The 57,671-nt window shown below is 42.5% G+C and carries 29 protein-coding genes and 2 pseudogenes; 13 read left to right on the top strand and 18 right to left on the bottom strand.

Going from position 1 to position 57,671, the window contains the following annotated elements:
- Positions 1 to 56: 56 nt before the first annotated feature.
- From I8752_RS04350 to I8752_RS04340, 3 genes are all read right to left on the bottom strand, one after another.
- Positions 57 to 428 carry a zinc ribbon domain-containing protein gene (locus tag I8752_RS04350; protein WP_214431105.1) on the bottom strand — a complete coding sequence of 124 codons (372 nt, stop codon included), beginning with the start codon at positions 426 to 428 and terminating at the stop codon, positions 57 to 59.
- A gap of 331 nt (positions 429 to 759) precedes the next feature.
- A complete protein-coding gene (locus tag I8752_RS04345) occupies positions 760 to 1,428 on the bottom strand; it encodes a nuclear transport factor 2 family protein (RefSeq protein ID WP_214431104.1) in 669 nt (222 codons plus the stop codon).
- Positions 1,429 to 2,033: 605 nt separating this feature from the next.
- Complete coding sequence (locus I8752_RS04340; RefSeq protein WP_214431103.1) at positions 2,034 to 3,962, bottom strand: alpha-amylase family glycosyl hydrolase; 1,929 nt, start codon at positions 3,960 to 3,962, stop codon at positions 2,034 to 2,036.
- Between the two features lie 687 nt (positions 3,963 to 4,649).
- Here I8752_RS04340 and I8752_RS04335 point away from each other — a divergent pair.
- Positions 4,650 to 5,924, top strand: a complete 1,275-nt coding sequence (locus I8752_RS04335; RefSeq protein ID WP_214431102.1) for a hypothetical protein — start codon at positions 4,650 to 4,652, stop codon at positions 5,922 to 5,924.
- Between the two features lie 136 nt (positions 5,925 to 6,060).
- On the top strand, positions 6,061 to 7,086 hold the full coding sequence (locus I8752_RS04330) for a tellurite resistance TerB family protein (protein ID WP_214431101.1): 1,026 nt from the start codon (positions 6,061 to 6,063) through the stop codon (positions 7,084 to 7,086).
- Positions 7,087 to 7,255: 169 nt separating this feature from the next.
- Here the strand turns inward: I8752_RS04330 and I8752_RS04325 are convergent, their stop codons facing one another.
- The 4 genes from I8752_RS04325 to I8752_RS04310 form a co-directional block, all read right to left on the bottom strand.
- Positions 7,256 to 8,203, bottom strand: a complete 948-nt coding sequence (locus I8752_RS04325; protein WP_214431100.1) for an FTR1 family iron permease — start codon at positions 8,201 to 8,203, stop codon at positions 7,256 to 7,258.
- Between the two features lie 117 nt (positions 8,204 to 8,320).
- Entirely contained in the window at positions 8,321 to 8,755 is a 435-nt protein-coding gene (locus I8752_RS04320; protein ID WP_214431099.1) for a ferritin-like domain-containing protein, read from the bottom strand.
- A gap of 134 nt (positions 8,756 to 8,889) precedes the next feature.
- On the bottom strand, positions 8,890 to 9,933 hold the full coding sequence (locus I8752_RS04315) for a ComEA family DNA-binding protein (protein ID WP_214431098.1): 1,044 nt from the start codon (positions 9,931 to 9,933) through the stop codon (positions 8,890 to 8,892).
- A gap of 1,134 nt (positions 9,934 to 11,067) precedes the next feature.
- On the bottom strand, positions 11,068 to 11,364 hold the full coding sequence (locus I8752_RS04310; RefSeq protein WP_214431097.1) for a hypothetical protein: 297 nt from the start codon (positions 11,362 to 11,364) through the stop codon (positions 11,068 to 11,070).
- A 1,332-nt stretch (positions 11,365 to 12,696) separates the two neighbouring features.
- Between I8752_RS04310 and I8752_RS04305 the strand changes: the two genes are divergently transcribed.
- The 6 genes from I8752_RS04305 (at position 12,697) to namA (ending at position 18,839) form a co-directional block, all read left to right on the top strand.
- Positions 12,697 to 13,119, top strand: coding sequence for a DUF3110 domain-containing protein (locus I8752_RS04305; protein ID WP_214431096.1), 423 nt, complete (start codon positions 12,697 to 12,699; stop codon positions 13,117 to 13,119).
- A gap of 369 nt (positions 13,120 to 13,488) precedes the next feature.
- Positions 13,489 to 14,409, top strand: a complete 921-nt coding sequence (gene murQ, locus I8752_RS04300) for an N-acetylmuramic acid 6-phosphate etherase (protein WP_214431095.1) — start codon at positions 13,489 to 13,491, stop codon at positions 14,407 to 14,409.
- Between the two features lie 95 nt (positions 14,410 to 14,504).
- Entirely contained in the window at positions 14,505 to 15,182 is a 678-nt protein-coding gene (locus I8752_RS04295; RefSeq protein ID WP_214431094.1) for a polysaccharide deacetylase family protein, read from the top strand.
- A 691-nt stretch (positions 15,183 to 15,873) separates the two neighbouring features.
- Positions 15,874 to 16,437 carry a DUF2808 domain-containing protein gene (locus I8752_RS04290; protein ID WP_225895432.1) on the top strand — a complete coding sequence of 188 codons (564 nt, stop codon included), beginning with the start codon at positions 15,874 to 15,876 and terminating at the stop codon, positions 16,435 to 16,437.
- Between the two features lie 875 nt (positions 16,438 to 17,312).
- Complete coding sequence (locus tag I8752_RS04285) at positions 17,313 to 17,528, top strand: hypothetical protein (RefSeq protein ID WP_214431093.1); 216 nt, start codon at positions 17,313 to 17,315, stop codon at positions 17,526 to 17,528.
- Positions 17,529 to 17,771: 243 nt separating this feature from the next.
- Positions 17,772 to 18,839: an NADPH dehydrogenase NamA gene (gene namA, locus I8752_RS04280; protein ID WP_214431092.1), complete on the top strand. Its 1,068-nt coding sequence runs from the start codon at positions 17,772 to 17,774 to the stop codon at positions 18,837 to 18,839.
- Positions 18,840 to 19,018: 179 nt separating this feature from the next.
- On the opposite strand, the gene I8752_RS04275 is transcribed toward namA, so the two are convergent.
- From I8752_RS04275 to I8752_RS04240, 9 genes and pseudogenes are all read right to left on the bottom strand, one after another.
- Entirely contained in the window at positions 19,019 to 24,394 is a 5,376-nt protein-coding gene (locus I8752_RS04275) for a trifunctional serine/threonine-protein kinase/ATP-binding protein/sensor histidine kinase (RefSeq protein ID WP_214431091.1), read from the bottom strand.
- A gap of 380 nt (positions 24,395 to 24,774) precedes the next feature.
- Complete coding sequence (locus I8752_RS04270; RefSeq protein WP_214431090.1) at positions 24,775 to 27,069, bottom strand: M28 family metallopeptidase; 2,295 nt, start codon at positions 27,067 to 27,069, stop codon at positions 24,775 to 24,777.
- A gap of 88 nt (positions 27,070 to 27,157) precedes the next feature.
- Entirely contained in the window at positions 27,158 to 27,373 is a 216-nt protein-coding gene (locus tag I8752_RS04265; RefSeq protein WP_214431089.1) for an MbtH family protein, read from the bottom strand.
- A 114-nt stretch (positions 27,374 to 27,487) separates the two neighbouring features.
- Positions 27,488 to 28,795, bottom strand: a complete 1,308-nt coding sequence (locus tag I8752_RS04260; RefSeq protein WP_214431088.1) for an MFS transporter — start codon at positions 28,793 to 28,795, stop codon at positions 27,488 to 27,490.
- Positions 28,796 to 28,814: 19 nt separating this feature from the next.
- Positions 28,815 to 35,681 carry a type I polyketide synthase gene (locus I8752_RS04255; protein WP_214431087.1) on the bottom strand — a complete coding sequence of 2,289 codons (6,867 nt, stop codon included), beginning with the start codon at positions 35,679 to 35,681 and terminating at the stop codon, positions 28,815 to 28,817.
- A 383-nt stretch (positions 35,682 to 36,064) separates the two neighbouring features.
- A complete protein-coding gene (locus I8752_RS38560) occupies positions 36,065 to 36,535 on the bottom strand; it encodes a phosphopantetheine-binding protein (RefSeq protein ID WP_404827072.1) in 471 nt (156 codons plus the stop codon).
- Positions 36,533 to 39,553: pseudogene (locus I8752_RS04250) on the bottom strand (type I polyketide synthase); the annotation flags it as partial. The pseudogene I8752_RS04250 and the gene I8752_RS38560, both read right to left, overlap by 3 nt.
- 19 nt (positions 39,554 to 39,572) lie before the next feature.
- Entirely contained in the window at positions 39,573 to 46,082 is a 6,510-nt protein-coding gene (locus I8752_RS04245; RefSeq protein ID WP_214431085.1) for a non-ribosomal peptide synthetase, read from the bottom strand.
- A gap of 446 nt (positions 46,083 to 46,528) precedes the next feature.
- The gene (locus I8752_RS04240) at positions 46,529 to 51,994 is read right to left on the bottom strand and encodes a non-ribosomal peptide synthetase (RefSeq protein WP_214431084.1); all 5,466 of its coding nucleotides are present in this window, start codon (positions 51,992 to 51,994) and stop codon (positions 46,529 to 46,531) included.
- A gap of 598 nt (positions 51,995 to 52,592) precedes the next feature.
- Here I8752_RS04240 and I8752_RS04235 point away from each other — a divergent pair.
- Positions 52,593 to 52,868: a hypothetical protein gene (locus I8752_RS04235; RefSeq protein ID WP_214431083.1), complete on the top strand. Its 276-nt coding sequence runs from the start codon at positions 52,593 to 52,595 to the stop codon at positions 52,866 to 52,868.
- A gap of 13 nt (positions 52,869 to 52,881) precedes the next feature.
- On the opposite strand, the gene I8752_RS04230 is transcribed toward I8752_RS04235, so the two are convergent.
- Complete coding sequence (locus I8752_RS04230; RefSeq protein WP_214431082.1) at positions 52,882 to 53,808, bottom strand: AraC family transcriptional regulator; 927 nt, start codon at positions 53,806 to 53,808, stop codon at positions 52,882 to 52,884.
- Positions 53,809 to 54,048: 240 nt separating this feature from the next.
- Here I8752_RS04230 and I8752_RS04225 point away from each other — a divergent pair, with 240 nt between their 5' ends.
- Genes I8752_RS04225 through I8752_RS04210 form a run of 4 tightly spaced genes read left to right on the top strand, consistent with a single transcriptional unit; the run spans position 54,049 to position 56,918 of the window.
- The gene (locus I8752_RS04225) at positions 54,049 to 55,125 is read left to right on the top strand and encodes an alpha/beta hydrolase (RefSeq protein WP_214431081.1); all 1,077 of its coding nucleotides are present in this window, start codon (positions 54,049 to 54,051) and stop codon (positions 55,123 to 55,125) included.
- Positions 55,126 to 55,180: 55 nt separating this feature from the next.
- Entirely contained in the window at positions 55,181 to 55,669 is a 489-nt protein-coding gene (locus I8752_RS04220) for a cyclophilin-like fold protein (RefSeq protein ID WP_214431080.1), read from the top strand.
- 19 nt (positions 55,670 to 55,688) lie between these two features.
- Positions 55,689 to 56,204: a (R)-mandelonitrile lyase gene (locus I8752_RS04215; protein ID WP_214431079.1), complete on the top strand. Its 516-nt coding sequence runs from the start codon at positions 55,689 to 55,691 to the stop codon at positions 56,202 to 56,204.
- Positions 56,205 to 56,249: 45 nt separating this feature from the next.
- Positions 56,250 to 56,918: an SDR family NAD(P)-dependent oxidoreductase gene (locus I8752_RS04210; RefSeq protein ID WP_214431078.1), complete on the top strand. Its 669-nt coding sequence runs from the start codon at positions 56,250 to 56,252 to the stop codon at positions 56,916 to 56,918.
- On the opposite strand, the pseudogene I8752_RS04205 reads toward I8752_RS04210, so the two are convergent.
- Positions 56,892 to 57,671: pseudogene (locus I8752_RS04205) on the bottom strand (ISKra4-like element ISLesp2 family transposase); the annotation flags it as partial. The gene I8752_RS04210 and the pseudogene I8752_RS04205 sit on opposite strands and share 27 nt — an antisense overlap.

Here is a 57,671-nt window from a genome sequence, read left to right as displayed (position 1 = left end):
AACTCAGCACTCAGCACTCAGCACTCAGCACTCAGCACTCAGCACTCAGCACTTTTTCAAGACAATGACATTGCTATCAGAAAACAGACGAATAATAAACCTAGTAATAGTAGCCAAGTTTGATTGCGGTTTACCCAGCTTTTGACATTTATGCCAAAATTGCTACTGTAAGGCTGCTTTTCTCGCTCTAACTTGCTTTGTTCCAAATTTTCATACAGCGTACAGTCTTTGGCGTAAGGACGTTGGGGAAAGTTACAGCTGTTGTCGGCATGATAGGTGCAGCTATCGCATAAATACTCTTTTCCCTTAGCACGATGCAATGGAATACCAGGATGACCGTAAGCTTTAAGAGTTGTACGGCAAAAAGGACAGCTAATAGCTTGACTATCAACGGGTTGCTGACAGCGAGGACAAGATGTAGTAGCCACAACCTAAGCATGAATAGGTAAACATTTTGATTTTAGCTCTTGTGAATAAGGGAGTAAGGAGTCGAGAAGAATAGACCTCTTGCAAAAGTTCTTTTTGCAAGAGGTGGGAAAAGGTTAAAGGTTAAAGGGAAAATACCAAACCTTTCCCCCGCCCCTTATCCCCAGAGGGAACCCCACCTTCCCCTTTTCCCAACTTCTGCAAGAGGTCTACACTATCGGGGATTCCGCCATATTTAACCCGAACTTCTTTGTGCGATCAAAAATAGGGTGCGTTTGCAAAAACAACGCACCCCATGAAAGTCGGTTTTCTGAAATCCGCGTTCTGAAGTAATTACTGCTTCATACGGGGTATGTGTAGTTCTACCTGGGCACTTCTAGCGGTTGGAGTGGCTGGAGAACTCAAGTTCAAGAAATCGATGAGTTTGAGGGTACGATTATTAATTTTCCAGCGCCCATTTCTGTTGAGAATCACATCATCTTCATAAGTGCCATTGGCAACATCAATGCTGGTTTCGGAACGCTTGTGAGTTGCATGGAGGTAAGAGGACATCTTTGCGCGATCGCCTCTAACTGAGACATTGAGCGAACCCATCAGGTGTTGAGTTGCCACATATCCATTTCCTTGGAATACTGAATAGACAAAATCTGCCCAAGAATCTGTACCATACCGTGTTTCACTAGCACCATCCGGGAAAATAGCTGTAATTTGTGCATCTTGAGTAAAACAATCCCGATAAATCTGTTTTCCTTCTTGGAGATTTCCCCTACCGATAGCATCAGTTCCAAGTGCATAACAGGTTGCTAATTTTTGAATTTCCAATTCTGCATTAGGTTGAGCTACGCTTGCGGCCTCAAAGTTAGGTTGAATTGCGTTTGCTAGCTCAAACCTACTGCCAAATAATAAGACAAGAGTAGCTGCAAGTAAAATTAAAGTTATATGATGTGACAAAAACGAGATAATCTTTGAAATTATTCCCTTATTTTCTTTTCTTCTTTCCATAAAACGAATCCTTTTTTTAACAGTTTTATCTCTTGCACGTTACAGTTAGCTAAAGTTAGACATGAATATTTGAACCTAGTTCAATAGGCTAGAATCATTGCATGTTAAGCTAAAGCAGAATTCTTATATCACCCAGAATTTGTTTTGACTGGTCAATGATATAACTATGATTTGTACAAAATTTGAGTTCTCAGTCAGTTATAGCAAGTAGAAAATAGATTGGTAACTGTTGTTTTCTAGTAATTCATATTAATTAATTAACACAATGAAATTAGCAATTTAATAGTTATTTTGCTAGCGAAATAATACTTATAGATAAATAGAAAAATCCAGAAAAGTTTTTCAGTAACATGTGCAAGAAATTACTTGCTATCTATAAATATTTTATGAAGTGAATAATGGTGTAAATTTCAAAATTTCGTAATTAATAAATTCAGATATATAGCGGTTCTCGTTTGTATGCCATACAAACGAGAACCGCTATCATCTTGGCATCAGCCTTTCTATTCCCAAAAAATTGGTGAAGAGCGATCGCCCTTCACCCCATAAATTCACAAATGATTACATGTTGCGTAATAAATTATACGATTAATCACTTTACCTTTCTATGACTCTCGTCCCGATGCCCAAGTATCGCGCCATTTTACAGTGCCTTCTTTAGCAATTACCCAACGGCGAGGTACTGTATTTTCACGCAGAGGTGATTGTCCTTCGCGCCACATGGCGTATTTGTAAGCTATGAGATTACCAGCACTCTCATTAAAAGGAATCTCAGCGAACCAAGTATTGGTATTGATGTACTCTAAGGGATACGCTTTGCTGATATCCCAGTTGCCCAACTCTGGACAATTTCCAGTCACCACGATGATTTCGCCGGGTTGAGTTTGCACGCCGTTAAGTTGTACCCGCACAATGGTCTGAGCTTTTATCCTTTCTCCAACATGGCTCAAAACAATCACTCCGCGTTCTTCGAGTTGCAAATCATAAATCTTGCCGTCTTTTACCTCATACTTGTTGCGAGTCACTATACAAGTATGTTCCCCATCGGGAAATTCTGTGTCTACTTCTGGTAAAGTGACTTCTACACCCCGGTTGAGTGCCACAAAACACAGAGAATCACGATAGCGGCGCACGTAACAGTAAACATCTTCTGTTAAGTATTTTTGCCAGTGGCTACCCATCGATACAGCGGGATTTAATCGTCGCAAGCCAGATAATAGCCTGACATAACGATAAATCTCAGTATCGGTATCCCACTTTTCCATCATGGGACGGTTATATGGGTCGTTACCACCATCAGTATCATCATGCAGATACTGTTCTGTGCCGTAATAAATGCAGGGAATACCGCGACAAGTCATAATCAGAGCGATCGCTACCCTCAGCATCGCGGGATCGGGGTTCAGCGATTGGAAGCGGGACATATCATGGTTATCGATGAAGGTGATTAACTCTGTTGCCCCACTGTAGCGATGGTCTTGGTCGAAGATGTATTGAATTGTCTGGAATCCTTTTTCTGAGCCTTGTGCCAGTGCTGCTCGAATTGCCACACACAGCCCAAAGTCTAGAAGTGTCATGCCTGAGTGGTTAGCAAATTCCACGGAGCGATCGTCGCTAGGATTGCTATAAATCCATTCACCAAAAATAAATACATCTGGCTTGTGATTAGTAATATCACCAGTGAATTCTTGCCAAAACCAAATGGGCATGTGCTTGACAGTATCCACTCGCAATGCATCCACACCCCGGTCTAACCATTGTTTAATTGCTGACTTGATATACTCACGATATTCACTATTATTTTCATTAAAAGTTGCTAGACCGGCTAGTTCGCAGTTCTGTACTTGCCAATCGTCTTCCCAGTCTTGTACTTCGCCATAGTGGTGATACCAGTGGTTAACATCATCGTTGAAGTCGGCAATTTTAACGCCATCATCATACAATTCACCTTTACTACCACTGGTATCAGGGGTGCTATGGTTACAGACAATATCCAGCACCAGCTTCATATTGCGCTTGTGTAGTTCTGTAATTAAGCGATCGAAGGTCGTATTTTTTGCTTCTTGAGTATTGTTTAAAGAAGGGTCTTCGTCCTTAGCTATATACCGAGGATTTATCCGTTTAAAATCTTTTGTCCAATAGCCATGTATTGCCGCATTCCCAACAAATAACTCTTCAACCTGTTCAAATAAGGGAGTTAACCAAAGCGCAGTTACTCCCATGTTTTTGAGATAGTCTAATTTATCGATAACACCTTGTAAGTCGCCACCCCAGTACTTACCCCAATCTTGTCCGGTGGGATCGTACAGTTCTGAGTTAGCACCTTCACTATTATCGGGGTCGCCGTCATAAAAGCGATCGACCACGAGAAAGTAAATCGTTTCTTGACGAAATTCAATATCTCTAGTGTAAAGAAACTCTAAGTTAATTTCAGTATCGGACTGGGGTGCTTGTATTAGAGCATCTACTTCTGCTTTTGCAGGATCTACTTTGTATTGCTCTGGTGAAAACTGAGAATGAGGGGTTTTTACCATAAAGAACTCAAAATTTCATGTAATTCAGGTTTGCAGAGTTACAAGTGCAGCTGTGTTAAGTACCAAGTGCCACTACAAACAACGGTATTATGCCATCCTTCCCTTGGTATAAATATCTATCGCTAGCAAGTTTATAGTTATACCGTTAGACATATAGCTGGGGACTGGTGACTGGTGACTGGGAGAAAAGTCTTTTTATGTCTAGGTTTGATCGTCTGTTGATGTCTTAACACTACTAGCGACGGTTATACTTCATTTGCTAAAGGATAAAAACCAGTAGCTATAGCAATCCTGATTTACAATAATCAGTTCTCTAAATGAGTTTAAGTTGTCAAGATTACAACATTTCACTATTTCCAAGTTCTCTGTGCCCTGACATGGCTTGTCGGAAGATAACGGGAGTTCAACATTCCACTTTTTGCTACACTCTAGACTAGCTGGTTGAATATGTATGTTTATGTAAAAATGTCAAGTTTTTTGACAAAAAGATGCTGGTAGATCGAGCATACATAAAGCAAGAATTTATAAATAAAGTTTTTATGGTATTCAGTAATTTATCTTCAAAGTATTGAAAGTATAATTTGCATCTGTCATTTTCACAAAAGCTATTAAAAACAGGAATTAGCAGCGGATGGATTGTCAGAGTTAACTATTAAAACCAAATTATTTTCTATCTAACCGATCATTATGAGTCATCAAAATATTAACCCAAGATTTCCCAAGGGTCGCACAGCATTTTTTCTGATTCATGGAGTGGGGGAACAAAATCCTTTTGAAACTATGGATTATTTCGCCCGAAACTTGCTCCAATACTTTGATAAACAAAGCTTACCTTTCAAGCTAGAACATTTAATTGCTAAACGTAGGCTAGCAAATGGCTCCTTTTGGACAGAAAGCTTCGTGAGAGTAAGTCCAAGTGATAGCGAACAAAATTGGATTATTGATATTCACGAGTACTACTGGGCACCTAATACAGAAAATAAAATCAGTGTACCTGAGTTATTGCAATGGGCAGAGCAGGCACTTGATGGCACAATTAAGTTTTACAATCGCCAGGAAAATAAAGATTTATTGCAGAGGCTTTTGGTCAATAACAAAAGAAAAGGCTTATTTCAATTTCGGCTGCGATCGCTTACTATATTCCTTCGCCTATTTAACCTTGTATATCCAGTATTGCGCTTGGGAATTTGGTTAATTCTATTGTTTGCAGGCCCGTTTCTCAGAGGTCGTTTTCTGCAATCAGCTTGGAAGCTAAGTAAACAAATTGTTACTCCTGTGTTGGTTAATTTCGTGGGTGATGTGGCTATTTATAGCATTACCGATCCCAAATCACCTTACCAAAAGATTCGCCAGCAAATACTGGCAGAATCCCTAACCTTGCTAAAAGCAATTCTCAAGGATAAGGAAGCAAATTACGACCAAGTAATACTGGCTGGACATTCTCTTGGTAGCTGTATTGCCTACGACACATTAAATCTTCTCTGTATTGAATCCACTCTAGGTCAAAATAAAAGTAAAAATTTGTTGTTAGATAAAATCAAAGGGCTAATTACCTTTGGTTCGCCACTTGATAAAATTGCCTTTTTTCTACGGGAGACAGCTCAACAAGACCAGTATATTCGACAGCGGATGTTAGAACATCTTAACTCTTTCCGCGTCAAACCAGAATTTGCGCTACAAAGTCCATACATGACTAAAAATCCAGTTATCTGCCAACTAGAGCAAATCAATTGGGTCAATTACTATCATCTGAAAGACCCCATTAGCGGACATCTAGATTACTATGAAAACCTAGATAATGTTGAAATGAAATATCATGCATCCTGGGGACTCGAAGGACATATGGGTTACTGGACAGATCCCAGCTTTTATGAAAACATTACTGAACGATTTCTGTATACCTCAAATCAAGATAAAGACAATCAGAAGTTTACACAAAAAGTATCTTACAACCAGTCTTAATTAATGCTAAAAATATCATCAATGATACTGAATTAGCTATGTGTTAGTAACTTTCCCTAGAGGAAGTTTACTACATTGCTAAACTGAACTATTGTCAGTTTAAATCTGTTACTAGCAAGCAAAGGAGGTAATAATTATGATCGATTATGACAAGATTTTTAACTCATCAGAGGTTTCAGAAGAATCGCTGAGTCCAGAAGAAGGAGTAGCAGCAGTTGCTGTTGTTACCGCTATTGCTGATTCTGCTGTTGAAGAGGTGGATGCAGAAATTTTAGCTAGTATTCTTTGGGAATTCGAGGTCTTTGAAGAATATTCAGAAGATGAAATTACAGAAATAGTTGATAGACTTATTGGCATTGCAGAAGACGAAGGACTTTGTTGCTTATTTAATTCTGCAAGTGAAGCTCTCTCTGACGAACTGGTGCTAGATGGTTTTGCCGCAGGGGTAATTGTACTGATAGACGAAGAAGAACTAATTATTCCCAAAGAAAAACAACCTTACCTCAAAAAGCTACAGGAAGCTTTAAAAATTGAGGATGAAGAGGCGGAAGAAATTATACAGGAGGTAATTGCCGCCTTTCAAGAAGCAGAAAACGAAGAGTATTTTGAAGACGAGGATGAGGAAGTGTATGAGTCACCTTCAGATAATTTTACAGTTCCAATTCCAGTAGACTCGCAACAGGGGGGTAAAGTCCAAAGTCAAGAAGGTACAGTTGGCTTTTCTGATGATTTCGGCACTTTGTTTAGAATTGATTATTATCCTATACCTCTAGAACAGCTGGAAGAATTAGAGTATGCAGATCGGGAAGAATACTTCCAATCAATTCTAGTAGACAAGTATGTACCACAAGCGATTGTAGCTAATGTGCCAAATGCTCAGGTAAAGTACAGTGAATATCTAGAAGACATAATGATGGGATCTTACTTCGTATTAGTCGATATGCCTCATGGTTCAACAATTTCCCAGCAAGAAAATAACGGAACTGCCAGTAGATTAAATGCTTACCGAGGTCTTCTCGGCTTTATCAATGCTGATTTTTTGTATATAGTTAGTAGTCAGCGTAGCTTTTTGAAAGATGAAAATCCTGGTTCTCTTGAAGAAGAAGTCGAGGACATGAAAGAAAGAATTTTAGAGTTTGTTGAGACTATAGAGTTTACTTAGTTCCAAACTTCAAGGTAACTTCGATAATATAGCAAAGTGCTGAGTGCTGAGTAAAAACCAGTTGCTTTAAGGCTTTGAGCAATCACCGAAGAAGGCAGAGGGCAGGAGGCAGGATGCAGCTATGTATGTCTCCTGCCCTGTACCTCATTTGCCTTAGAAAGGCTGTAATTTATTTTTGATTAGCTAGAGTATTTTTTACAGCTTGAGGAGAATTACCACCAAGACTCCGCAAATATAGTCCTCCGACGGTAATTAAAAATACTACATATCCAACTGCTTGGACAACATAAAGATTGTCTCTGTAACCAAACAATGCTTTGAGAATAACGCCGGGGAACTTTTCGTCAGGCAAGATATTGGAAGTATTCCAAACCATTGGCCCCAAAATGCAAGAGTGGACTTTGGTAAAGTGTTCGTAATAAAAACACAGGCTTTGTGAGGCGCGGCTGCTGAGGGCAATACTGGCAATAGCTTCGTCAAAACGTTGCAGTGCTGTCACTACTAATCCAGCAACAATCAACACTAGTAACACGCCCATCGCTTGGAAAAACACGCGGATGTTGATTTTGATACCCCATCTAAATAAAAGCACACCTATTGCTGCTGCTACTAGCAAACCACCAAGAGCGCCAATACTGGGAAATAACCCCTGTTGAAAACTACCAGCAATAAATAGAACAGTTTCAAATCCTTCACGCAAGACAGCTACAAAAATTAAACTAAAAATACCCCATCCAGCATTACCATTTTCTGTCAAGGCACTGCTAACGGCTCCTTCTACTTGCGCTTTCATAAATCTGGCTTGGATAGTCATCCAGATTAGCATCCAGCTGAGCATAGCGATCGCTAATACACTAAACAAACCTTCTAGTCCTGGCTCTATGACTCCCGCATATTGCGGATAAGCTTTTTCTAGCGCTTGAGTCACTGCACTAAATAGCACACCTACCAACGCACTCGCAGCAATGCCAACGCCGATACCAGCATATACCCAAGTATTGAGTCGTGATTGTTTGGCTTTTTTTAACAAAGCCAGGACAATTCCTACAACAAGTGCTGCTTCCACTCCTTCTCGAAGTGTAATCACAAAAGTAGGTAAAGCAATACTAAAATCCATTATCTCTAGTCCCAAAGTCAACAAACCCAAGTCAATAGTCCGAAATCGATAGTACAAAGTCAACAGTCTTAAGTTGAATTTATTGCCTATTGACTGTTGACTATTGACTCTTAATTTTTAGCTAAAATCGCGTAGCATCTTTTTCAGTTCGAGATTATGCATCTCTTCTTGACCAATCATGCCACGGGCGAATTCTTCGAGATAAATGCTGGCATCGCTGACAGTTTCTAGCAGCTTTTTATATAGATCCAGCGCTTTTTTTTCATGAGATAAGCTTTCTGCCAAAATATCCTTGACTGTGTGCTTGTAGGTTTCTTCCATTGGAGCGATTTTCAGAGAAGGATGCCCATCTAAGCCTGTGAGAATTTCTCCTACTTGTTGGGCATGAAGTAGAGACTCACTCGCTTGCGCTTTGAAAAAATCTACAATTGGAATGCGATTAGGGCCAGTCACCATCAAGGAGTAATGTGTATAGCGCACTACTCCTGCTAATTCAAATTCCATGATGGCGTTTAGTAGGTCGATGGTTTTTTGATGGTCAAGCTCTTGCATCAGTTATCTACTCAAGTTACAAATAAAGCGCAACGAAAAAGAGTTAGGAGTTGGAAGTTAAAAAATCCAACTTCTAACTATTTCCTCACTCATTTTAAACTTATGACTCTTTATTTCCCATTAAATTAAAACTACTAACGTTGGGCTTGAGTGCTAGATTTATCAATAACTTTTTGAGAGTTTTCTTCAATATTTTTTACCAGCTTGGTAACTTCGGTAGGAGTTTTCACTGGTGTACTTGGTGGAATAACACTAGGCCAAACTTTAAGTAATTCTGCAAAACTAGTTTCAATTGTTTTATTCGCTTCGGGATCTTGTTTAGATATTTGGCTGGAAATCCCTTTGTATAGATCGTTGGCGTAGGTGACAAAGCCACGAGAGTCTTGATATTCAATTGCTGCGGATATTTTACCATTGGCGATCGCTGCGCCATATTCGGAGTTGGCAGCATCCAATAATCCATTAATTACTTGTAGCCCGAATTCCGGTTTTGAGCGTTGAGCTTCTGGTAATGCTGCGATCGCTCCATCAACTGATTCCATTGAAGAGGTAAAATCAGTTTTGACTTTAGCATCTTTGGGTTGGGATTTTACTAAATCTTGCAAACTTACCAAAGTTGTCTTAAATTCTTTAACTTTGCGCTCGTTAAGTTGGTCTTCTACATCAACATAAATCTCCTCAACTGGATGCCCAATGTGAGGTTCTGCCTGTTTTGGCTGATTTTTATCTAGCAATTCTTTTGCTACTAAAAGATGACCTTTCATTAAGCCCAATTTAGTCATGTAATCAACATCTTTTACTTCACCCGTCAGTACTACTTCTTGAGTAGTAACTTGGTCTTTAATTTGGTCGAACTGTTCTTGAGAAATTACTTTTTTGTTAACTAAGTCTTCTGGTTGGGCGTAGGGACGATTCGCCTGAATTTTGTTCGATAAAGCCGGGACACCTAGTTTGGCTTCAAATTTATCCAACTCTGACAAAATAGCACTATTAATGTTAATTTTCGCTTTGCTACCGTGACCGCTGTGGCTGCTGTTACTTACTGCCTCTGTAGCCTGAGGGTTGGAGTTAGCGGCTGGTGCGGAAGGATTTTCTGCCGTTGGCGTACTGTTACAAGCACTCAGAGACACTATTGCCGCAGTTGCAACAGTTAAACAGATATAGCGAAACTTTATCATTTTTCTTCCTAGGTATACTGAAAAAGGTGGTAATTGAAACATTTCAAACTACTGTCTGCGGTTGGCTTTGACGCTGTGTCATAGATTTTACTGTTGCATATAATGACACTATTTATCAACTAGTCTGCATGTGTTAAGCAGAATTTAATATTTTTTGATGAAATAAGGTCGCTGAAAAGCTTATGCGATCGTACTTACAGCCAGTATCAGAATATGTCATGTATTGTTAACTTCAGTCGCGATCGCTAGAGTTATCAATCAGAATTGGCATAATCGTACTGCTGGTGAATAAACTGATAATGCACATCTTGCACTCAGAAAGTTTGATGTATTTTAATCACTCAGTATAAAAGTTGATATCTTTATTTCAAAATAAAAACTAAATCAGAATAAAGTAGCTTTTTGAATAGCGATCGTTACAGATTAGACCTAGATGTTTAGCTACAAATAGGTGTTTTACGTCACTAGATACTTGAGTTTTATCACTATATATTATTTAACTAGCTTTCTAGTTTTTATAAATAGAAATTGACCTATCATTGGATTAGATGATAGGTCGGCAGAGGAGACTATAAAAATAAATATTCTTAATTTTTAAATGTGAATAAAAATCTGAGCAAAGGCTTCCTTTGCTCAGAAATCAAGGAGCAACTTCCCAATTAATCTTTTCACAGCATATAGAAAAATCTGTCAGAGTTTAACTAAAACCCTATCCGCTTCATGGAATTCAAACAGTAAATTCTACACCATTAGAATCTTACACTCTGTCTAAAACAAAGCGCATAGAAATTGTGAAAAGCATATTTACCATGGGATAGCAGTATTAAGCTGTGCTGTCAGAACGTTACCAAACCACTAGTTGCGCTGCCAGAACTTGCCAAACTACTATAATTTGAACAGTGAAATTACTTCAGTTACCTAAACAATAATTGGACAAAAGTTCATCAGCCACTCTAAACAATTAGTAGACACCGGCTTTGAAGTACACTATATTGTTTAAGAACGACTACTAAACTAATGTTCTGATATTTTCGTTTGGGTATTTACAATTCACTATGTTTATTACAATACAGCTTTTTTCGAGTTGTTTATATTAAGAATTAGTAAAAATAAAAATTAATCGAAACAGACATTTTAGCGATTAGCTAAAAGTAAGAAAAGTAGGAAAAGTGGGAAAAGAAAGTTTTTAATATAAACTATTAATTTTCTTGGGGAGACCCCCTCACGGCAATGTGCTGCTTTACCAACTGGAAATCCTCTGTATGTAGGAGGACTACGAAGAATTAATTCAGGAAATCTCTTCTTAATATCCAGTGAATGTAACTGTTGCACCAAGAGTTGTGTAAATAGCCTTGGTTTATTTGCTAGTTCGGTGAAACACCGTGCTGTGCGATCGCCTGTAGTACAGTGTTTAGATGCGATCGTTTCCACTACTTTACCTTGTTCTCAATGAATACATACTTTCCACTTCTGGTATTATTCAGCACCAAAGAGGTATCTTATTAAAAAAAATATACTTCTTCAGAAATTTGCTGTTTTGAAATTGACGATCTAAATTAGTGCTGAGTTTTCTAGGATAAATCATCAATGACGACAACACAGACAAGTTCAAATACACACGACAAAAAATCCGCCAAGAAGAGACAACAATCTTTTCCTACCATGAATATTGGTATTCCTAAAGCACCACTTTGCAAACCCAAGAAGACAAAACAAGAGCATGAGTTACTCAGTGATTGGGATCATGCGAGTTAATTTATACTTTTCTGACTTCCACTGACACAGTTGAGATGTAGATATCATCCGAGGGCGATGAAATCGCTCGAATCCTTATATAATCCCCTTAACAGCATCCTCGCCATGATTGGCAGTGCTAATGAGATATCCTTGTTGGTTAATTGAACTGCAACCAAGACTTCTGTGTTAGAAGCAATGAGATTTTACCTTGAACTTGGCTCTCATTAGCGAACCGCTAGAAGAGTAGCAAAAATTACACCCAAGTACAATAGATTGCTTTTACCTGCATAATCTTACCTCCAACTCTTTGGGAAGCTAGGGTTCCTGGGACATTCGAGATGAGAGTTGGCTAAATTCTACACGGCTGGGGCCGCAGAAATTGTCAAAAGTACTAGCATCATCAAAAAAAGCAGAGTAATTTTAACGATTAGGTAGGTAGTAGGATCGAATAAGGAAAAATCGAAAGTCATAGTACACCTCTACTTGCAAATCTCATAGAATCGTTTGAGGCGTTGAGTAAGATATGGAACCAGAGGTAGTATCTTCGTCCAAGCTCTGTTTCCCTATATCTTTATTTTCTATCAAAAATGGATACGCGAGATGTTCAATCAAATAAGAAACGGGGGATTGGGTACTAGAAATTTATTTCATCTCTCTCATCCCCCTTGTCTGTTTGAAATTCTGCTCAAAGGAAGCCTCCATCGTGGGAGTATGTCACTAACAGGGTGTGGGGTGTAGGGAGTAGGGTGTAGGGGAAAACGACGTTGGACGGAGCTTGAACTCCGAAGGCGCAAGCGCCTTGACTCATACGGGGCTTGTGTCCCACTGGTTGTTGGGGCTATTTCTTCCCCACACCCGACACCCTACCCCCTGCACCCCGCCCCAACGGGGCTTGGTCAAAATCGGTATGTTTAATGTGATTGGCGCTCTTTGAAAAATATGAATAAAGTGAAAATTGTTGCTGTAACTTTCTTCAGGGCGTAACGTAGAACTTTAATATGAATAGACCTCAAAAATAAAGGACAGATGATTACACCGATGCGTGTTTTTGTATTAATTTTTAATGCTCGCACAGAAAATGAGGGGATTCACACGGTTCGAGTGGGCGATCGCAATAAAATTCTGATGTTCGAGTCAGAAGATGACGCTTTGCGCTTTGCTTTGCTGTTGGAAGCTCAAGATTTCCCCGTACCGACAGTAGAAGCACTCGATGCTGAGGAAATCAAGGAATTTTGTGAAAGCGCTGATTACGATTGGGAAATTGTCCCGGAAAACAGCGATCTAGTCATTCCCCCAGAAATTAACTTGGAGGAAACCGACTGGCAACTAGATGACCGAGAAGATGTTGATAAGGATACCTTCCACTCTAATCAAGCGCCACAAGCACAACCAGAGTTATCCGATTCTGAACTAGACAGTATTCGTCGCAAATTAGAAGGATTGTTGTGATTAGTCATTAGTCATTAGTCATTGGTCATTGGTCGTGTATAATTCGCAACTGACCCTAACGGCTAGCCTTCTCCTAAGTTGCCGCGCTAGCTCCGCACGGGTACGTTAACGCTAAGGACGAATACCGAAGGGTGATGCTTCTTTATCGGTAACGTTAGTTGCTTATGGAGAGCCACTCTACGAGCGACTGGGGAACCCAAAAGGTAGAATAGGGCTTCCCCAAGACCCTTACAGGTGACGCTTGATGACTCGCGCAACGCTTGCGCTAACGACGCAAAGCGCCAGTGCAGTGACTCACCAAGACGGCAAGTGACTCACCGCACTGGCTGACAACTGACAACTGACAACTGACAGAGGAATAAAAGACAAATGACAAATTTGCAGGAACGCGGGCATCTTTTGACCGAGCAAGTAAATCCTAACAGTCTTAACTTAGACCAGCTCAGTGCTTTGGAATTGGTAGAGCTATTCAATAACGAAGACCAAAAAGCAGTTGAGGCAGTAGCTGCGACTAAAAGTCAGTTGGCTGAAGCGATTGAGCGAACTGCGGAGCGTTTGAGCCAAGGAGGACGCTTGTTTTATGTTGGTGCAGGGACAAGTGGCAGGTTAGGAGTGTTAGACGCGGCTGAATGTCCGCCTACTTTTTGTACGCCTCCAGAATTGGTGCAAGGAATTATTGCTGGTGGTGCTGGTGCATTGGTTCGCAGTTCGGAAGATTTAGAAGACCGTGCTGAAGATGGAGAAGCCGCGATCGCTCAAAGACAGGTTACACAATTAGATGTAGTAGTCGGCATTACTGCTGGCGGAACTACACCTTTTGTCTACGGTGCGCTCAATGCTGCCCGTCAACGGGGAGCCATAACTATTTTTATCGCCTGTGTTCCTGCGGCACAAGTTAGCTTTGAAGCAGATATTGATATTCGCCTGTTGACCGGGCCAGAGGTGCTAGCTGGTTCAACTCGCCTGAAAGCTGGTACGGCAACAAAGTTAACCTTGAATATCCTTTCTACGGGAGTAATGGTCAAGTTGGGCAAAGTTTATGGCAATCGCATGGTGGATGTAGCAGTCACAAATCAAAAGTTACGCGATCGCGCTTTGCGAATTTTGCAAGACCTGACTGGTTTGAGTCGAGAAGCCGCAGGTTTAATTTTAGAACGTAGTGGCAAGTGGGTTAAGCTTGCACTGTTGATGCACTGGACTGGTTTGGATAAAGACGCAGGCGATCGGTTACTGTCAGAACATCAGGGTAATCTCCGTGCCGCTGTTGAGAGCTACAAAAACAACAAGTAACTCTGAAGCATTTTTAATTACTAGTAAGGAGTAATTGGCTGCTAACCAATTACTCCTTGCTATGAGAACAAACCACTAGAAGGTAGAAACTCAAAATGCAGTTAGCTCCTTTGTTTCCGATTTTTTACCGCATTCTCCAACCGACTTTTCCCAATTGTCTTTGGAGTGGCGATCGCAATTCTCAAGCGATCGCGCTGACATTTGATGACGGGCCGCATCCTCGATACACACCCGAAATGTTGAAAGTATTAGATTATTACAACATTAAAGCGAGTTTTTTTTGGTTGGGTGCTTGCGTTAATCGTTCGCCAGACATTGCTAAGGCAATATGCGATCGCGGACACTGGATAGGATTGCATGGCTACGATCATCGCTCTTTTCCCATGCTTTCCTCAAAAGACCTCAAAGACAGTTTAGAAAAAACCCAAATTGCTATCTACAATGCCTGTAATCTGCTACCCGAACAAGTGCGCGATGTTCGACCACCCAACGGCTTATTTACTCCCAAAACATTAAAGTTATTTCTTGAGTGGAATTACCGTCCAGTTATGTGGAGTGTTGTACCTGAAGATTGGGTGCTACCAGGAGTTACTACTGTAGTCGAGCGAGTTCTCAACCAAGTACAAAATGGTTCGCTGATTGTCTTGCATGATGGCGCTTGCGGCGGACAAGATGTTGCTGCAACAATCAAAATTCTGATTCCGCAATTACTCCAACAAGGCTATCAATTCGTAACTGTTGATACTCTTTGGCAGCAGGCACAAATCAACTAACACCAATTCGTAATTCGTAATTCGTAATTAAGAAAGTCAGATATAGCATAGCTTTGGGGGTTTGAATGTGTTGCCTCATTTTAGATAATTGGTATAAAGCATGTTTGAAAGCTTTATTAATGATGAAACTAATAAACAAGGAGTCAGAATTCAGAATTGGTGAATACTCTACCCATAAAGGGATAGAGTTTTGATAAGGAATAACGTTTAAAGATTGTTTTGCCCACTATTCCACTCGCTTTTAAACCGATATTCATCACCTACTCGCACAGAATTCATGTGTTCCTTCTGAATTCTGAGTCCTGAGTTTTGAATTCTTTTAAGAAATTAAATTTAAACTATTACTTTTTAAGTATATTCACTCATGAATCTACGGTAAATCTATATATTTTTAGGTGTTTTTACCTGTAAAAAGCCCAGTAAAACCATCGTTTTGTCGGGCATTAAATAATAAAAAAGTTGCCAAAATTTAAGTCTTCATTTAAGCTAAATTATCCATTCGATAGAGTTAGAAAAATAGATAATTGTTATACTAAAAAACACTAGAAGAACTTAAAAATATAGTCGTAGATTTGATTGCAGTAGCCGATTAGCGCAACTGCAACCATTGATTTGTCGATTTTTTCTACGCGAATTTCAATAAAAACTCAACCTGTTTGAAGCAAAAAATCATCAAGGTGTCAATAAAATTATGAAGTACATTAGTGGGTTATTAAGCACAGTAATTGTTGTCAGTGGAGGAATATTGTCGCTACCTCAGTTGGCAGCCAATGCAGTTACTTTGGGTAATGGTGCGATCGCCTTTGCCCAACCACCACGTTTGGTCAGTGCTAGCACTCCATACAATGACACAAGCGTTTCAGATACAACATATTATTTCACGCTGCAAGTACCAGCTACTGCTGGGGAACCGCTGCAACAAGTTACCTTTAAGCAGATTCAAGGAACGGAAGATATTGACTTGAATCAGAACAATACTTTTGCTTTTGAAGGAACACGCGATCGCCAAGGATCGAAGTTAGCACTTAAAGCTGTGAAAAGCAATGACAAACAACAGACTTTAGTAGTAAACTTTGACTCTCCCATACCGCCAGGAAAAACAGTCACTATTGGTCTGCGGTCTTATCGTAATCCCTTTGCTGATGGCGTATATCTAATTGGCGTGACAGCATTTCCCTCTGGAGGGCAAACCGTCGGTCAATTTATTGGCATTGGCCGCCTGCAATTTTACAAAGACACATACACAGAGAGTTAATTTAATCTGCCCGCCTGACTTGTTCGATAGATAATTTATTACCCTAACCATTAAGGACAAGAACTATAACTTGTCCTTAATTTATGGGGCGAAAAACTTTAGTACTAAAGTATTATTTTCATTAAGTATTATTACTAAATATTCATAAATTTTTGTTTTTAGTGAATTATATGCAACTATTACAAATTAATACTACGATAAATCGATTGATTTTTAGTATTTAAATTCCTAAAATTAGGAGGTGAGTCACTATTGCAACTTTAATAACTTATCTTTTCTCTCTACGTACCCTGCGGTTAATTAAATCAATTTCATCACAGAAAAGTTTGCTAACGAACATTTAACCCAGTTAGTGTGGGGAAAAGAATATCTGAAGATATTTTAAAGTTTGTAAATAATCTGCTGATATTTTAGGAAATATTAGAAATTAAATTTGTTACTTTTGACGTTCGCATAGAGCCATATACTACTTGAAAAGAGAAAATAACTCATGCAATTTTTTGTCAAAATCAGTATATCATCATGTAAAAATTTTACAATTATTTCCAGATACAAAATTTATTGTTACCTCTACTCAAACAGGTGCTTTTTAAGAATTAAAGCGCAATCTATGGCATAGGAAGTAGTCAGATATCCAAAATATATTCTGTGTTTAGTTACAGTAAGTACATATGAAAATTGACCTAGAATTTAGAAGCCAAACAATTTGTTATACCAACTATACTTGAAAAGTTTTATTAATAAGGAATATGCATAAAGAGTATTACTTGTATTTTAAATACTGCGAAAGTTCAAAAGATAAAATCTCGCTCTTTTTATTATTTATAGACAGTAGTTATTAAACTGAAATTATGGCAGGATTGGAGAGTAAACCAATGTTTTTTGAACGAGTTGAGAGAGAATCTTTATTTGAAGAATTTTGGTCGCTATGGCAGGAAAATAAATTACCAGAGCGGATACAGCTATTAGTAGATCGAGAACAGCAAGAACAAGGAAAACGAGACATCTGGGAATGGCAAAGCCAAGAGCCAAGTAATAAATTTATCCCGCGAAGTTCTGAGAATAACTTTAGTCATTCAAAAAAAATTTAGGTTACGTCTCTACATCTAGAAACATGACAATGAATTTTCAAGAGCCATATTGTGACTACTGGCAATAAAGCATTGTCACAACATAGCGTTTGTGATTCTCAATTATTTGTGTTGGTTATAGCGTTTATCGATTGTTTCAGTATACGTAAGAGAAAATCTATAACCGTTGAATGTCACTGTTAGTTCAGCTAGTAAATCCCTTCCCAATTTCTTTGAGTTAGCAACAATCAAGAATCAATACTAATGGCACACCTATTTGAACCATTCAAAATGCGTGATGTTTCGTTTCGCAACCGCATCGCTGTTTCACCCATGTGTCAATATTCCAGTACGAATGGATTTGCTAACGACTGGCACTTAGTTCATCTAGCTTCTCGTGCGGTTGGCGGTGCAGGGTTAGTGCTAACAGAAGCTGCTGCTGTTGAGCCTCGCGGACGTATTACTCCACAAGATTTAGGAATTTGGTCAGATGCACATATAGAAGGTTTAGCAAAGACTGTAGCATTAATTCATAACTTCGGTGCTGTTGCAGGTATCCAGCTTGCCCATGCAGGTAGAAAGGCTAGCACTGCAAAACCAAGTAAAGGAGGAAAAGTACTCGACGAATCTCAAGATGGCTGGCGGTCTTTGATTTCGAGTAGTGCGATCGCTTTTAGTAAAGAAAGTCCCATACCTGAAGCCCTGAGTCTTGAGGGGATTCAGCAAATTATTCAAGCCTTTGTCGAAGCTGCCAAACGTTCTTTGCAAGCTGGTTTCAAGGTCATTGAGATTCATGCTGCTCATGGTTACTTGCTGCACCAATTCCTCTCACCCCTTGTTAACCATCGCCAAGATGATTATGGTGGTAGCTTAGAAAACCGTACTCGTTTGTTGAGAGAAATCGTTGAGGGAGTGCGAAAGGTATGGCCTGAAACATATCCACTCTTAGTACGCATCTCTGCGACTGATTGGGTAGATAAAGGCTGGGACATCGAACAAAGTATTGATTTGAGCGACAAACTAAAGTCTTTGGGTGTAGATATGATTGATAGCTCGTCAGGGGGAATCATACCAGGCATTAACGTACCAATAAAACCTGGTTATCAGACCCAGTTTGCCGAACGCATCCGCCGTGAAGCAAATATTTATACAGGAGCAGTAGGTTTAATTACATCCCCAGAACAAGCTGACCAGCTCATTCGCACAGAAGCAACCGATATAGTTCTGTTAGGACGCGAACTACTTCGCAATCCTTATTGGCCTCACCTAGCAGCTAAACAGCTAGGACACGAAAAACTTTGGCCAGTTCAGTATGACCGAGCTTGGCTGTAATACTCCCCTTAAAGAGACTAAGACTTATATCATGTCCGAATGGCGCTAAGATAAGCCGACGCGGCGACGCAAAGACGGGGGGACGCTCTTAAAATTCATTCAAAAATATCTTTGCGTCAGTCTCAACATTTAACTTAGTGCCATTCTATCAATTTGCCTATGCCGCAGCGATGGTTGATTTAACCCCGAACCGGGAGTGAGATGTAAAACTCAGAGCCTTTTCCCAATTGGGACTGAACTTCCAGCCGACCATCATGTTTCTCGACGACAATCTGATGGGCGATCGCTAAACCTAACCCCGTTCCTTTGCCAACCTCTTTAGTGGTAAACAAACGCTCAAAAATCTTAGATTTAACTGATTCATTCATGCCTTTACCGTTGTCAGAAATACGAATTTCAACCGCATTTTGTTCGGATAATAATGCAGTGGAAATCGCGATTTGTTGGGGATGATTTTCTAACTCTTCAAAGCTTGTTTGCTGTGCTATTTCATCGAACATATCAATCGCATTAGCCAGAATGTTCATAAACACCTGGTTAAGCTGACCGGGAAAGCAATCAATTTCAGGGATATTACCGTAGTTGCGGATAACTTTAATGGCAGGCCGATTTTCATTGGCTTTGAGCCGATACTTGAGAATCAACAGCGTACTATCTAACCCTTCGTGCAAGTTGGCTTTAACTTTGTGTTCCGTATCGGCACGAGAGAAGGTACGTAGGCTGGTACTGATGCCTTTGATGCGATCGCTTGCGCCTTTCATCGAGTCAATTAACTTAGGTAAATCCTCCAACATAAACTCCAAATCAAGTTCTTGGGCTAATTCGGCCACTGCACCCGTAGGTGGCTGATGCTGGTGATAGGTATCTAAATACTCACACAGGTCTCGTACATAATCTTTGGCATTGTTAATACTGCCGTTGAGGAAGCCGACTGGGTTATTAATTTCGTGAGCCACCCCTGCCACCAAGTTACCCAAAGCCGCCATTTTTTCGCTTTGCACAATCTGAAGCTGAGATTCTTGGAGCTGTTGAGTATATGCTTGGGCTTGCTGATAGAGACGAGCATTCTCCAGTGAAATCGCAGCTTGGGCGCAAAGCAGATTCAGTACCTCAACGCGATCGTGGGTAAAGGCTCCCGTTGCCAGGTTATTTTCTAGATAGACTATGCCCAGCAACTTGCCCTGTTGCAGAATCGGGCTGCACAGCAGACTCTTGGGCTGTTGGTTTTGGATATACGCATCGCCGAGCAATAGCGGCTCTTGCGCGGCATTACTAATCACAGCAGGCTGCAAGCTGCGTTTGACTTTTGTTACCAGAGCGATCGGCACTATACCACTATCGGCAAGTGACTGGGTTGGATGCAGAATCCGCGTTTCGATTTGACCCGATGCCGTAAGTTCTGCCCTCGCCTGAACTGTGAGATTTTGCCCCTCACTCAACATCAAAGCGCACTGCGTCGCCCCAGAGGTTTGCATTACCGTTAGCAAGAGAGTAGCAATTAACGGCTCAAGCTCGATTTCACCCGAAAGAGTTTGCGATGCTTTGAGGATGGCAACCAGATCCAGAGAATCAGAAAGACTGGTGGAGGAAGTACTAGTCGAGGTGACAGTTGCAGTGGAAAATAAGGTTTCGTCAATAGAAAGTGGTGTCTGCGCCCCTAGGAAGATGGGAGCTAGCAGTTGGGGATAGCGAGTTTCCAAGTCAGCGAGTTTGGCTTTCGCCCCCCAGCGAGCATAGCCATAGTAAGCGTCAATGATATAAGCTTGGGCGATGCGCTCTTTGTTCCAATCCAGATAGAATTTTGCCGCCAGTTCATTGCCAAGGGCTGCTTCCTGAGAATAGCCATTGGCTTTAGCCCCCGCGATCGCCAGATCGTAAAATTCTATAGCTTCGGTTTTGCGATCGAGAACGCGATATTTTTCCGCTTCAACTAAATGATATTTGTGCAAGTAATTCATGGGGCCATAATCTGCCCAATCTTTTAGCTTGGCTTGATTTTCTTGTATTTGCTGCCATTGCGGTTCTGAAAGGGACATTGACTCACTAGGATTAGCCAGCACGGTCAGAGAATCATAGAAATAGAAGATTGGTTCAACGATACTTCCCATCCCGCCAGCTAAATACTGTCGCGTTTGAGCGGCATCGTGTTCAGCTTTGGCAAAGTCTTGCAGCCAGTAATTTAAGGTGAAGCGATAAAGGTAAAAGAACGATAATCGGTAAAAATCGACTTTGGCCTCATCCAGAACTTTCTGTTCGTAGGCATCCTGGCGTAAGGGAATCTCTTGTTCTGACTGACCTAAGAGAATTTGCGCCGCTTGCCAGTAAGCCAATACACAGTTTGCCGCCGTGACTTGGTGGAGGTCGGACAACTGCTGGTAATAGGCGCGAATTTGGGGTTCGAGTTCAGCCAGCGCTTGACCGTACCAATACGCATTGAAGCAGTACAACTGGGCATCGTAACCCATAAATTCTAGATTGCCAGTTTCCAACCCGGCTTGATATCCATCTAGTAGAATAGGCAACGTGTCTTGCAGATGGATTGTCCAAGAACCCACATAAGCCCCCATTAACATGGCAGTTGCGGCTCGGATGTTTTTGGCATCGGGTTCTAAGGCGAGTTGGTATCCTAATTGCCCAAACTGAGGCACTTTTGACATATCGCTCCACAGCATCCTCAGTTGGAAGGCGTAACCTACGTAGCAAAACGCCGAAACTGGACTGTTGCCAAATTGAATCGATAATTTGACCTGGAGTGCCACAACTAGAAAATAAAGCTTTGTGCCGGACATATAACAAACTGGTGTCAGCCGCGCCGCATTTTGCATAATTGCTAATTGCTGCGGATCGGTCATTTTCGGCAGATGAATGAATGACTCGATGGAGCGACCCTCAATTAAAGCATCAATTTCTTGCTTCAGGAGGCGAATATCATCTAGGGTTGGTTCGTCTGGCAGGTTCACGCCCAACATCCGGAAGACTGATTGACCGATCGCGATCGCCTCGACAAATTGATTGCGGGCGACCAATGCCTGAATTCTGACTTGATAAACTGGCACTCGTTCTAGAGGCGTTTTTGCACGATGAATTACCGCTTCAATCCACTCCTCCATCTGCTCAAAAGCACCAGCCAAAAAAGCGACCTCGGCAGCTAAGTCATGCAGAGATAGAGTTATTTCGTACTCCCGTTGCCAAGCATCTCCTCCCAGCAGTTGCAGCCCGACTGTGGCATATTCACGGGCGGCATGATAGGCGGTTGCGGCTCTGGCTTTGCGGCAAGCCGTGAGGTTGAGTTGGGCGAGTTCGTCCCGTTGCTGTTGTTTTCCAATCAGCGTGGTTCCATAGTTCAACTGATTGACGATTTCAAAAATGCGCTCTTCTCTAGCGGCTGGGGAAACTTGTTGCAGCAGAAGTTGTCCGATTTGGTAATGAGTCGTCTGTTTTTGCTCGTCAGGGATGAGGGAATAGGCGGCTTGCTGGACGCGATCGTGGAGAAAGCGATAAGAACAGTTAAAGGTTAATGGCTGCTGGACTTCTGCCACGTGAAGTTCTGATAGCTGGTAGAACTTATAGACATCGCTGATGGGCAAAATCACGCCTTCTTGCAAGGCTTTCCAGAGGTCGAGCGCCATATCTTCGGGCGATCGCTGATTAACAATCGCCAGGGTAGACAAATCAAACTGAGCGCCAATGCAAGCTGCCAGTTTCAAAGCAGTCTGGGTGGCAGTCGGCAATTTTTGTAACTGAAGTGCCATGAACTCGACGACATCATCCGTGAGCGCGAGTAACTTCACCGTTGCCAAGTCACATTGCCAATGTCCTGTCTGAAAGTCAAACCAAATATAGCCGTCTTCATGCAGTGCTTTGAGAAATTGGGTGAGGAAGAAGGGATTCCCTTTGGTTTTTTGATAGATTAACTCCGAAAGCGGTTGAGCCAGTTCCACAGAACAACTTAGTGTATCTGCGGTTAACTGATTCACATGGGCTTGGCTCAGGGGTTCTAGGGTGAGGGTATGGATAAAGGTTTGGGCTTTTTTAACCTCATCGAGCATCAGCATCAAGGGATGAGTCGGGAACACTTCGTTATCCCGATAGGCTCCGATGACGAACAGATAACCGCGCTCGCGTTCTGTCAGCAGTAGCTTCAGCAAGTTGAGCGAAGCGGAATCAGCCCATTGCAAGTCATCCAAGAAAATCACCAGTGGATGCTCTGGCGTGGTGAACACCGTGATGAACTTCTGGAACAGCAGATTGAAACGATTCTGAGCAGCACTACCGGAGAGTTCTGGTACTGGGGGTTGTGAGCCAATTACCTGTTCGAGTTCAGGAATCACCTCGATGAGTACCTGCCCATTGTCACCCACTGCCGTCAGGATTTTCGCTTTCCAATCAGCTAACTGCGCGTCATCACTGCTTAGAAGTTGACCCATCAGGTCGCGGAAGGCTTGGATAAAGGCACTAAACGGCAGATTGCGGTTGAACTGGTCGTATTTTCCTTTAATGAAATAGCCATGCCAACGTACAATCGGCTTATGCACTTCATTGACGACGGCAGTTTTGCCAATACCGGAAAAACCTGCCACCAGCATCAGTTCGGAGGCTCCGTTGGCAACTCGGCCAAAAGCATCGAGCAAGCTTTGAACTTCTTGTTCTCGTCCGTAGAGTTTTTCGGGAATCAAAAAGCGATCGCTAATATCCCTTTGCCCTAAATCAAACCAGGCGAGTTTGCCCGCAACATGATATTCTTCCTGGCATCGCAACAGATCGTGCTTGAGACCGAGAGCGCTTTGATAGCGGTCTTCCGCATTCTTGGCCATCAGCTTGCGAATGATTTCACCGAGCATGATGGGCAAATCGGGGTTGAGATCGCAGATAGACGGTGGTTGTTTAGCTATATGGGCATGAACCATTTCCATTGGCTCGTCTACTGGAAATGGTAACTGTCCCGCGAGCAGTTCAAAAAAGGTAACTCCCAAAGAATAGAAATCGCTGCGATAGTCAATCCCCCGGTTCATCCGCCCGGTTTGTTCTGGTGAGATATAGGCGAGTGTGCCTTCGAGAATGTTAGGGTTTTGAATTTCTTGGGTTTCGCGGGGTAACAGGGAGGCAATGCTAAAGTCAATCAGCTTAATCTCCCCCGTTTCTGGTTGAATCAGAATATTAGCTGGTTTAATGTCTTTGTGAATAATCCGTTGCTGATAGAGCTGGTGGAGGATATCTACGATTTGTAGGGCAATGGGCCAGAATTGTTCGACACTCAAAGGGGCAGCCTGGATGCGATCGCGTAGGGAAATGCCACCGATGTCTTTCATTACCAAAGCATAGCCATTTTGGTATGGTTCTAGACTCAGCGGTTGGACAATGCCAGGGATGTCGAGATTTTTTGCGATCGCATACTGATTGCGAAACTGCACCAATTCGCTGAAGCTGGGATAGTCGTGCCGCAGTAGTTTAATAATGACTGGTTTTCGATCTAATTCCCTAAGAGCGCGATGTACTAGGGTATTGGAACTCGAATAAATTAGCTCGTTTATGCAATAACCAGTTATTGTCAACATAAATCTTATTTTGATTTACAAATCTTTTTTATGTATATAAAATTCCCGGTTTAAGATTATCTTTAACTTTTAGAGACAAAAATTAATAATTATGGTCAAATTTACAATTGCTTGCTCTAAAATTACTGGCTCAAAATGTCATTAATTAACTATAAAAAACTAAAACAACTTATATGTTTGAAACGCCGTGTTTGTGGCAATAGTTTGATTATTTGATTTTCACATAATTGATGATACCCCTCTTCTGTCAATTGGGGAGAGAAAGCGGTCGCCAACCGCTTTCTCTCCCCAATAAAATGATTATTATTTTTATTGTTTGTATATTTTATTCTCTGGAAATCCCCAAAATTATCAAAAGTAAAAAATTTAAGATATAGAGATCACAAAGTAAAAGATTTGCTTACTAAGGTTGAATCACTATTTCCAAATCCTGTAGGCATCATATAATTTGGTCTTTGACGAAAAAACTTATTTGGTATTTCAGGAAGGTCATCAGATTGATCGACTACTTTGAGTTTTAAAGACTGGGATTTTTTCACTGTTAAGGTAAGCTCGATACCCTCTTGAGGAAGTCCAAAATAATTCAAGCCCCAAGTTCCATCATTATTTGAATTATTGATTTGATCATCAATTTTTTTACTGTTAACAGTAGCCTCTAAAACTTCTATTTTTGGATCTAGATATACACGTACAATACGTCCTTGCCTTGATGAGATAATCTGCAAACGTAGCGTTCTAGTATCGTTATCTGTATTATCACCAAGTAATATAATCTTCGGTGCGGCTAGTGAAAGTGCAGGAGCCTGGTTTTTAAGAAATTGTCTCGAAGCAAAAGGTAAATATTCAGTTAAAGAAGCTTTTTCTGGATTTTGAGAAAGAAACTGAGATGTCCATTCATCTGGTTGTTCGTCAAAACTAGCCCAGATAGCTTTTCCTGTATCCGCATTTAAAGCATAAAAAATACTATTTGGTTTAGGATGGTTAGCATCGAAACCTGCTGTAAAGCTACCAGCAATCATCAAACTCAAACTTATCAGTAGGGCTGTAGCAGGCAACAACCATTTGTGAGGAGTTATAAATAAATAAAAATGGGGAATGAGCAGTCCTAGTAGTAATACCACCATCACCATTACTACTCCAGCCATACTTATGGTAAGGGCAACAAACATCAAATATATTGTAGGAGCAAATAGAATAATTACTGGAATGGAGCATACAGATAAAATAATAAACGTTAGTCCCAAATGGTAATTCTTAGAAGTAGCGAAGATAAATCCCCATCCTCCAAGATTTAATAACAATGGCAATGTAAATAAATAACTAGCCCCTGGTAGATATATACTAGTTAATACCATGAATATCAGCCACCAAAGCAATGTACCAAAAGTTAAGTTTTGGATGTTTGTCTTTTGGTAAAAATAAATATAAACACCAGATGTAATAGCTATAGCGAGAGTTACAAAGGCGATCGCGTACAAATTACTGTTATATGTATCGCCTTGAATAATCACTCTATATTCACTATGTAAATTATTAATCAACCACCAAATAACTGTGACAACTGTTGCAACACTGATAATACTTATAAATAAAGCTAAAAATCCTAAATTTATTCCAGAGAATGAAAGATGTGTTTTTTGAAACCCAAGTATTGTCACCCCAAAAAATAATCCAACTACTAAAACTGTCAAAGGTATTACCCATGCTTCTGGATAGCTAACGATGAATGAAGCAAAAATATCGAAGTAGACAGCATCACTTTGCTTAATATTTGTTAAATCTAAGTTTCCAAAATGACGCGTCAATGCTAAGGCATATTCACCGTGATGTTGAAGGCTATTACGGTCAATTTTTTGTAAATTATCATAGGCTGTATGATAATAAATGACACCATTAATAAAAGCAAAATTTAGTCCAGGAAAATTTGCTGATTTGAAGATAGTAAAATCCGTATCATTAGGTAATTTTTTATAAATGCTATTAAAAAGCGAACTGGTAACTGGATGAACCGATGCTTTGGCAAATTCCTGAATGAGCCATCCATTTTCACTGTTGGTTTCAAACATGAGTGAGGGGCCACTATTTCCCCTAGCTTCAAAATTTACTGCTAAACCAACATCTTTTTTCCACGGATGTTCTTCAACAAAAGCGATCGCTCCTAGCAAACCAGGTTCTTCCCCATCAGTAAACAAGAAAATTACATCATTTTTTAACGATGAACCTACCTTTAAAGCCCTAACTGTTTCTAGCATTGCCGCAACAGCAGCACCATCATCACTAGCGCCGGGACTATTGGCAACTGAATCATAATGAGCAGCTAGTAAAATTGCTTTAGTGCTATTACTTCCTGGAAGTTTGATAAGAACATTATGTACAGTTCCAGCAGCAAAGGGAGCGCCATTTTTATTGTTAACAACTGTGGTTTTCTGAACTTCTGGTTGAAGACCCATTGCTGTCAACTCTTTTAAAATATAGTCGCGCACCTTTACATGTTCTGGTGAATTAATGGGGTGAGGTTTTTGGGCAATAACTTCAAGGTGTTTCATTGCCCTACCAGCAGAAAACTCTACAAGAGGTGCATTGATGCCCACTGCACGGGGAGGATTTAGCTGATAAATGCCCAAAAATACCAGAGATAAAATGAACAAAAAGGTAATAAATTTAAAATATTTCATCAGTCAGCTAATATTTTTATTTGCTATTTTTAGTTAGATAAACCACGCTGTAAAGACATTAAGTGCAACATCTTTACAGAGGTTATATCTAAAATGCTTGCTGCATTTTTTGGCGAAGACTAAGGGGTCTCATGTCAGTCCAGACTTGTTTAATGTATAATAAACATTCTTCTTTAGATCCAGTTTTCCCTGCGTCCTGCCAGCCGGGAGCATTTTCTTGGTTAGCAAGCCATATTGAATACTGTTCTTCGTGATTTACTACGACTTTGTAAAGTGCGGTACTTTCTTTTTCGGATATATTCATTGTGATTTATTGCCTATTTCAGATAAATAATTAATCAACTTAGTTATTGATGATTTCAGATTTCTGCTAGTAGATAAGTAGATTAATTTTAGTTAAGTTTGGCCCCGCTCCCGTCTACTGAGCATCTGGTAGTTCTTCTTCTACAAACCGTAAACGTGGATAAAAATAGCCAGCGATCGCAGCAAATACAGTCAGCGTTCCCATAACCACAAATAACAGAGCAATACCATACCCCGGCCCGACACCGATAATCCGTCCGATACTTGCAGCCAGCGGCCCGTTCGCAACTAGCAGTGGGTTAAACACGCGATCGGCTAGCGGCCCGGCTAGCAAATAAGCAAATGGTAAAGCACCCCAAGCAATCATTCGCCGCACAGCAAACACCCGTCCTTGAATATCAGGTGCAACTTTTTTCTGCCAGATTACCTGGCCGGAGGCGTTGATGATTGGCAAACCAAAGAAGTAGAGGAACGCTGTCACAAAAAACACAGGAATAGAGGGGCACAGTCCAGCAAAGATAATGCTTAACCCTCCCAAGAGCGTAAAGCTGAGTACGGCATATATAGGGCGCTTGACCCCACCCCAGATGCTCATCAGCAAACTGCCAATAAGCATACCGCTACCGCCAACGGACATAACACTACCAAGCACGGTGACTGGTGCAAAAGCGAGTACTAATGGTGTCACTAATACGTTGACCACTCCTGTGAGGAAATTGACGACAGCAATAAACACTAGTAACGCTAGTAGCCCCGATCGCCCAGTAATATAAGTCCAGCCAAAGGCAGCCTCTTGCAGCAAAGACTCTTTGTTTGCTTTACCCTCACTAATAGTCCTGACTTCCGGAAAATGGATGCACAACAGAGTGATGACGGAGAAAATAAACGTGGCAAAGTCAATAAAAATGATGCCTTGTATCTTGATAGTTGCAATCAGCACGCCAGCGATCGCAGGTGAAAGAATCTCAGCAGCTGCCTCTGCTGCCTCCACCATGCCATTGGCGCGCCCCAAAAGTTGCTTGGGAACCAGGAGGGTAGTAGCAGCAGCATAGGCAGGCCATTGGAAAGCATTGAAGGCAGAACTGACCGCACTTGCCAAGTAAATATGCCAGATTTCTAGTTTGCCAGTAAACAGTAACAAAGCAATGACGAGAGTACTCAAAGCCGCGCCACTGTCGCTCAAAATCATACAAAAACGCCTGGGCCAGCGGTCGATGAGTGCCCCTGCGACTGGGGAAAGGAGAATACCTGGCAACGTAGTGAACAGTAAAATCAGTCCAAACTGAGTTACCGAACCAGTGCGTTGATATACCCAAATACCCAAGGCAAAACGAGTCAAACCGGAACCGATTAAGGAGACAAGTTGTCCAAACCAGATGAGAACAAAAACTGAGAATTTACTGCTGGAAGTTAAGGTTGCCATTTTCTGCCATTCGCTTTGCTTATGTCCAATGTGGTAGTTCGATAATCCGTTGGTTAGGATTCGCCACCAAGCTTGCTAGTAATGTCTGCAAATAGTTGAGTATGCGGGCGATCGCCTCAGCATCAAAATAGCGGTAATCGTAGGTCATCTCGACAAACATTTCCACACCAGGGGTAACAGCAATACAGAGTGGGTAAGACCAGAAGTCAGTAGCGCGGAAACCTTCGATTTTCAAACTTGACAAACGCTCTCCCAAGGAATCATCAATTGGGTAATTCTGGAACCGCAAGATACTTTCAAACAAAGGTTGGTTTTCCGGTACTTCGCTCCACTGATGTACCAGCGTCAAGGGACTGTATTCATACTGGCGTAACTCGACTTGTTTGGTTTGGAAATGTTTTAACCAAGGCAGGACATGAGTATCCGGTGATATTTGCATACGCGTTGGTAGCAGATTGGTAAATAGTCCAATCATGGAATCAGCGCCTTTTAAATCCGTGGGACGACCAGAAACGCTAATCCCAAAAGCTACATCATTGTTGCCGCTAAACTTATTCAAAAATATGCCCCAAGCTCCTTCTATGAGAGTGTTGAGGGTAATCTGAGACTGGCGTGCTAAGGACTGGAGGGCAGCAGTGAGTTCTGCTGACAAGCGCAATGTTTGCAATCCGTACTCTTCTTGAAGTTGAAGCCAGTCATTAGCAGGTCGATTTGTACCCAGAAGATTTTGGCTTTTAAAACCCTGTAATGCTTGTCGCCAGAAAGATTCCGCTTTGGACATATCCTGTTGCTGTAACCAAGCAATATAGTTGCGGTAGGGACGAATGCTTTCTAGTTCTAGTTTTTGATTTTGTCGGAATGCCTCATAAAGAGCAAAGACTTCTTGTAATATCAACGTGAAACACCAGCCATCCATCAATACATGGTGGATGCTCCAAACAAATTGATGCACATCATCAGCCATCTGAATTAACGCCAATCGCATTAAAGGAGCTTGGGTATGGTCAAAACCCCGTTCCCGATCTGCGTTTAAAAAGGCTTCTAGTTGCTGTTGCTGCTGGGTTGGCGACAGTTGCCGCCAGTCGTGTCTGTCCCAAGATAAGTTTACATGGGTGCGGACAATTTGCACCTTTTCGGCTAAACCTTCCCATTTAAAGGAGGTACGCAATACTGCATGTCTATCTACTAGCTGCTGCCAAGCTTGTGTAAATGCTTGATAATCGATTTCCCCCCGGAAAGTGCTGTCAAATTGCAGGAAATACAAACCTGCTGTTTGGGCGCGTTGAGACTGGATTAGCATCTCCTGTTGCATGGGTGTCAATGGATACACATCCTGCACATCTGACTCACTTTCCAGCAAATGCTCTAAACTTTGTTTATCCAACAAAGGTGTGAGTGACACTGGTTCAATTGCTGTTTGTTGAAGTTCAGCAGAACTGCCAATGACTTCTGCAAGGGAGGCGATCGTTTGATGTTGAAATAGTTGTGGTGGTGAGAGTTGCAATCCTGCTTCGTTAGCTTTGGCGATGATTCTGATAGCTAGAACTGAGTCTCCGCCTAACTCAAAGAAGTTATCGTGAATTCCCATTGGTTCAATGCCAATCACCGCTTGCCAAATTTCTGCCAAGGTTCTTTCTAGCTCAGTCCTGGGCGCAACATAGGGAGTTTGTAATTTTGGTCTGGGATGTTTTGTCGTTCCCTGAATTTTTTCGATTTCCTCACCGATATTTGATTGCATCAACAGAGCAACTTGCTCGATTGAGGCTTGCAAATCGGTGGTAGAAACGAGAATTTGGGGTAGCATATTCCGGCTCAACACCCTTGTAAACACTTCAACTCCTTCATGGGATAAGATGCCTTCTCCCAAAACGTTTTCTTCTGGTAGTTGCTGAGAATCATCGCTGTTAGCTGCAAAATCAAACACGCCTAAATCGGTTACTTTCTTCAATGTAAAACCTTCAATTTCGACGAGTTCAATTCCAGATTCATCCATAATCGCGACATCAAAACTTATAGTTTCCTTAGAGGAATCGCGATCGCCTTTGTGTTTAACGTAGCTATAAATCTTGCTGGGTAAGGATGCTTTAATCCGAATACGGTTGTACCAGAAAGGAAAATAATCAGCACCTCCTTCTTCCTGAGCCAATGTCACGGCAACATCTAATAATGCCGGATGTAAAGCGAACTGTTCTACTTCTGCCGCATACTCTTGTGGCAGTTCGAGCATTGCTACAGCTTCGTTTTTGCCAAAATGTACCTGTTTTAAACTCTGCCATCTGGGGCCAAATTGCATCGATTGTTGATTATCAACATCATGCTTTTCGGGAGCATTTACAATATCCCGGATTTGAGGACACCTGTTAAAAATCTCTTGAATATTGTATTGTTTGGGCGGTTCAGGCGCTACACAAACTATTTTGCCTGTGGCGTGTTCTTGCTGTTGCCCATCACCGCTGGCAACGGTAAATTCAAAAATGTCTTGGGATTTGTTTAAGATTGTATAGACTTCTTGGTTGCCGTTTTCAGGGATAATTAAGGGTTGCAAGAAAGATGTTTCGCGGATTTCCACGATACCGCGATCGGCGTGTTTGGCAAAAGCAGCTCTAGCTATTTCTAAATAAGCTGTACCAGGAAGAATGGCATATTCTACTAGCTTATGCTCGTTTAAAACCCAATGCTTACTAATGCTAAAGTCAGTTAAAAATACTTCTCGTTCGGGTGATTCTTCCACACATCTATCTAATAGTGGATGAGCAATTTCAAAACCAACAGTACCTTGTCGCAGCTTTTGCATCCACATCGGTATTGCTGTATTGACTTTAATGCCAACATCCTCCCATAAATCCCAGTTAATTGCTGTGGTGAATACGTTATGTTTTGCAGTGTAATATTGAGCAAAAGCGTCCAAAAAGGCATTAGCAGCACAATAATCAACCTGTCCAAACTCACCCATAATTGATTGCAAAGATGAGCAGAGGATCAAGAAATCTAACTGCACATCCTGCAAGACTTCACCCAGTACTAAGGTTCCAGTTACTTTTGGTGACAGCACCTTGTTTGCCATCTCTGGAGTTTTCAGTTGAATCATCCCTCCACCAGCAATACCAGCCGCATGGATGACACCGTGCAGTTCGCCAAATTGCTCGTAGGTTTGTTGCAGCACTTTCTGCATTTGTTCTTGGTTAACAACGTCAGCGCTAACAACTAAAACCTCTGCTCCCAGGTCTTGCAATGCTTGTATTTTGCGGATTTTGTAACTTGTATCATCATTAAGATCGTGAGTCGCTAGCCAGCTTTCCCAATCTTGTACTTGGGGAAATGCCGAACGTTGAGTTAAAACTAACCGTGCTTGTACCGTTTTTGCCAGATGTTCTGCCAGTACAAGCCCAATACCGCCCATGCCGCCAGTAATTAGATAAACTCCGCCTTGTCGTAACCGCGAAACAGCCTTACCTTGACTGGCTAATGGTACTGTTTCAAAGGTTTGTACCCAGCGTTGATTTCCTCGATAAGCAACTACATTCTCAGTTGATTCTTGCAGCAATTCTGCTAAGATTTGGTCGCTCAGTTTCTCTTTGTGAGCTTGGGGCAAAGTGATATCAAGACTGCGACAATTAATATTAGGAAACTCGCGAGGAATTACCCGACAAGGGCCAAGCACAACCGCTTTTTCTAGAGCTGGTACTTCTAAGTCGGTAACATTTTGCAAGTTATTGGACACTACCGCCAGTTGTAACTTATCGCTGAGATTCTGCTGTCCTAGTGCTTGGGCTAAAAATAGCAACTGATAAAAGAATGTGTCAGCTTGCTTTGCTACCTGAGTTGCTTGGGTTGGCTCTAAAGGTGCGGTCACACTCCACAGATGTACAATTTGTTGTGGTAGCATTTCTATTGTCTGCAACTCTTTCAACAAGCTGTCATAGTCTGCCCGTTGCGTGGGATTGAGGGTGTAGTGTCCTGGGGTAACTTTGCTAAAGGAGTTACCTATATGCACGCAAATCACTTGCTGTCCGCCAGCTTGCAGTCGTTGTGCTAGCAATTCGCCAACACCGCATTCGTCAACGAACAATAGCCATCGCTGTGGTGTTAACTCTGTTAAAGCCACAGGCAAAGGCGGCATTGTTCGCTTCCAAGAGGGAATGTAGAACCAGTCGCTAATATCTGGCTTTTTGCTTAGGGAAACAACTTCTGGCTGAGTTTGTTGTGGGGTTTGGAGTTGAAAGTCTACCCAATAGCGTTGGCGTTCAAAAGGATAAGTTGGTAGTGGTACGCGATACCGGGTTTCTGCTGCCCTCATCTGCTCCCAGTCCACCGATGCGCCGCTTAACCATAGTCTGCCAGCTGTTGTCAGCAAAAATGGCAAATCTGCGATCGCTTCTTTGGGATGGCGCAGTGAGGTCAGTACTACCTGTTCTCCAGCAACGATTTGTTGTCTTGCCAAGGTAGCCAGCGTATTTCCCGGGCCAATTTCTAATAATATGCGTTTGCTGTCTTGCAGCAATGTTTGCACGCCGTCAGCAAACTGCACCGTTTGACGCAAGTGTTGTACCCAGTAGCGGGGGTTTGTGGCTTCTGCTGCGGTTATCCATTTTCCTGTAACGTTGGATACATAAGGAAGTTTGGGAGCTTTCAGCGCGACTTTTTCAACCTGCGCCTGAAACTCATCTAGAATGGATTCCATCATTAGCGAATGAAAGGCGTGGGAAGTGTGAAGTTCGCGACACTTCACTCCTTGATGTTCGAACTTTGTTTGCAACTCTACTAAGTGTTCTTTAGCTCCAGCAACTACGCACTGATTGGTAGTGTTAACTACTGCTAAAGATAATTCTTGACCGAGTAATGGCAGCACGTCTGCGGACGGTAGCGCCACTGCCAGCATCGCACCTGGTGGTACACTCTGCATCAGCCGACCGCGAGTTGCCACGAGCTTCAAGGCATCTTCTAAGGACAAAACCCCCGCCAAGCAAGCCGCCACATATTCGCCAACGCTATGACCGATCGCGGCTGCTGGCTGAACACCCCAAGACATCCACAGTTTCGCCAAAGCGTACTCAATCACAAATAGCGCTGGTTGAGTAATTGATGTTTGCGTAAGTTGCTGCTGCGCTAGTTGTTCTGCTTCGGGATTGGTAGGATAAATTACCTGACGCAAATCCAAGGGCAAATGCGATTTCAGCAAAGTGCAGCATCTATCAACTTCCTTACGGAAAGTTGGCAAGTTTTGGTATAAATCGCCAGCCATCTGTACGTACTGAGCGCCCTGTCCGCTGAACATAAACGCCACTGGGCGATCGCTTGTTTCTGGCACATCATCAAAGACGCGATCGGGTTGTGGGGACTCTAATAAGGAGATAGCTTCTTCGATGTCGCGACAAACTACCATGCGGCGGTATTGCCAAGGGTGGCGACCGACTTGTAGGGTATAGGCAACATCAGCAAGGTTAAGTGTAGGATTTTGCTTGAGATGCTTTGCCAAATTAGCAGTAGTCGTTTCTAAAGCAGCAGCAGTTTTTGCAGATAACAGCAACACTTGCCAAGGTTGAGTATCGCTGGATGGTTCGAGAACGGGCGCTTCTTCCATCACCACATGCACATTAGTGCTACCAACACCAAAGGAACTCACACCTGCACGCCGGGGTGTATTTTTCGCCGACCATTCGCTTAACTGGGTGTTGACGTAGAAGGGACTGTTAACAAAATCAATTTTGGGATTAGGTTGCCGAAAGTGCAGCGTGGGGGGTATTTGTTGATGTTTGAGCGCCAATGCCGTTTTGATTAAGCCAGAAATACCAGCAGCAGCATCAAGATGACCAATATTAGATTTCACCGAACCGATCGCACAGTATTGTTTTACTTGGGTGCTAGTACGAAAAGCTTTGGTTAGCGCTCTAATTTCAATCGGATCGCCTATTTGCGTGCCTGTGCCATGTGCTTCTAAATAGCTGATAGATTCAGGTTCAACCTGAGCGTTCGCTAGCGCTTCTAAAATAACTTTAGTTTGACCATCGACATTAGGAGCGGTAAAACTGGCTTTTAGAGAACCATCATTATTAATTGCCGAACCTTTAATGACAGCATAGATACTATCGCCATCTGCGATCGCATCCTCTAATCGCTTTAAAACAATAGCACCCAAACCACTACCAAAAACTGTTCCCTGTGCTTGAGCATCAAAAGTCCGCACATATCCATCGGGTGACTCAACGCTTCCAGGTTCGTAAAGGTAACCCGTTCTGTGGGGAACATTAATCGCCACACCGCCAGCCAAAGCCATCTGACACTCATCAAGCAGTAAACTTTGACATGCCAAATGTACTGCCACCAAAGAAGTCGAGCAAGCCGTTTGCACGTTAACACTCGGCCCTTTCAAATTGAATTTGTAAGAAACGCGTGTTGAAAGACAGGATAAATCATTTCCCAATCCTACTTGGAAAGGGTCAGTGTACTGAGGATTACCTTGATGAGAAAATAAATTAAACATATAGGTGCTGGTTTTAGCACCTGCAAACACACCAATATTACGCTTATAAGTTTTTGGATCGTAACCAGCGTTTTCAAACGCTTCCCAAGCGCATTCTAAAAATAAGCGTTGTTGGGGATCCATAATTTCGGCTTCAGTCGGAGAGTAGCCGAAAAATCCAGCATCAAATGACTCTACGTCATCTAAAATCGGTTCTGCTTTGACATAATTGGGATTTTTTAATAAATCTGGGTTTACTCCCGCAGTTTGCAAAGTCTCGTCATTTAAAGCAGAAATGGAATGTACGCCATCCCGTAAGTTTTGCCAAAAATCATCAGCATTATTCGCTCCAGGAAAGCGGCAAGCGATACCAATAATAGCAATTTCTGAACCAGTAAGATTGTCTAAATTTTCTGAATTATTCACAGTTACCCTTGATTTTTAAATACTACTTAATTGCTAATTTTTAAGTATTGTAATTATCGAGCCAATATTGATAGTTGAGGAGTTAGCGATCGCACTCAACAATATTCCACAAGTCCTTCATCATCAATTCCGAATTTTTCTCACTTTTTGAAACGTTATAACGCGTTAAATCGCAATGTTTAGTACAGCAAGGCGTAAATCAAGCACCAATTCCAAATCCATGAACCCCTTGCATTAGGGTAATTACTAATTACACACAGCGGTACTAGTAATATTAAGTTTGCATAGTTACTGATAATTTTCATTTAACCTCACCCTTCTCCTTAATAAAAAGAGGGGATGGAAGTAAAGTTTTTCATACAAGTAAGTAACAAAACTTGATATTACACATCTACTAAACTAATCTCACGCTTTTCTTTATTGAGTCTTTGGCGTTTTTGATATTGTTGTCGCCGATTTATTCTCTCTTGTTGTTCCTCGATCTCAATGGTTATTTCTTCAGGATTCTCATTTTCATTGCTGTTTAGGAATTCTGCAAGCGAGCGGATTGTTAGACCTTCGTAAAGACTAACTACTGGGATTTCTTTATTGAGTAACTTTTTCAAGTCAGCAGTAACTTGAACTGCCAACAGAGAGTCACCACCCAAATCAAAGAAATTGTCATCAATTCCTATTTTTTCAAAACCAAAAACTTTTTGCCAAACATTAGCTATTTGTTGTTCTAGTTCGTTACTAGGAGCAATATAAGGAGTTGCAAGGTTTGGTCTAGGATAGGATGAATTTACTTTATCAACTACTTGAGAATTGATTTGATTTTCTCTAAGTGCAATTTGCTGTAACTGCTCTAGTCGCAAGTTTAACAGGCTGGAAAAATCCAGCTTTTGCATATTTGCAAACAACTGCATATTTACACTTGGTGTCAAACTCCACAACTGCATAACTGCTTGGGGAATTGTCTCTAATGTTTGCAATTCTTGCAACAAGCTGTCATAGTCTTGACTCAAAGCCGGATTAATTGTGTACGAGCGTTCTCCGACTTTGCTAAATTGTTCGCCAACTCTGACAGTAATTACTTCTTGGTTTGTCACCTGCAAAAATTGTATGATTTGATTGCTTGCGCTACTTTCATCGACAAACAATAACCAGTTGAGTTTCTGTTGTGTCAATGCGATATTTACTGCTAAAGCTGTATCTTGCTTGACTGGTGCTAATTTTGATGTTTGCGGTTCAATCCAATACCTTTGGCGTTCAAAAGGATAAGTTGGCAAAGACAGCCGTTGGCGATGTTCGTCAGTGTATAAACCAGACCAATCTATCTGCACACCTGCTAACCAAAGCTGTCCCAAGGTGTTCTGCAAGAAAGCTGCATCTGATTGTTGGTCTTGGGGATGGCGTAAGGAAGCCAGTGTTATTTGCTCTGGTTTTTTACTAGGATGGCGGAGAACAAAGGTGCTTAATGTGCGACCAGGGCCAACCTCTAAGAATAAGCGATCGCTTTCTTGCAATAATTCCTCTATACCCTGAGCAAATCGTACTGTTTGCCTTAAATGTTTGGCCCAGTAATTGGGGTCTGTAGCTTCGATGTCAGTAATCCAAGTACCACTGACATTAGAAATGTAGGGAATTTGTGGCGGGTTCAAACGACAACCTTTGACTAACTCTGTGAAAGTCAACAGAATTGGTTCCATCATTGCCGAATGAAAAGCATGGGAGGTATGCAGAGGACGGCATTCTATACCTTGGCTCGTCAGATGGTTGTGCAAGCTTGCTACAGCGTCTATTGTCCCTGCAACTACACACATAGATGGTGTGTTGATAGTAGCTAATGAAAGTTCTGAGTTTAAAAAGGGTTTGATTTCTTTTTCTGGTAAAGGTACAGCCAGCATTGACCCTGGCGGTAGTTGCTGCATTAGCCGACCGCGTGCTGCAACCAAAGCTAGAGCATCTTCTAAAGAAAACACTCCTGCCAAGCAAGCGGCTACATATTCGCCAATGCTATGACCAATCATAGCTTCTGGCTGAATACCCCAAGACATCCACAGTTTTGCCAAAGCATATTCGATAACGAATAGGGCTGGTTGGGTGAGATAAGTTTGATTAAGTTGTTGGGTGGCGACTGCTAAATCTTCAGTTGGGTACAGTACAGTTCGCAAATCCAATCCCAAGTGAGGTTCGAGCAATTGAGCGCATCGGTCTACTTCCTGCTGAAATGTCGGCTCTACTTGGTAAAGTTCCTGCGCCATATTCACATACTGAGAGCCTTGACCGGGGAACAGAAAAGTCACTGGTCGTGTTAGTTCTTGAGAGTGAGTCAGAACTTGTTTTGGTTCCAGGGTTTGCAATGCAACTACTGCTTCTGCTTGGTCATGACAGACTAACATCCGGTGGTGCTTATGGGTTCTGCGACCGACTTGCAAGGTATATGCGACATCAGCAAGATTCAGATTGGGGTGCTGCTGCAAATATTCTGCTAGGTTAGCCGTCATGGTTTCCAATGCAGAATTAGTTTTGGCTGACAGGAGTAACAATTGCGAAGGACGGTTAGTTTCTGAAGTTGCGATATCTGGTGCTTGTTCTAAAATTACGTGGGCGTTAGTACCGCCAATGCCGAAGGAACTAACTCCGGCTCGTCGGGGTGTACCAGATGTTTTCCACTCAGTTAATTGAGTGTTGACGTAGAAGGGACTGTTAACAAAGTCAATTTTCGGATGAGGCTGCTCAAAGTTTAAACTAGGCGGCAGCATTTGGTGTTTGAGTGCTAAAGCAGTTTTGATTAAACCGGTGATACCGGCGGCTGTATCTAAATGTCCGATGTTGGTTTTAACTGAACCAATGGCGCAGAACTGTTTTTGGTCGGTACTTGTCCGAAAAGCCTGGGTGAGAGCTGCAATTTCAATGGGGTCGCCCAAAGCTGTGGCAGTACCGTGGGCTTCAATATAAGTAATTGTCTCGGCTGCTACCTCAGCCATGACTTGGGCTGCTTGAATTACCTTGGCTTGTCCTTCCACACTCGGAGCTGTATAGCCAACCTTTAACGAACCATCATTATTGATTGCCGAACCTTTGATGACAGCATAAATGCGATCGCCATCTGCTAAAGCATTTTCTAGTCGCTTGAGAACAACAATCCCCGCACCAGCACCAACAACCATTCCCTGTGCTTTAGCATCAAAGGCGCGACAATGTCCATCGGGAGATAAAATCCCGCCTTGTTGATAGAGATAACCTGTCTTTTGAGGCAAGGGTATGGAAACACCACCAGCTAAAGCCATCTCGCAATCTCCACTCAGCAAGCTTTGGCAAGCGAGGTGAACGGCAACTAACGATGAGGAGCAAGTCGTTTGCACGGTAATACTCGGCCCAGTCAAGTTGAGTTTATAAGAAACCAAAGTGCTGAGATGGTCTTTATCATTGGCAGCAATTGCTGATGTTTCTAGCAACTCCCGATTGCCATAAAGATTATTTAGCAAGTAATTATTCATGCCCGAACTAGCAAAAACACCAATGGGACTTTCATAAGTTTGGGAGTTATAGCCAGCATTTTCTAACGCTTGCCAAGCACATTCTAAAAACAGGCGGTGTTGAGGATCGATAATTTCGGCTTCTCTAGGGGTGTAGCCGAAGAAAGCAGCGTCAAACTTCTCTACATCTGTCAACACAGATCCCGCTTTCACATAGTCGGGATTATCTAGTGAAGCTTGGTCTATACCCTCAGATAATAATTCCTCATCCGAGAACGATGAGATTGACTCAACACCATTAATGAGATTGTGCCAAAACTCATCAGTATCTTTCGCTCCGGGAAAACGCCCAGATAAACCGATAATAGCAACTTCTAAACCAGTGTATTGGGTGGATGTACTGAGATCCATGTTCTACCTTCTTAACTTCTTATTGCTGGGATGAACGCGCTAAACGTTGCTTAAGACGGTTTCTACCCGCTTTCATGTCTTCTAAGTTGTTTTGTTGTAAAGCAGGTGTGGTGTCGCCCTTATTTAGACTGAGATGTTTTGTTAAAAGGCTGACAGTGGAATATTTAAACATCTCTATTATGGATACATCTCGATTCAGGGTTTTCCGCAAGCGATCGTGAACTTGAATGACTAACAATGAGTGACCGCCAAGGTCAAAAAAGTTGTCATGCAAACCCACCTTTTCAACTTGCAGTACTTCTTGCCAAATATTGGCTATGGTGCGCTCTAACTCTGTTCGTGGAGCGATATATGAGGCGGATAATTCCGTTTGCCGATCTGGGGCTGGCAAAGAACGACGATTCAGTTTGCCATTTGGTAAAACGGGCAGTGCCTCTAGCAGCACAAATGCCGACGGCAGCATAAAGTTAGGCAAGCGTTCTTGCAGAAAGCTTCGCAGGTCGCTAATACTTGGCTTTTGATCGGGTTGGGGAACCACATAAGCTACCAATCGGCGATCGCCTGGAACATCTTCCCGTGCCTGTAACACCACTTCTTTCACAGCGGGATGTTGTAGTAGTGCTAGTTCAATCTCGCTTAATTCTATGCGGAAACCGCGAATCTTTACTTGGTCGTCAATCCGACCGAGAAATTCAATCGTTTTGTTGGCACGATAACGCACCAAATCCCCAGTTTTATACAAGCGTGCGCCAGGTTCAGTACTGAAAGGATTGGGAATAAATTTCTCTGCTGTTAAATCCGGTCGATTGAGATAGCCTCTAGCTAAACCAGCACCACCAATATACAGTTCTCCCCTGACTCCAAGGGGAACGGGTTGTAAAGACTCATCCAAAACATAAGTCTGGACATTGGCGATCGCTCGTCCAATAGTAACTTCTGATGCCTCTTTTAATTCGCCCATTGTGGCGACAATAGTTGATTCTGTCGGGCCGTAGGTGTTAATTAGGGATACAACCTGTCCCACAGAATCGTGCCACTTCGCCAAGCGTTCTGGTATAGCTCGTTCGCCACCGATAATTACTAATCGTACCGAACTGGGAAAACTGGCAGTGCTTGTTTCCAAGTTAGCTGCTAGCTCGTGCCAATATGACGTTGGCAGGTTGAGGATATTAATCTGCCAATTCTGGCAAGTTTCTAAAAATGTTGACACAGAAGCCAACATTCTATCAGTTCGCAGTACAAGGGTTGCACCTCTTGTCAGACAAGGATAGATTTCTTCCGCGCTGGTATCGAAACTGATAGAGGCAAATTGTAGAAGTCGGTCATTCGCCTTTATTTTGTAAGCTTGACTAGCTGTATTGGTGTAACTCACCAAAGACCTGTGTTGTATGGCTACACCTTTGGGACGACCTGTAGAGCCGGAAGTGTAAATGATATAAGCAAGATTGTCTGCTGTGACTGAGGTATGGGGGTTTTCTTCGCCATATTCAGCGATCGCCTGCCAATCTGCATCTAGACAAACAACTTTAGTTTGGCATTCTGGCAAACTTGTCAGTAGCCGTTCTTGGGTAAGCAACACAGGTACTTGAGCGTCTGACAGCATTAAAGCCAGGCGATCGCTGGGATAAGTTGGGTCTAGAGGTACATACGCCCCACCAGCCTTGAGAATACCCAACATTCCCACCAACAAATCTAAAGAACGTTCCAGACAAATGCCCACCCGTGTTTCTGGTTGGATACCCTGAGCTAAAAGATAATGAGCTAATTGGTTAGCGCGACGGTTTAACTCTTGATAACTCAAGGATTCATCTTCTAAACAAACAGCGATCGCATTGGGAGTTAGTTCTACCTGCTGCTCAAATAACTGATGGATACATCTATCTTCCCCAACAGAGGTTTTGCTATTGTTCCCATCGAGTAATAACTGCTGACGTTCGCTTACCTTTAATAGCGGTAAATTGATAATCTGCTGGTTACTATTGGCAACGATACTTTCTAGTAAAGTTTGGAAATGCCCTGCCAGGCGATCGATAGTTGTGGCATCAAATAAATCAGTGTTGTATTCCCAAAAGCCAGCGATGCCGTTAGGAGTTTCCTCTAAACTGAGGGTTAAATCAAACATTGACGTTTCACGATCTATCGGCATTGATTGCAACGTCAGCCCCTTCAGTTCCAAGGCGGGTATTGAGACATTCTGAAGCACAAACATGACTTGGAAAAGCGGGTTACGGCTAGTATCGCGTTCCGATTGCACCACTTCCACCAGTTTTTCAAAGGGCAAATCTTGGTGGGCGTAAGCTCCTAAAGTCACCTCGCGCACTTTTTGCAACAACTCACTAAAGCTGGGATTTCCTCCCAAATCGGTACGCAGCACCAAGGTATTGACAAACATCCCGATTAATGGTTCAGTTTCTTTGCGGTTGCGGTTAGCGATGGGAGAACCCACAATAATGTCATCTTGTTGAGTGTAACGGTATAGCAACACCTTAAATGCTGCCAATAATGTCATAAACAAAGTGACACCTTCGCGCCCAGAAAGTACTTTTAACTCGTCAAGTAAAGCTTTGGGCAGTTCTATGGCTTGCTTATTGCCAACGAATGTCTGTACTGCTGGTCGCGGACGGTCTGTGGGTAAATCTAATAAGGAACTACCAGTAAGTTGCTCCTTCCAATAAGTTAGTTGTCGGTCTAGTACTTCTCTCTGCAACCACTGACGTTGCCACACTGCAAAGTCTGCATACTGAACAGACAACTCAGGCAAAGGTGAGGGTTTATCTGTGGAATAAGCTTCATACAGTGCCGCCATTTCCCGAATCATGACACCCATCGACCAGCCGTCAGAGATAATATGGTGCATACTCAACAGTAGTAAATGCTCTGTTTGAGCTAACTGCAAGAGTTTCACCCGTAAAAGCGGCCCTTGGAGCAAGTCAAAGGGTTCTTCAATCTCTTGTTTGACTAATTGTTGAATTTCTTGTTGTTGATTTGTTAACCGACTCAAATCGACTATGGGTAAAGATAAAGTCAAATTGGGGCAAATTACTTGTGATGGTTGTCCTTCTATGGTGGTGAAGGTCGTTCGCAAAGATTCATGACGTTGTACTACTTCATTCAAGCTTTGATGTAGTGCTGCCACATTCAGCGAACCCGTCATTTGTACAGCTTCGGTAATGTTATAAGCAGTGGTGAAAGTATCTAGTTGATTTAAGAACCACAACCGCCCTTGGGCAAAGGAAAGGGGTAAATTGCGCTCGCGCGAAATCGGCAGGATGGGTAAAGCTTTGACATCTGTTGCTTCGCGATGAATTTTGGCAATTTCCTCGGCAAGTTCGGCGACAGTAGGCGCTGCAAACAAGCTACGTAAGGGCAATTCCACTTGGAAAGCTTCCCGCAGTCGTGAAATGACTTGTGTTGCCAGTAAGGAATGTCCTCCCAAGGCAAAGAAGTTATCTTTGATACCTACTTTCTCCAGCCCCAGAATTTCCGACCATATAGCCGCCAGTAATTCCTCAACTACAGTTCTCGGCACTATATACTCGCTTTCTGATTCCCAGATGGTAACTTCTGGGATGGGCAGCGATCGCCGATCTACTTTCCCATTGGGAGTCAGTGGCAAAGTATCAAGGATGACAAAGGCAGCAGGTATCATAAATTCTGGCAGTTTTTCACCCAGGAAAGACCGCAGGGTTTTCACGGGTATTTCTTCTGCTGCTAGATAGGCAACTAAGCGCTTTTCACTCGGTCGGTCTTCTCTAGCAACAACCACAACATCCCGCACACCTGGATATTGGCGTAAAAGTGCCTCAATTTCACCTAATTCAATGCGGAAGCCGCGAATTTTTACTTGATGGTCGAGTCTTCCTAAATATTCGAGATTGCTATCGGGTAGATAGCGTACTAAATCACCAGTTTTATAAAGGCGTGATGGCTGATTGTTAAATGGATTGTGAATAAATTTTTGTGCGGTTAATTCCGGTCGATTCAAATAGCCACGAGCCAAACCGCAACCACCGATATACAATTCGCCAGGAACCCCAACTGGCACAGGTTGGAGGTAAGCATCTAAAACATAAACTTGGGTGTTGGCAATGGGACGACCAATAGTTACACGGTCTTCCGGCTGCACTAGCGTAAATGTGGAATAAGTCGTGTCTTCTGAAGGCCCGTAAAGGTTAAAGACTTGTTGGACGTTTGTTTGCTGATACAGTTGCTTGACCAGCTTTTGCGGTAGAGGTTCGCCTGCAAGGTTGATGGTGCGTATAGAAGCAGGTATGCCGTTAACTCTGAGTAATTCAGCGATCGCAGAGGGAACGGTATTAATCAGAGTTACACCATGAGATGCTGTTAAACTGGGCAATGCCAAGGCATTTTCGACTAAAATTACCTTGCCACCACAACTTAATGGGGCAAACAATTCAAAAACTGACAAATCAAAGCAAACTGAGGTTGCTGCTAGTACTCCAGCAAAATCCTCAGCGGTAAATACTTTTGTTGACCAATCTAAAAAGGCAACTGCGCTGCGGTGTTCGATAACAACGGCTTTTGGTTGGCCTGTAGAACCACTGGTGTAGAGGACGTAGGCGTTATTTTCTGGTGAAACTCGAACGTGGAGATTTTCATTACTTTCTTGGCTAATTGTTTCCCAGTCGGTGTCCAGACAAACTAATTGCGCCGCCGATCGTGTCAATTGGTCGCGCAGTTGGTTTTGGCTGAGTAACACTGGTGCTTGGGCATCTTGCAACATAAAAGCCAAGCGTTCTTGGGGATATTTCGGGTCGAGAGGAATGTAAGCGCCACCTGCTTTAAGAATGGCTAAAAGTCCCACCACTAATTCCCTGGAACGTTCTACACAAATACCCACTCGAACTTCAGGTTTAACACCCAACTTTTGCAAATAACGTGCTAATTGATTGGCACGTTGATTTAATTGTCGGTAAGTAAGTTGTTGGTCTTGAAAAACCAGCGCGATCGCATCGGGAGTTTTTTCTACTTGCGCTTCAAATAATTGATGGATGCATTTATCCTGCGGATAATCAGTCTGAGTATTATTCCACTCCTCCAAGATTTGATGTTTTTCCGGTTCAGTCAGCAAAGGCAAGTCAGCTAACTGCTGTGCTGGGTTAGCAATTATCCCTGCTAACAATGTTTGAAAATGCCCTGCCATTCTTTGAATGGTTTCAGCATCAAACAAGTCTGTGTTGTACTCTAACCAACCTTTGATTCCATCTGGTGTTTCTTCTAAATCGAGTGTCAAATCAAACTTCGCCGTGCCATTATCAATTTCTAATGGAGTTAATTGCAAACCAGAAAATTCCAGTGCTGGCATCGGAGCGTTTTGCAGAGCAAACATCACCTGAAACAGCGGTGTGTGGCTCATATCACGTTCTGGTTGCAAAGTTTCTACCAATTTTTCAAAAGGCAATTCCTGGTGGTTATACGCTTCTAAAACCACATCCCGCACGGTTGAAAGTAATTCTTTAAAGGTAGGATTTACTTCTAAATTAGTACGTAATACTACGGTATTAATGAAAAACCCGATTAAATCTTCAGTTTCTGCGCGATCGCGATTAGCAACCGGAGAACCAACAATTATATCTGCTTGCCCTGTGTAACGGTAGAGTAGGATTTTAAAAGCGGTTAGTAAAGTGATAAACGGGGTAACTCCTGTTTGCTGACTCAAGTTTGCAATTGCCTGCGATAGCGATTTAGACAACTGCAACTTTTGCCTTGCTCCGCAAAAGGTTTGCACAGGAGGGCGCGGTCGGTCGGTGGGTAATTGCAATACAGGTAAGCTACCAGCAAGTTGCTGTTTCCAGTAATTGAGTTGAGTTTCTAGCAAATCGCCTTGCAGTCTTTGTCGTTGCCAAACAGCGTAGTCTCCATACTGAATCGCAAGCGGCGATAAAGGTACTGGTTGATGATTTGAGAAAGCATCGTAAAAATTTGCCAACTCCCGCACCAACACCCCAAGAGACCAGCCATCAGAGATAATATGATGCATTGTCAAAAGTAAGATATGCTCCTCGTCTGACAAGCGTAAAACTTTAGCACGTAAAAGTGGCAACTGCGACAAATCAAAAGGCTGTTTGGCTTCTTGGGCAGCTAATTGCAGATATTGAGTCTGGCGATCGCTTTTTGAATACTCTTCTAGGTTGATTATCGGTACTGTCAGAGTTTGGTTCGAGTGAATTATCTGTACTGGCTGGCGATCGACTGTAGTAAATGTAGTTCGCAAAGCTTCATGACGCTGTACAATTTCATTTAAGCTTTGTTGTAACGCAGATATGTTTAAGCGTCCGGCAATGCGTACTACTGCTGGGATGTTGTAGACATCGCTTCCAGGTTGCAACTGGTCGAGGAACCACAGTCTAGCTTGTGGAAAAGAAACAGGTGCGGTAGCAGGGTTTTCTCTGGGAGAAATCTTTGATGTTTGTTCTAGTTCTATACCTTCTTCAGCTAGCAAGTATGCGAGAAGTTCGCGCTGTTCTGCGGAAAGTCCGGTTTGGTTTGTTAATTGATTTTCTATCATCTTTACTTTTAAACAAATAGAAATAATTAGATTTGATTCCCAAAAAAATCCTCAAAGCTTTCAACCCCTTTGCATCTATTTCTGTTGACCCAGTTTTCTAAATGTCCTCAGAAAATTGGGCTTACTCGATTAATTAGTTCTGGAACTAGAGATTTATGCAAAACGAAGAAATAAAGCACCCTAATATGACCAAGCCATCAATGAGAGCTGGTGTCAGAGTATAAGAGGAATGGCACTAAGTACAAGATTTCACAAGTTCGTAACGAATTAACTTCAGAAAGACTTTGCGTTACTCCCTTCGGATTCACCAGTCGCCTGATGCCACTTTCCTTAACGGGGGAAACCCCCGCACGGAAGTGGCTCCGGAGGGAAACCCTCCCGCAGCGCTGGTTCACTGCGCTGACTCCGCGTCCCTCTGCGTTTTTAAACGTTACGAAGCACTTTTTTTACTTACCTTTTTTTTGCTGAAGTGTTGCTTGCAGTTGTTGGGTTGACATCGCTGCGATTTTTTGGAACACCTGAGCAATCTTTTCTATCTGACCTAGTTTTGTTTCACGAGCAATCAAAAGTTGTGAAAGCTTCGCTATAGTAGTAGCCTCAAACAAATTATGTACAGGTAGTTCTACATTAAAGATATCCCTGATTCTGGAAATCACTTGGATAGCAAGTAAAGAATGTCCCCCCAACTCAAAGAAATTGTCGTGAATGCCAACGCGCTCAACTTGCAAAATTTCACGCCAGATCCCTGCTAAAACTTCTTCCAACGCTGTGCTGGGGGGAACATAAGTAACATGATGCTCTAAGCTAGCAGCGTCGAATGCTGGTAATGCTCGGTAGTCTAACTTGCCATTTGGTGTCCGTGGCATTTGTGGAATAGTGACAAAAACACTGGGAATCATGTAGTCGGGTAAATGACGAGATAGATAAGAACGTAAGTTTTTGGCGGATAGTTGCTGATTATCCTCGTGGAGATTATCTTCACCTTGAGAGGAGAGTATTCCGTATAAGGAGTCTTCGCCGACGGAGGCAGAAAATTCAAGTAACTGTTGATGCTCTTTGGGTACAAGGTAAGCGATTAAGCGTTTCTGGGATGCTTCGTTATCTGTGTTATTTTGCACCACTACAGCAACTTCTTCTACTCCTGGATATTGGCGCAAAACCGCTTCAATTTCGCCTAATTCCAAGCGGAAGCCGCGAATTTTCACTTGCTCGTCAAGCCGACCGAGGAATTCGATGTTACCATCGGGCTGGTAACGGGCTAAGTCACCAGTTTTATACAGTCGTGCGCCTGGTTCATCGCTAAATGGGTGGGGGATAAATTTTTCGGCGGTCGTGTCGGGGCGATTTAAGTAACCACGGGATAAGCCCGCACCACCAACATACAGTTCTCCAGGTACGCCAATGGGTACGGGTTGTAAATAAGTATCGAGGATGTAAATTTGTTGGTTAGCGATAGGACGACCGATGGAAATAACTTCTGAGTGCGGCTGGCATACCCAGGATGTCGCATCAATGGATACTTCTGTGGGGCCGTAGCAGTTGTGAAGTTCCACCCCTCTAAGACGGCTAAAGAAGCGATCGCTCAGTTTTTTTGGTAAAGCCTCGCCACCACAGGTAATATAGCGTAGGGACTGACAAGCTTCTAAACCTGGTTGTTCCAAAATCAATTGCAACATAGCAGGCACAAAGTCTGCGATCGAAATTTGCTGCTGTGCCATCACTTGGACAAGATAACTGGGGTCTTGATGACCGTTTGGTTTAGCCATCACCAGACTTGCCCCTGACAGCAACGGTGCGAAAAATTCCCAAACACAGACATCGAAACTAAAGGAGGTTTTCTGCAATACTCGGTCTTTGGATGTTAATTGGTAACGTTCTATACCCCAAACTATACGATTGACAATACCAGCGTGGGCGATCGCAACTCCTTTTGGTTGTCCGGTAGAACCAGATGTATAGATAATGTAAGCAAGGTTGGCAGGGGTAACTGCAACAGTTAATTTCTCTGTGCTTTTTTGGTTAATGATTTCCCAATCTGTATCCAGGCAAATCATAGAGGCAGAATATTCTGGCAAGCTGGTAAGTAGGAAATTTTGGGTCAGCAGTACCCGAACTTCGGCATCTGCCAGCATGAAAGCAATACGTTCTTTTGGATACGTGGGGTCAATAGGTACGTAAGTACCGCCAGCCTTGAGTACGCCTAGCACCCCAACTGCCATTTCCAAAGAGCGATCGAGGTAGATACCCACCCTGACTTCTGATTTTACGCCACTAGCTTGTAGATAATGTGCTAGTTGATTGGCTTGCTGGTTCAGTTCCCGATAGGTAAGTTGTTTGTCTTGGAAAATTACCGCAATAGCATCGGGAGTTTTCTCTACCTGAGCCTCAAATAGTTCGTGAAGACACACATCTTTGGGATAATCAGTCTGAGTAGCATTCCATACGAGCAGTTGTTGCTTTTCGACTGCTGTTAATAAGGGCAAAGTCGAGAGGGGCTGTTGGGAATTAGCAACGATATTTTCTAGTAAAGTTTGGAAATGACCCGCCATGCGAGTAATTGTGTCTGGATTAAACAAGTCGGCGTTGTACTCAAATGATGCTGCTAGAGAGCCATTAACTTCCGCCATTGTCAGAGTTAAATCAAACTGAGCGACTTTTTGTTCCAGCGCTAGAGATTCCATCTGCAATTCACCCAGATCTATCTCTACCCCAGTTTCATTTAAGGTGAAGGCTGTTAAATCTTGGTGCAACAGATGCGCTTTTTGCAAAACGAACATGGTTTGGAATAAAGGCGAACGACTTGAGTCGCGTACCGTTTGCAACCGCTCGACTAAAAGTGCAAAGGGATAATCTTGATGTGTAAAAGCATCTAGTACTGTTTGACGTACTTGGACTAAAAATTTCTCAAAGCTTAAATTTCCCGAAACATTTGACCGGATCGCTACAGGGTTAACAAAGTAACCCAGGACTCCAGCTAACTCAGCTTCACTTCTACCAGCTGTTGGAGAACCGACTATAATATCTTCTTGACCTGTATAGCGATGGAGCAGCAGTTGATAAGCTGCAAGTAAAGTCATGTAGAGAGTAGTGCCAAAAGTGCGACTTTTAGTCTTAAGTTTTTCCGTCAGTTCCGCATTTAACTTGAAAGGAACAGAAGCACCTCGATAAGTTTGTACGGGGGGTCGCGGGCGGTCAGTAGGTAAATTTAATACTGGTAACTCCCCGGCTAGTTGCTGCTGCCAATATGTCCAAAGCTGTTCTGCTTTTGGACTTGCTAGCATTTGAGCTTGTTTGTAAGAATAGTCAATGTACTGTAGTCCCAAGGGAGGCAGAGATAGGTCAGAATTTTTCTTTTCTGCTTGGTATAGCGTTCCCAACTCCTGCGCCATGACTGCTAAAGACCAAAAGTCGGTAATGATGTGATGGACAACCAGAAGCAGAATGTGTCCCCCTAGCGAGTTAGTAAAGAGATTCACCCGCATCAGGGATTGCTCTAAATTGAAAGGACGGTAAGCTTCTTGAGTGAGACGTTCTTCCAGCAAGGTTTTACTCCAGCTAGAAACATCTTCCTGTTGAAAGCAAACATCCATCTGTTGATGAATTAGTTGCAGTGGTTCGCCTTGTTTAGCAGTGAAGGTAGTTCGTAAAGCAGGATAGCGATCGACCAATTTCTGAAAAGCACGTTGCAGCGCTGCAATATCTACATCTCCTTTCAGTAGCACTGCACTAGCAATGTTGTAAGCTGGACTTGCTGGCGCTAGCTGATGCATAAACCAAAGCGATCGCTGTCCATAAGACAGAATTTGCTCGCCATCATTATACTGGACTGGTGCGATCGCACTCTCTTGGCTGGAGGCATTAGCTGTCAACCCATCTAGTACTTGGTTAGCAATCTGGGCAATACTATCACCTTGCAAAAAACTGGTCATAGACAAGACAACGCCCAAATCAGTTTCAATACTGTTTTTTAGTTCAACAGCCATCAAAGAGTCTAAACCTAGCGTGCTTAAGGGCTGTTGGATATCTAATTGGGAAATCCCTAGCCGCAGCGTCCGAGCGACGAGTTGCTGAAGATAAATTTCTAGCTGTCGCTTTTGGTCTGGCGATGTCATTTCCAGAAGATTTTCTCGTTTGAGGCTATCAAACTGAACTACCACAGAAGATTCTTCTGAGATGCTGCTACCTACTACATCTAGATTGCGATCGCGAAAGCCTATGCGACAGGCATGACGTTGAATCTTACCACTAGAAGTCTTAGGAATATTTCCTGGTTTGAGCAATTGGATAGCATAAACTTGCAGTTCGTGTTGTTCTGCTACCGCCTGACGAATAGCTTTCACTACCTCTTCGACATCAAAATTCCGCAAGTGGCTTCGCTTGACTTCCACAACAACTGCTAGCCGTTCTTCACCTGCAACATGAATGGCAAATGCCCCACTACAGCTTGCTTGCAGTGCCGGATGGCTCTGTTCTACTGTCAATTCTATGTCTTGGGGATAATGGTTACGACCTCGGATGATAATCATATCCTTGAGGCGACCGGTAACATACAATTCGCCTGAGTGTAAAAATCCTAAGTCGCCAGTACGCAGAAATGGCCCTTCGCCAGTATCTTTGAGGTAGGCTCGAAAAGTGCTTTGGGTCTGTTCGGTTCTTTGCCAATAACCCTGAGTCACACTTGCACCAGCAACCCAAATTTCACCAACTTCACCAGCTAAACAGCTAGTTAATGTTTCAGGATGGGCAATAACTACCCGCAAATCCTCTAAAGGTTGACCGGAGCTAACTAAGGTCTGAGCGGTATCATCTTTTACGGTGGTTGCAACGATCTGATTTTTTTCGAGGGCTGCTTTCTCGACGGTTTGGAATACTGGCGGTGTTTCCTTGCGATCGCCAGAAACAATCAGCGTTGTTTCTGCCATACCGTAACATGGATAAAAAGCCTCCCGACGAAAGCCACAAGCTGCAAATGTTTGTGCAAAGCGTTCTATAGTTTCGGCGCGGACGGGTTCTGCACCATTGAAAGCAACTTCCCAGCTACTTAAATCAAGAGTCGCTCGTTGTTCGGGAGTAATCTTGCGAATGCATAAATCGTAAGCAAAATTAGGCCCGCCACTGGTGGTAGCTTTGTATTGAGAAATTGCTTGCAACCAGCGGTAAGGATTTTGCAGAAAAGCGATCGGCGGCACCAGTATACATTGTGTCCCTAAATACAGAGGCTGAAGCACATTCCCAATCAAACCCATGTCATGGAACAAAGGCAACCAGCCGACAATAATACTTTGTTCGTTATGCCCAAAACCTGATTCAATCAGTTTTTCGTTGTGTAAAATGTTTCCATGACTGACCATTACACCTTTTGGTGTAGAAGTAGAACCTGAAGTATATTGCAGAAAAGCCAATGTATCTTCAGTAATACTAATTTCCTGCCAATTGTTTTCTAGATTGCCTACAAAACTGTCAGTAGCAAACCATTGTAGAGGCTTCAGTTCTGGATTGTTTTCTAATAAGCGAGAACTGTTAGATAATATCTGTGCGGTAGTAAGTACAATCTTTGCTTGGGCATCCGTCACAATAGCTTGCAGCCGAGGTGTGGGTTTATTTAAATGCGGAGGATAGGCTGGAACAGCAACAATTCCTGCATACAGACAGCCAAAAAACGCTGGAATAAATTCTAAACCAGATGGATACAGAAGTAAGGCGCGTTCTCCCTTGGTGATACCTGTAGACTGCAATTGAGAAGCAATCACCTGAGCCTGTAAATTCAATTCTTGATAAGTCAATGTAGCTATTTCTGTTTCACCATCCTGCAAAAATCGGAAAGCTATTTTGTTTGGTTGGTGTAATGCTTTGTAACGTAGTAAGTCTACTAATGTAGAAAATTTCAATTTATTGAATAATAAGTCGTTCATTTTACTTAAGCCTATTGGATAAATATTTAAAATTGATTAAAACTGACAATATCTGTGACTAATCTGCTAATATTGTTAATTTAAAAAAGCATTTTTATAAATTAAGTATATCAACATTTATTATTTTGTAATTTGAACGTTATGCTAATCTTTTTTTGATTAAAGTATAAAGCATTTAAAGTTAATCAAAAATTTTATTTTCTAGTTAAATACTTAAAGTATTGATACGCTTAACTAGTCATTTTTTTTTAATTTCTTGCTCAAATTCACACTGAATATTATATTTAATTTGCTGTTTTTGCAGTTTAGTTAATATTTACCCATATTCAGCTAAAGCTGCTATATCATATTGTAAATTCTTCAAATCAACTATTTGATGATTATCTAAAGATTCCGGAATTTTGATTGATGTTATATCAGATTTTTGACTCATTGGTTAAACAGCTGCTACTATATAAAAATCAGCCCTTTTAATAGTGCTGTCCTACAGCTGATATAAATATTCATCAATCGTAGTTCTACTGTTTTCTGACAGCAAGTGTTATTTGTTACATTTATTTATAAAATTACAATTACCAAGTCATACCGATTAGAGGTCATGACGAAATACAGTATCCGGTATCCGTATCCCAGCTGTAAGCTAAAAATCATTCAAATTGCATCCCCCTACCCTACTCTTCGAGAACGCCTAACGGCGAACGGGAACGACTTCATCGAACGGGTTCGGAAGTTTGCCCCTTTTCAAGTAAGAGGTTTAATCGAGCGAGAGGGTCTAGTTGATGCGCTTCCTCTGATGCGATCGCTAATTCTCTGCCATAAAGTCCACTTGGTATTGAGACGAGATCCTTGTAAAAATTTGGGATGCTCCCAATAAACCTGTCCAATTCTTATTGCCCTAAATTGCTCCGCAGCTTGGCGATGTCACGATGCGGGGGAATACCAAATAGTTTTTTATATTCCCGGCTGAAATAAGACGGGTCATCGTAACCGACGCGAAAGCTAGCGATCGCCACATCCATGTTTTCGCCAAGCATCAGACGGCGCGCTTCCTGAAGCCGTATTTGTTTCTGGAACTGCAAAGGACTCATCGCCGTGACGGACTTAAAATGTTGGTGAAAGCCTGACACGCTCATACCGATCTCGCGGGCTGTATCTTCGATTTTCAGAGGCTGATCGATGTTCTCGCGGATTTGCTTGACCACCCTGGAGATGCGCTGCGCGTCGCCTTCGGTAGTGATAAGCTGGCCCAGGCGTGCGCTCTGTTTTCCCTTTAAAAGCCGGTAGATGATCTCGCGGATGATGAGCGGCGCGAGAAACTTGATTTCGTCCGGCGTATCAAATAGTTTCACCAATTTGACGACAGCATCCAGCAAATCGGCATCAACTGGGCTGACATCCATCGCCTTGACTCCAGTGCGGCTTTTTTTAGTTTCGATGCCAGATTCAATCATCACCGCAGCCACAAGTGCCGGATCGAGGTCTATGCGAAGATTCAAATAAGGTTTTTCAAGGGACGCTTCGACGACATTACTCATAATCGGCAAATCAAGCGTCGAGATTAAGTAATGACCAGAATCATAGTGAAATAATTCATCGTTCAAAAGCACATTCTTGCTGCCCTGCGCGATGACGCAGAAGGCGGGCTTTAATACGGATACCTGGCTCTCGGTCGGTTTCGACGATTGATATATGAAAATGCCTGGAAACACTTCCAAAAGGCTGTTTTCGGCAGCGAGACGAATCATTCTTTCGATCAGCTCTTCCCGATTGATCTGCATCTTTCGCTTTTCAAATTCTGCTTCTTTTTGGTTCATAAATTTATATTAAACATTTTGTTTCTGTTCAGCACCTTGCACGGCGATTTTTTGGAGAATTGTCCGGTTTTTTTCGATGAATGTCCTCACGCTATCCGTTTTCACACCCGCATAATTGAACTTATACAGCAAACAGTAGAAACGCTGCTGATAAAACCAGATTGATATTTGGAGAAATTTAAGATTAATAGAGCAACAATTTCGGTGTGTAAATCTCACAATGAAAAGGGGAGAAATTAGATGAAATATATATTAATTTTAGCAATGATGGCTCCTATGATAAGTGGGCAAGCTTACACACAAACAGAACAAAAAGGACAATTAGAAAAAACAAAAGAAATGGAACAAATAACACCAAAAGGATATACAACTTTTAAGTTAAGCGACAACGTTACGATGTATAAGGTTACTTTTAAAAACCAATACAAAATGAATGTTGCGGGACATCTATTTATTCCCAAGAATTTAGATCGGAGTAAAAAACATTCGGCGATCATTGTTGGGCATCCTATGGGAGCTGTAAAAGAACAAAGTGCCAACGTGTATGCTGCAAATATGGCTGAACGAGGGTTTGTGACTTTATCTCTTGACTTGTCTTTTTGGGGAGAGAGTGAGGGCGAACCACGCAACGCTGTTGCGCCTGATATTTATTCTGAAGATTTCAGTGCAGCAGTTGACTTTCTTGGGACGCGTCCATTTGTTGACAAAAACCGAATCGGAATAATTGGAGTTTGCGGCAGCGGCAGCTTTGTTATCAGTGCCGCTAAGATTGATCCGCGAATGAAAGCTGTTGCCACAGTCAGTATGTACGATATGGGAGCAGCGACCCGCAATGCGCTTAATCTTTCGCAAACCCTAGAGCAGAGAAAGAAACTTATAGCTGAGGCTGCGGAGCAGCGTTACGCAGAGTTTACCGGCGGCGAAACCAAATATACGGGCGGGACTGTTCATAAGTTGGATGAAAACACTCATCCTATTCAGCGTGAATTTTATGAATTCTACCGCACTTTGCGAGGTGAATACACTCCAAAAGGAGGGTCGCCGGAACTGACGACGCATCCGACATTGAGCAGTAACACTAAGTTTATGAACTTTTATCCGTTCAATGACATTGAAACGATTTCCCCTCGTCCGATGCTTTTCATTACGGGTGATAAGGCTCACTCTAGAGAGTTTAGTGAGGATGCCTACAAACGTGCAGCCGAACCGAAAGAACTGGTTATTGTTCCAAATGCCGGACACGTTGATTTATACGACAAAACCGATCTGATTCCTTTTGACAAGCTGGAAGGCTTTTTCAAAACGAATCTAAAGTAATCAGGAAGCAGAAACCAAGAAGTCGTTTCACTTTCAAAAAAGACGAATGAGCAATATGAAATTCTTAATCGTAATGATGTTTTCAGCAACATTGATTTTCGGCAGCTCCGTCGGTTGCAGTCAAGACCAATCGGGATTTGCTGGTAATACGAATATTAATAATCAAAGCAGTAATGCTGCCAACGAGACTAAAGGCAATAAGATGAAGATTAAAATCGGGTCAAAGACTTTCAATGCCACACTCTTTGACAATCCGACGGCAAACGCTTTCAAAGCGATGCTGCCGTTGAAGCTGAAGATGGATGAACTGAACGGCAACGAGAAAAAATATGATTTCTCGAACAATTTGCCGACCGACTCTTCCAATCCCAAAACAATCAACAAAGGCGATCTGATGGTTTGGGGAAGCAATACCTTAGTGCTTTTCTATAAAACATTTCCGACGCAATACAGTTATACAAAACTCGGACGGATGGACGATCCTTCAGGGCTTGAAGCCGCAGTAGGATCAAAAAACGTAACGGTGACGTTTGAATTAGAGTAATCACCAGGAGAATAAAATTATGAAAAATATAACAATCGGATTGATATTATGCGTGGCACTTTTTTTAGCCGTTGGATGCAGCAATCAGCAATCGGCTAATACGGAGCAAACAAAAATGGAAAAGGCGGAAAATAAAACTGAAAACACGATTTTTCCGAAGGGCGAAAAAGCCCCGGCGGAAACTTTTACAGGAACGGTTTATGTGCAGCCACTCGCTCCAAAAACCGAAAACAATAATTTTTCAATCGCCAGTGTGACCTTCGAGCCGGGCGCACGGGCAAACTGGCACAACCATCCGGCAGGACAAACTATACTCGTGACGATGGGCAAAGGGCTTTATCAAGAAAAAGGCAAACCCATCAAAACGATTAACAAAGGCGATGTAATTCTTTGCAATCCCGACATTGAACACTGGCACGGCGCATCACCCGAAAGCAGGATGACGCACGTTGTAATTACCAACTACAAAGGCGACAGTCAGGTGAATTGGCTCAAGCCTGTGACGGACGAGGAATATAAAGCTGACGCGAAATGACGGCTTTCAGAAATCTTGATTGGAATAAAAGTTAGGAGTTAAAAAATGACAACGAACGAGAATGGAAACTATATGGGAAAGGTTGCTTTTGTAACCGGAGCAGCGAACGGCATCGGTCGAGCTACGGCGCTGGCGTTTGCCCGTAAAGGCACTCATGTGGTGGTCGCCGACATTTCGGAACAGGGCAATCAAGAAACGGCGCGCACGATCGAAGACCTCGGCGGACGAGCGATCGCCGTCAAGTGTGATGTGACGCGAAGCGAGGACGTGAAGGCGGCTCTTTCCAAGACCATCGAAACCTTCGGGCGGCTGGACTTTGCCTTTAACAACGCCGGTGTGGAGCAGAAGAATGCAGCAACAGCCCAAATCGAAGAGTCAGAGTGGGATCGGATCGTCAACATTAACCTGCGCGGCGTTTTTCTGTGCATGAAGTATGAAATTCCTCTGCTACTCAAGCAAGGCGGCGGCGCGATCGTGAACACATCATCGGGCGCTGGGGTCATCGGCATCAAGGGTGGAGCCGCATACACCGCCGCAAAACACGGCTTGATCGGACTCACCAAGTCGGCGGCTCTCGACTACGCCTCGCAGAACATCCGCATCAACGCCGTCTGTCCTGGCTATATCGACACCTCGATGATGGATCGCTTCACCGGCGGCACTCCTGAAGGACGAGAACGGGCGCATCTAATCGTTAGGGGAGTACAAGGTTAGTGTTAATGGTTCGTCAGAAAACAAAGTATCAAACCGTTGATTAACCCAAGCTAAACGCAAATGTAGAAGGTGATTGAATCCATCCTCACTCCAACGCATTCCCACACCTTTGAAACGTTGTTGAATTAACCATTTACAAGCGCTTTCAACCATACCGGAGCCAATAGGCAAACCTAGTTTCTTAAAAGTGCGATACTGAATGTGTTTGAAGTGAGTGTTTAAGTAGTCTCGCACTTGACGCAAAATGGTTTGAGTCGCTTTTGAGGTGTTTTGAGACTTGCTTAACCAATTCAATTCTTGGATGATATTCTTTCCCCGGCCATGTCGTAATTGATGACACATCCTTTTGAACCACATTTGAGGTGTTCGGGCAGGATTACCGTCTGAGTAAGCACTTGCAGCTTTCCATAAGTGTTGTGCTGCATGATAGAAATCTAAAATGCCAATGGCACAGCGAGCAAAGGATTGCTCAAAGAGTCGCCAAAAGCCTCGTGCGCCATCACTAATCCAAACAACCGTTTCGGCAGTAGTCATGCCTTGTTTAAAAGCTTCAAGTCGAAGACGCGGTTGCAAGTCATCGATATCACCCAAGACAGCGACTAGCCGTCGCTGGTGTAAACGAGTAACCATTTCACCAGACTGCTTTTTATATTTACCTAAGCGAGCTACTAAGGCAATCTTCACCTCGCGCCAGACAATCTTGCCTTTAGGTGTTTGTGATTGAGAACGGAAAGGAACTGTTACGCCGTCCGC

This window comes from Dendronalium phyllosphericum CENA369 (assembly GCF_016056275.1).
Taxonomy (GTDB): domain Bacteria; phylum Cyanobacteriota; class Cyanobacteriia; order Cyanobacteriales; family Nostocaceae; genus Dendronalium; species Dendronalium phyllosphericum.
This window is presented reverse-complemented; position numbering and strand designations above follow the sequence as displayed.

Excerpts from the sequence above, each read along its gene's own strand:
- I8752_RS04345 (WP_214431104.1), bottom strand. The coding sequence starts at position 1,428 with ATGGAAAGAAGAAAAGAAAATAAGGGAATAATTTCAAAGATTATCTCG.
- I8752_RS04340 (WP_214431103.1), bottom strand. The coding sequence starts at position 3,962 with ATGGTAAAAACCCCTCATTCTCAGTTTTCACCAGAGCAATACAAAGTA.
- I8752_RS04335 (WP_214431102.1), top strand. The coding sequence starts at position 4,650 with ATGAGTCATCAAAATATTAACCCAAGATTTCCCAAGGGTCGCACAGCA.
- I8752_RS04330 (WP_214431101.1), top strand. The coding sequence starts at position 6,061 with ATGATCGATTATGACAAGATTTTTAACTCATCAGAGGTTTCAGAAGAA.
- I8752_RS04325 (WP_214431100.1), bottom strand. The coding sequence starts at position 8,203 with ATGGATTTTAGTATTGCTTTACCTACTTTTGTGATTACACTTCGAGAA.
- I8752_RS04320 (WP_214431099.1), bottom strand. The coding sequence starts at position 8,755 with ATGCAAGAGCTTGACCATCAAAAAACCATCGACCTACTAAACGCCATC.
- I8752_RS04315 (WP_214431098.1), bottom strand. The coding sequence starts at position 9,933 with ATGATAAAGTTTCGCTATATCTGTTTAACTGTTGCAACTGCGGCAATA.
- I8752_RS04305 (WP_214431096.1), top strand. The coding sequence starts at position 12,697 with ATGATTACACCGATGCGTGTTTTTGTATTAATTTTTAATGCTCGCACA.
- murQ (WP_214431095.1), top strand. The coding sequence starts at position 13,489 with ATGACAAATTTGCAGGAACGCGGGCATCTTTTGACCGAGCAAGTAAAT.
- I8752_RS04295 (WP_214431094.1), top strand. The coding sequence starts at position 14,505 with ATGCAGTTAGCTCCTTTGTTTCCGATTTTTTACCGCATTCTCCAACCG.
- I8752_RS04290 (WP_225895432.1), top strand. The coding sequence starts at position 15,874 with ATGAAGTACATTAGTGGGTTATTAAGCACAGTAATTGTTGTCAGTGGA.
- I8752_RS04285 (WP_214431093.1), top strand. The coding sequence starts at position 17,313 with ATGTTTTTTGAACGAGTTGAGAGAGAATCTTTATTTGAAGAATTTTGG.
- namA (WP_214431092.1), top strand. The coding sequence starts at position 17,772 with ATGGCACACCTATTTGAACCATTCAAAATGCGTGATGTTTCGTTTCGC.
- I8752_RS04275 (WP_214431091.1), bottom strand. The coding sequence starts at position 24,394 with ATGTTGACAATAACTGGTTATTGCATAAACGAGCTAATTTATTCGAGT.
- I8752_RS04270 (WP_214431090.1), bottom strand. The coding sequence starts at position 27,069 with ATGAAATATTTTAAATTTATTACCTTTTTGTTCATTTTATCTCTGGTA.
- I8752_RS04265 (WP_214431089.1), bottom strand. The coding sequence starts at position 27,373 with ATGAATATATCCGAAAAAGAAAGTACCGCACTTTACAAAGTCGTAGTA.
- I8752_RS04260 (WP_214431088.1), bottom strand. The coding sequence starts at position 28,795 with ATGGCAACCTTAACTTCCAGCAGTAAATTCTCAGTTTTTGTTCTCATC.
- I8752_RS04245 (WP_214431085.1), bottom strand. The coding sequence starts at position 46,082 with ATGATAGAAAATCAATTAACAAACCAAACCGGACTTTCCGCAGAACAG.
- I8752_RS04240 (WP_214431084.1), bottom strand. The coding sequence starts at position 51,994 with ATGAACGACTTATTATTCAATAAATTGAAATTTTCTACATTAGTAGAC.
- I8752_RS04235 (WP_214431083.1), top strand. The coding sequence starts at position 52,593 with ATGACGAAATACAGTATCCGGTATCCGTATCCCAGCTGTAAGCTAAAA.
- I8752_RS04230 (WP_214431082.1), bottom strand. The coding sequence starts at position 53,808 with ATGAACCAAAAAGAAGCAGAATTTGAAAAGCGAAAGATGCAGATCAAT.
- I8752_RS04225 (WP_214431081.1), top strand. The coding sequence starts at position 54,049 with ATGAAATATATATTAATTTTAGCAATGATGGCTCCTATGATAAGTGGG.
- I8752_RS04220 (WP_214431080.1), top strand. The coding sequence starts at position 55,181 with ATGAAATTCTTAATCGTAATGATGTTTTCAGCAACATTGATTTTCGGC.
- I8752_RS04215 (WP_214431079.1), top strand. The coding sequence starts at position 55,689 with ATGAAAAATATAACAATCGGATTGATATTATGCGTGGCACTTTTTTTA.
- I8752_RS04210 (WP_214431078.1), top strand. The coding sequence starts at position 56,250 with ATGACAACGAACGAGAATGGAAACTATATGGGAAAGGTTGCTTTTGTA.